Here is a 56,467-nt window from a genome sequence, read left to right as displayed (position 1 = left end):
GGAGGGTCGAGGGGAACGGGTTCTCGGTCAGGCGGTGGATCGCCCTCGCGAGCCGCTGGGTGGCGAGCAGCCCGGGCGGGGGCGGCGGAGCGGAGGCGTGGCCGCCGACGTCGCGGCAGGTCAGCTCGAGGTTCATGATCCCGCGCTCGGTGACGCCGATCACGGCGATCGGGGTGGTGACGCCGGGCAGGATGCCGCGCCGCACGTTCCCGCCCTCGTCGAGCACGAGGCGCGGGCGGACCCCGCGCGCGCCGAGCAGGGCGACGACCGAGGGGGCGCCGTCGCCCGCCGTCTCCTCGTTGTGCGTGGAGAGGAGGTACACGTCGTGACGGGGCCGCTCGCCCCGCAGGACGGCCGCCTCGACCGCCTCGAGGAGGGCGACGAGGGAGCCCTTGTCGTCGAGGGCGCCGCGCGCCACGACGGAGGTGCGGCCGTCCGCGGCGACGACCGTCTCGGCCGCGAACGGGTCGTGCGACCACTCCGCCGCCGTCACGCTGACCACGTCGTAGTGGGCCATCAGCACGGCCGACTCGCCCGGCTCCTCACCGCGCCAGCGCCAGAGGAGGGAGTGGCCGGCGACTGTCTCGAAGTCCAGGGCCGCGTGCAGTGCCGGGTAGAGCTCGGCGACGAGCGTGCGGAACGCCTCGAAGCGGCTCCAATCGGTGGCCGTCTCGTCCGAGTGGGACACCGTCTCGACGCGCAGCAGGGCTTGGAAGCGCTCGAGCGCGGTCGTCGTCACCGGGCTAGCCTACGACGGCGGTGCCGGGCTCCCGGCCCCGGCGAGCGGAGGTGCGCGGTGGGACTGCCCGAGGTGTGCGTCGTCTACGTCCTCCGCGAGGGCCCGCGGGGCGCGGAGGTGCTGCTCGGCCGGAAGCGCCGCGGCCTCGGCGAGGGGCGCGTGGTCGCTCCCGGCGGCAAGCTCGAGCCCGGCGAGTCGCCGGTCGCCGCCGCCGTCCGCGAACTGCAGGAGGAGGCCGGGCTCGTCGCCCGAGCGGCCGATCTGGAGCCGCGCGGCGTGCTCGACTACTCCTTCCCGCACCGGCCGGCCTGGAGCCAGCGCTCGCACGTCTTCCTCTGCCGCCGCGTCACCGGCGAGGTCACCGAGTCGAGCGAGCTCGCCGCCGCCTTCGTCCCGGTCGAGGAGGTGCCGTTCGAGCGGATGTGGGATGACGCCCGCCTCTGGCTGCCGGGCGTGCTGCGCGGGGGCGCGCCCGTGCGCCTCCGGGTCGAGTTCGGCGCCGACCTCGCGAGCGTGGCCTCGTGGGGGCCGGCCGACGCTCAGACGAACGTTCCCGCCACCAGCAGCGCCAGCAGCGAGATCACCGAGGCGATCGAGAGCGTCAGCGAGTAGGCGGTGAACGTGCCCCGCACGGTGAGGCCGAGCACGGACTTGAAGAGCCAGAACGCGTTGGCGTTGACCATCCCGAGGAAGAGCGCGCCGGAGCCGGCGGCCAGGGCGATCAACGCCGGGTTCACGTCGAGCACGGGGATCAGCGGGGCGACGATGCCGACCGCGGTGATCGCGGCCGTCGAGACCGAGCCGATCGCCGCGTGCAGCACGGCCGCGACGACCCAGGTGAGCAGGATCGGCGAGAGGGCCCGCCCGTCGAAGGCGCCGGCGAGCGCGTCGCCGACCCCAGTTCCTCCGACCACGGCGGCGAGGCTGCCGCTGACCCCGGTCAGGACGACGATCGGGCCGCTGCGGGTCAGTGCTCCGCCCAGTGCCGTGGCCACGGCGCCCTTCGGGAGCGTCCGCAGTGCCGTCGCGTAGGCCAGCACCAAGCCGGCCAGCAGCGCGATGTGCGCGTCGCCGAGGAACCGCAGGAGGGGGACGTCGAGCTCGGCCAGCTGGGTGAGCGAGTTCGCGGCGATCAGCACGATGGTGAGGGCGATCGGAGCGACGGCCAGCGCGAGCGGCACCCGCCGCGTCGCGAGCGTCGTGCCTCCCGTGGCCGCGCCCGCCTCGGGCTCGAGAGCGGGCCCCGGGACCGCCCCGCCCTCGAGGTCGCGCTCGTCCCGCCAGCCGCCGCGCTTCACCAGGGCGCTGTACACCAGCACGGTCAGCACGATGGTGACGATGCCCAGCGGGGCGCCGATGGCGACCATCGACGGCAGGGGAGCGCCCGCGATGCCTGCCGTGGCCAGCGCGGCGGCTCCGGGGACGACGAAGACCACGCCCACGATCATCCCGACGATGGAGGAGCCGGCCAGCAGCCCGTAGCCACCGGCACCGAGCCCCCGCGAGGCCAGACGAGTCAGCGGTGCGCTCATCACGACCAGCACGTCGGAGTAGATCGAGGGGAAGGCGACGCCCAGGGTCAGCGCGTAGGCGACCGGGAGCGCGCGCCGACCGAAGCGCTTCACGAGCCAGCGGGCGAGCAGCGGGGCCACGCCCAGCGCCTCCAGGAGCGATCCGAGCAGCAGGCCGAGCGCGATCAGCAGGCCGATGTCGCCGAGGACCGCGCCGAATCCGGACGTCATCGCGGTCACCGTCCCCTCGCCGCCCTGCCCCGAGACGAGGCCGAGCCCGAGGGCCGAGACGAGGAGGGCGATCACCGGCTCGACCTTCAGCACGACGATCAGGACCACGACGGCCACGATCGTGAGCAGGATGAGGAGCACGGGCCAGTAGTCGGTCATGGGCGGTCCTTCTGTCGAGGAGCGGGAGGGCCCGGAGACCGGGTCGCCGCGAGCCGTCCAGCCCCGGCCGTGGTGCGCCGCCAGACGGACGATCGCGCGGATCCGCGGAGCCGGGAGAACGCCGCGGAGATGCGGCGCGTCAGCGGAACATACCGATCCCCGACCCTGCTCCCCGACGTCGACGACTTCCTTCGTCATGCAGCGTCGCGAACACGCGGGCCGGATGCGCACCCTGCTACTTTCACCGGGCAGACGTCCTCGGGGGGAGGACGCAGCCGCATCTCTCCTCCGTGGTCACCCGCATCCGGACGGCCTCCGCCGTCCGACCCGCCAGGCGCCCTCCGTGGGGCGCCGCCGTCAGCGGGCCACACGACAGCGACGCGATCCGGCCCCGCCCGGACGCGCCCGAGCGCAGCAGGAGCACTACCCATGACGGCACAGATCATCGACGCGACCGATCTCGACGAGCTCCGGCGCGTCGGGCAGGAGCTCCGCGAGGGCGCGACCGTCATCGCGCAGACCGACACGAACTACGGCGTGTTCGCCAGCCCCTTCTCGCGCAGCGCCTGCTTCCGCCTCTACGACATGAAGAAGCGGGACGGCGCGAAGCCGCTCACCCTCTTCGTCTCCGCGCCCCGCGACTGGGCGACCTGGGCCTTCGCCCCGGAGACGGCCGACATGGACGCGCTCGTCGCAGCGTTCTGGCCGGGGCCGCTGAACGTCATCCTGCGCCGCAAGCCCGTCGTCCCGGACTGGGTCACCTCGGGCCAGGACACGGTGTCGGTCGTGCACAACCTCAGCGCCCCGATCAACCTGCTCTCGATATTCGCGGGCCTGCCGCTCGCGGCCACCTCCGCCAACATCAGCGGCACGGTGTCGACCGGACTCGTCGACTTCGACCTCGCCGCGGAGCACCTCGGCGGCGACAGCGACTACCTGATCCGCAGCACCACCGCCCCCGACTCCACGATGAGCAGCACGATCGTCTCCCTCGTGGGCGGCGCGTCGATCGTCCGTCAGGGCGACGTGGGCGCCGACGCACTGCGCGTCGTCGTGCCCTCCCTTGTCTGACCTCGGGCGCGGGGACGCCCCGCGCGGCCGCAGCGCCGCCGGGCTGATCACGGTCTACCGGATCGTCTCGCGCGCCTACTTCCACCTGCCCGTGGTCGCGGTGTTCCTGCTGGCGCGGGGCTACCCGATCCTGGCCGTGGCGCTGCTGCTGGCGCTCTACGGAGTGGTGGCGGCGCTCGCCGACGGCCCGCTCTCGCCGCTCACACGCCGCCTGTCCTCGGCGGGCGCGCTCGTCGTCGGCGAGGGCGTGAAGGCACTGGGCCTCGTCGTGATCGTGCTGGACGCGGATCCGGTCGCCGTCGTGATCAGCCAGCTGCTCGCCGGCTGCGGCTTCTCGCTGACGGCCGGGCGGGACGCCGCGCTGGCCTCCTCGCTGCGCGCCGGAGCCGATGCTCGCCGCCAGGAGACGCGGGTGCAGAGCGGAATGTTCCTCGCCTCCTTCGGCGCGGGAGTGCTCGGGGCCGCCTCGCTCGCGCTCTGGGACCGGCTGCCGTTCCTCCTCAGCGCGCTCGTGTCGTGCGCCGCGCTGGCCGTGGTGCTCCTTGCCCGCCTGCCGCTCGGCGCGAGCGCCGCCTCGGGAGTGGCGGCGCGCGCCGTGCGGCCGGCCGTCCTGCCCGCCGCGGTGCGCTTCTGGTCCCTCTACTACTCCGTGAACCGCGCCGTCCTGCTCGCCGCTTACACCTTCGTGATCCCGCTGCTGCTGTTCCAGGAGCTGCGTCTGACGCTGCCCGCGTTCGGCCTGGTGCTCGGCCTCTACACGCTCGCCGGCCTGGCCGCCGCCCGGCTCTCGCCGCTCATCGCCGGCACGCCCCTGGTCTTCCGGCTGACGGCGCTCACCCAGGTGCTGGGCCTCGCCCTGACCACCCTCGGGGTGCTCGGCGCCGCGATCGCCGGCCTGGCCCTGCTCGGGATCGCGGGCGGCTTCGTGCGGCCCGCGACGATGATCGCCCTGGCGCCGGCGATGAACGGGCTCGAGGACGGCGCCCGGGTCGCGGTGATGCGCGGACTGGAGCGCAACCAGGGGATCCTCCAGGCCGTCCTGCTCGTCGGCGCCGGGATACTCGTCCCCCTCACGGGAGGGACCGCGCCGACCCTCATCGTCCTCGTCGTCCTCGCGGTCCTCGCGCAGACGATCGGGGCCGTCTCGATGCGACGACAGGAGAGGAGGGCCGTCACCACGGAAGCGGAGTGACAGAGGAAGTCCGGGACGAGCCCGCCGGCGGCGTCCCTCATCCACGTGCAAGGAGTGAAGCAATGCAGCCCATCTACACGTTCTCCGATTCCGACAGATCGACCCTCCAGCAGTCGCTGCTGGCGGTCGCCATCGACCCCTACAAGGACTACGACCGCTTCCGCGACGCGATCGCCGCGCTGATCGACAGCGGCGACGTCCCGCAGGGCTTCGTCGACGCGCTCGCCCGCATCCGGCGCGAGCGCGACGAGAAGATCACCTACGCGCACCTGATCTCGAACAACCCGGTCGACGACGAGATCCCCTGGCTCGACCAGGACGACGCGCTCGAGGACAAGTACCGCAAGAAGCTGACGTTCGTCGGCGAGGGCCTGCTCGAGCTGCAGTCGCAGTACCTCGGCTCGCCGCTGCTCGCGTACGCCACCCGCAACAACGGCGACTTCTTCCAGGACGTCTACGCCGACAACCGCTTCTCGAACACCCAGACGCAGAAGACCGACGGCGAGCTGTACTGGCACAACGAGCGGACCGCGCACCCGGTGCGCGCCGACTTCATCTCGCTCCTGGGACTGCGCACGCCCGAGACCGACCTCGTCTACACGAAGTACGTCGACGGCCGCGAGATCCTGCGCTTCATCTCACCCGAGAACCAGGCGCTCCTGCGCGAGGCGGTCTACATCACCCCGTTCGACGAGCTCTCGCGCGCCCAGAACAAGAACCAGATCGTGTCGGACCAGCACGCTCTGCTCGAGAACGAGCACAGCTTCCGCTACTACGACACCCGGACGGTGCCGGCCGACCCGGACGACCTGCCGCACCTGTGGGCGCTCTGGCAGTTCCGCGATGCGCTCTCGAAGGTCAGCGAGCAGTACCACCGGATCCGCGACGCGGACCTGCTGATCATCGCGAACCAGGACGGCCTGCACAGCCGTCAGCTCGTCGACGTCCAGGACCGCGACAAGACCCGCTTCCGCTGGCTGCTGAAGACGTACTCGTTCCGCGACGCGGCGACCGCGGACCGCCACTCCGACTACTGGCTCGACGGCGTCCGCGGCCGAGTCACCGACTGAGAGAGAAGGAGAACGACATGACCGATCTGACCAGGAGCACGCCCCCGCACCCGCTCGACTTCCTGCCCGCGACGGCGCCCCTGGAGGTGTCCAGCGACGACGTGACCGACGGCGAGCGGCTCGCCGAGGCCCAGGGGAGCGGCGACACCAGCCCGTCCCTGCGCTGGAGCGCCGGCCCCGAGGGCACGCAGTCGTACGCCGTGACCGTGTTCGACCCCGATGCGCCGACCCTCGGCGGCATCCACCACTGGGTCCTGGTCGACATCCCGAAGGAGGTCACCGAGCTGGCCGCCGGCTCGACGGAAGTGGGGCGCCCGGCGCTCAACGACCTCGGGTCGCTCGCCTACGCCGGTGCGGCCCCGCCGCCCGGTGACCGCCCGCACCGCTACCTCTTCACGGTGCACGCGCTCGGAGTGCCGACGCTGCCGGTCGACGAGTCGACTCCGGCCTCGCTGGTCGGCTTCCATCTGACCGTCAACACGCTCGCGCGAGGCTCGCTCACGGCCCTCGCCTGAGCCGTCCCGTCGGCGCGCGCGGCGCGGACGGGCGCGCACCGGGCACCGGAGTCGATCCGGAGCCCGGTGCGCGTCCGTTCGCGGCATCACCGCCGCGGACGACGGGAGGCGATCCGCTAGGCTTCCGCTCGGCCGGGGCCCCGCCCATGGCGTCTCTGGACACCACGAAAGGGAAAGAATGACCAGCACGACGGTGATCGAATGGCGTGAGCAGGCTCCTGCGGAAGCGGTGGACGCGCTCTACGCCCCCGGTGGACTGGTCGTCTGCGCGACCAAGGTCGGCTACATCCTGATGACGACCGACGGAGCGGGCCTCGAGCGCAAGTTCTCGGCCAAGCAGCGCAACCGCAACAAGCCGGGCGTCGTGCTCTGCTCCAGCATCGAGCAGCTCACCGAGCTCGCCGAGCTCAACGAGGAGGTCCTCGCCTTCTACCAGAAGCACTGGGACCAGGACGTCCTGCTCGGCTGCATCCTCCCGTGGAAGGCCGAGGCCGTCGACCTGATCGACGAGGACGCCCGCGAGCTGGTCCGCGACGGACGGGGCACCAGCTGCTTCGTCATCCGCTTCGGCCGCCCGGCCGAGCAGCTGGTCGCCACCATGTGGGAGCGCGACCGCACCCTCACCTTCGCCAGCTCGGCCAACCCCTCGGGCGTGGGCAACCGCGGCCGCGTCGCGAACATCGGCGAGCGGATCGAGAACGAGGCCGACGTCATCGTCTCGGCCGACTCCTACGTCTCCTCGATCCAGCCGGACAAGGACGAGGACTCCCGCCACGAGCAGGGCGTCATGGTCTCGATGGTGGACGCCTCGGGCGCCCTCATCCCCGTGCAGGGCGGCGAGCGCTCGATCACCCCGGGCCCCGTGCTGATCCGCCGCGGCCTCGACTACGAGCGCATCATGCTGAACCTCGCCGAGCAGTTCAACTCCTGGGACTACCGCCAGGGCGAGTACTACTGATCCGGTAGCGGATCGCGACGACGGCCGGGCCGGGGCTCACCCCCGACCCGGCCGTCGTCGTCCCCGGCGTCAGAGCTCCAGCACGTCGCCCGGCTCGAGGGCGTGGTACTCGCCGCCGCCCTCGCGCACCGCCCAGCCGAGCCGGTCGTGGCCGAGCGAGCGCCCCGCCTCCGAGAGCACCTGCTCGTGGGTCGCGAAGGCGTGCCGCGGGGCGAGCTCGAGCACGTAGTCCATCGCCTCGGCGATCTTCATCCACGGTGCTCCCGAGGGAGCAGCGAGGATCTCGACATCGACGCCCTCCGGCACTGTGAACGAGTCGCCGGCGTAGTAGACCCGGCCGTTCACCAGGACGCCCACGTTGTCGATCACGGGGATGCTGCGGTGGATCACCGCGTGACGGGAGCCGAAGAAGCGCAGCTCGAACGGGCCCACCGTCACGACATCGCCGTCGGCGACCGTCTCGACGTCGAAGCCCTCGGCGGCGGCGGCGACCCCGGCCGGGCCGAGGATCCGCAGCGACGGGGCCGCGTCGCGCAGGCGCTGCAGCTGCTCCGGGGTCCAGTGGTCGGCGTGCTCGTGGGTGAGCACCACGGCGACGGTGTCGGTCGTCCCCTCGACGGGCCGGGTGAAGGACCCCGGATCGATCACCAGCCGGGCGCCGTCCTCCTCGATCAGGACGGCGGCGTGCTCGAGTTTCGTCAGTCTCATGCCCCGAGCCAACCGCCTCGGCGGGCGGCGGGCAAGGCCGGGGCCGAGCGGAGACCGGATGGGCCGGGCGCTCGATTTGCGTCGATGCGGATCCGTGTGCAACACTCTTCGAGTTGCAAAAACGCGGCCCCATCGTTTAGCGGCCTAGGACGTCGCCCTCTCACGGCGGTAACGCGGGTTCAAATCCCGCTGGGGTCACCACGGCAACACGAGAAGAACCCCCGGTCTGACCGGGGGTTCTTCTCGTTTAACACCCGGGTGCTCGCCACGCGGGACCCGCTCGACGCATCGCGCCGATCGCCTCGTTCCCGCTCCGCCTCCCCGGGGCCGCATCCCGCCGGATCGGCGCTAGGATCGCATCCGCGAAGGGGAGTATCCCGCCTTTCCGCTCCCGTCAGTACGCACCGCCCCTGCGCGGCGCCGGGGGCGGGACGGGTGACGCGGACCGGCACGGCCGTCCGCTCCCCGGGGAGAGACTTTCGGCCCCCACCCACTCGGAAGGCCCTCATGCTCGATCTGCCCGTCTGGTTCGTGATCGGCTCGTTCGTCGTCCTGAGCCTGATCCTCGCCGCCGACCTGCTGCTGGTCTACAAGCGCCCGCACGTGCCGAGCCTGAAGGAGTCGGGGCTGTGGGTCGGCTTCTACGTGTCGCTGGCGCTCGTGTTCGCGCTGCTGATGCTGATCCTCGGCGGCGGCGAGCTGGCCGGCCAGTTCGTCGCAGGCTGGCTGACCGAGTACAGCCTCTCGGTCGACAACCTGTTCGTCTTCGTCATCATCATGGGCCGCTTCGCGGTGCCGGCGAAGCTCCAGCAGGAGGTGCTGATGGTGGGCATCATCATTGCGCTGGTCTTCCGCGGCGTCTTCATCCTGCTCGGCGCGCAGCTCATCGAGAGCTTCAGCTGGATCTTCTACCTCTTCGGCGCGTTCCTGGTCTACACGGCGTGGAACCAGGCGTTCGGCAAGGAGGACGAGGACGAGGGCACCGACAACCTGCTCATCCGGCTCCTGCGCCGCCGCGTCAAGATCTCGGACTCGTTCGACGGCTCCAGGATCCGCACCACGATCGACGGCACGCGCCACTTCACGCCGATGCTGATCGTGTTCCTCGCGATCGGCTCGACCGACCTGCTCTTCGCGCTCGACTCGATCCCGGCGATCTTCGGCATCACCGAGAGCCCCTTCATCGTGTTCACCGCGAACGTCTTCGCGCTGATGGGGCTCCGCCAGCTCTACTTCCTGCTCGGCGGGCTGATCGAGAAGCTCGAGTACCTCAAGTACGGGATCGCGTTCATCCTCGCCTTCATCGGCGTGAAGCTCGTCCTGCACGCCCTGCACGAGAACGACCTGCCCTTCCTCAACGGGGGCGAGCCGGTGCCGGTGTGGGACATCGACACGATCACCTCGCTCGTGGTCATCGTGCTGAGCATGACCGTGGCGACGCTGGCGAGCCTGGCGAAGATGCGCCGCGAGCACCGCCACATCCAGCTGCACGACGGGCACCCCGAGGTCGTCGCGGACGACGCCCGGTCCTCCGCCGAGGAGAAGTGATCCCGCGATGACGACGACCACGGTCGACCTGCCCCAGGGGGCGCTGCGGCTCGCCGTCAGCAGCAGCACCGACGTCGGCGCCGTCCGCCGCGTCAACGAGGACGCCCTCCTCGCCGACGAGCTGCTCCTGGCAGTCGCGGACGGGATGGGCGGGCACGCACGAGGGGACCTCGCGAGCGCAGCCGCCGTCGAGGCGCTGCGCGAGAACCGGCCGACGAGCCTGGGTCCGGTGGACGCGGTGTTCGACCTGGTGGAGGGCGCCAACACGGCCGTGCGCGCGCTCGACGTGGGCGGTGCGCTCTGCGGCACGACGCTGACCGGGCTGATGCTCGTGCTCCCCGAGCCCGCGGGCCCGGCCCGCTGGGCGCTGTTCAACGTCGGGGACTCCCGCGTCTACCGCTGGGACGGTGCCGAACTCCAGCAGCTGACGGTGGACCACTCCGCCGTGCAGGAGCTCGTCTCGGCCGGCCTGCTCACCCCCGAGTCGGCGGAGTCGCATCCCGACCGCAACATCGTCACCCGCGCCCTCGGCGCCGACGAGGAGGTCGAGACGGACGTCTGGACGCTGCCCGTCGTGCCGCGCGCCAGCTACCTGCTCTGCTCCGACGGGCTGACGAAGGAGCTCTCCGACCAGCGGATCGCCGCCTTGTTCGCCCGCCGCGACTCCGGCGACCCTGCCGACCTCGCTCAGGCGCTCGTGCGTGCGGCGGTCGAGGCCGGCGGACGGGACAACGTCACCGTCGTCGTCGTCGACGCCGTGCTCGACGCCCGCGCCTGAGCCGGGCGACTCCGTGCCGCGCCCGCCCGGGAGGCGGGGGAGCGCGGTGCTATTCTCGGTCCATGCTGAGTGGCCCGCACCTCCTTCCGTGCCGCGACGAGACCTCGAACTGACGGCCTCCCTCGTCGCGGTGCCTCGCCCGGCCGAGCAGCGACTCCAGGAGGAGAAGGAACCGTCATGATCGAGACCACACCCGGCACAGCCGCGCCCGCGTCGAGTGGAGCAGGGACCGGCAGGAGAGCCGAGAAGCCGCGCACCCTCGCCGAGAAGGTCTGGGACGACCACGTGGTCGTCGCGGGCGAGAACGGCGCTCCCGACCTGCTCTACATCGACCTGCACCTGCTGCACGAGGTGACCAGCCCGCAGCCGTTCGACGGCCTGCGTGCCGCGGGGCGCCCGCTGCGCCGGCCGGACCTCACCATCGCCACCGAGGACCACAACACGCCGACCCTCGAGATCGGACGCCCCATCGAGGATCCGATCAGCCGCACCCAGATCGACGCGCTGCGCCGCAACGCCGGCGAGTTCGGCGTCCGCCTGCACTCCCTGGGCGACGTCGAGCAGGGCATCGTGCATGTCGTCGGCCCCCAGTTGGGCCTGACGATGCCCGGCGTCACGGTGGTCTGCGGCGACTCGCACACCTCCACGCACGGCGCGTTCGGCGCGATCGCCTTCGGCATCGGCACGAGCGAGGTCGAGCACGTGATGGCGACGCAGACGCTGCCGCTGCAACCCTTCAAGACGATGGCGATCACGGTCGAGGGCACGCTGAAGGAGGGGGTGACGGCCAAGGACATCATCCTCGCGGTCATCGCCCGCATCGGCACCGGCGGCGGCCAGGGCTACATCCTCGAGTACCGCGGCTCCGCGATCCGCGCGCTCTCGATGGAGGGCCGGATGACGATCTGCAACATGTCGATCGAGGCGGGTGCGCGGGCCGGCATGGTCGCGCCGGACGAGACGACCTTCGCCTACCTGCACGGCCGCCCGCACGCTCCGGCGGGTGAGGACTGGGACGCCGCGGTCGCCTACTGGCGGACGCTGCCGAGCGACGAGGGCGCCGTGTTCGACGCCGAGGTCGTGATCGACGCCGACGCGCTCGAGCCGTTCGTCACCTGGGGCACGAACCCCGGCCAGGGCGTCTCGCTCTCGCAGGCGGTACCGGACCCTGACGTCCTCGACGATCCGAACGAGCGCGCCAGCGCTCTGCGAGCGCTGGAGTACATGGCGCTGGAGCCCGGCACGCCGATGAAGGAGATCCCGGTCGACGTGGTCTTCATGGGCTCCTGCACCAACTCGCGGATCGAGGACCTGCGGGCCTTCGCTGCCGTCGTCGAGGGGCGCACCAAGGCCCCCGGCGTCCGCGTGATGGTCGTCCCCGGCTCCGCCCGGGTGCGGCTCGAGGCCGAGGCCGAGGGGATCGACCGGATCGTCACCGCGTTCGGCGCGGAGTGGCGCTTCGCCGGCTGCTCGATGTGCCTCGGGATGAACACCGACCAGCTCGTCCTGGGGGAGCGCGTGGCCTCCACGTCCAACCGCAACTTCGAGGGTCGTCAGGGCAAGGGGGCGAAGACCCACCTCGTCTCGCCCCTCGTCGCCGCGGCCACGGCCGTGCGCGGCACCCTCTCCAGTCCCTCCGATCTGGAGCCGGTCCGCGAGAGAGCAGGAGTCTGACCGTGCAGAAGTTCGAGACCGTCACCGCGATCGCCGCGCCCCTGAAGCGCGCCAACGTCGACACCGACCAGATCCTCCCCGGCATCTACCTCCGCCGCATCACGAAGACCGGCTTCGAGGACGCGCTCTTCCACGGCTGGCGGCAGGACGCGGACTTCGTCCTCAACCAGGAGCGCTACCGCGGCGCCGGCATCCTCGTCGCCGGCCCCGACTTCGCCATCGGCTCCAGCCGCGAGCACGCCGTCTGGGCGCTGCGCGACTTCGGCTTCCGGGTCGTCATCTCCCCCCGCTTCGGCGACATCTTCCGGGGCAACGCCGGCAAGCAGGGACTGCTCGCGGCCGTCGTCTCGGAGCCCGACGTCGAGCGGCTGTGGGAGATCATCGAGGGCACCCCGGGAATAGAACCGACGGTGGATCTGGTTGCGCGTACGGTCACCGCCGGTGGCGAGACCTTCGACTTCGAGATCGACGACTACACTCGATGGCGCCTGATCGAGGGCCTGGACGACATCGGCCTGACCCTGCGCGACGAAGCGCTCATTTCCGAATTCGAGACCCGCCGCGAGAGCTGGCGGCCCAAGACATTGCCGGTGAAATAGCGTGAACACACTTCTTCAGGACGCCAAGGCCCTGCAGGACGCCAAGGCGTCGGGAGCACGGGTGGGAATGACGACCGAGCGGATCACCATCAACGGCGGGCGACCGCTGGTGGGCCGGATCGAGCTCAAGGGGGCCAAGAACCTGGTCACCAAGGCGATGGTCGCGGCGCTGCTCGGCGAGACCGCCTCCACCCTCCGCGACGTGCCCGACATCAGCGACGTCCGCGTCGTGAAGGGCCTGCTCGAAGTCCACGGCGTCAAGGTGAAGCAGGGCGCCGAGGTGGGCGAGCTGATCCTCGACCCCTCCAACGTCGAGTCCGCGCACTTCGCCGACATCGACGCGCACGCCGGCTCCAGCCGCATCCCGATCCTCTTCTGCGGCCCGCTGCTGCACCGCCTGGGCGAGGCGTTCATCCCCGACCTCGGCGGCTGCCGCATCGGCGACCGCCCGATCGACTACCACCTCGAGGTGCTGCGCAACTTCGGCGCCGTCGTCGAGAAGCTGCCCTCGGGCATCCGGATGTCGGCACCCGAGGGCCTGCACGGCGCCAAGGTGTCGCTGCCCTACCCGAGCGTCGGAGCGACCGAGCAGGTCCTCCTGACCGCGGTGCGCGCCTCCGGCATCACCGAGCTCTCGGGCGCGGCGATCGAGCCCGAGATCATGGACCTGATCAACATCCTGCAGAAGATGGGCGCCATCATCTCGGTCGACACCGACCGCGTGATCCGCATCGAGGGCGTGGACCGGCTCACCGGCTACTCCCACCGCGCGCTCTTCGACCGCAACGAGGCGGCCTCCTGGGCGGCCGCGGCCCTCGCGACCGACGGCGACATCTTCGTCGGCGGCGCCCGCCAGCAGGAGATGACCACCTTCCTCAACGTCTTCCGCAAGGTCGGCGGCGCGTTCGAGATCGCCGAGGACGGCATCCGCTTCTACCACCCGGGCGGCGAGCTCAAGCCGGTCATCATCGAGACCGACGTGCACCCCGGCTTCATGACCGACTGGCAGCAGCCGCTGGTCGTGGCGCTCACGAAGGCCAAGGGCGTCTCGATCGTGCACGAGACCGTCTACGAGCAGCGCTTCGGCTTCGTCGACGCGCTCGTCGAGATGGGCGCGACCATCCAGATCCACCGCGAGTGCCTCGGCGGGCAGGCCTGCCGCTTCGGGCAGCGCAACTTCATGCACTCGGCCGTGATCTCGGGACCCTCGAAGCTGCACGGCGCCGACATCGTCGTGCCGGATCTGCGCGGCGGCTTCTCGCACCTGATCGCGGCGCTCTCGGCCGAGGGCACCTCGACGGTCTCGAACGTCGGCATCATCAGCCGCGGCTACGAGAACTTCCTCACCAAGCTCGAGCTGCTGGGCGCCGACTTCTCGCTCGACGCGTAGCCGCCCACCGGGACCCCGGGCCGCTGAGGACGACCGTCCTCAGCGGCCCGGGGTCCTGTCGCGCCCGGGCGCGCCCCACGCGGGCGGTTCCGCGTCCTCCTCCAGGCGTCCCCGGATCCGCTTCTCGAGGAGCGCGAGCGTCGTCTCCGGCGCGGGCCGGAGGCTCAGCGGTCCTGGCGACTCGACCAGGACCAGCGTGAGGCGTCCGCGCCGCGTGCCGGCCAGGACGACCTCGAGGGCCTCGCGCGGACGCAGGCCCACCAGCACCCACCGCCGCTCCAGCCGCGCGATCCGCGCCCAGGGCACGACGACGCCCCAGTCGCCGAAGGAGACGGTCAGTCCCCGGCGGCGCGGCACGACCACCGCGTAGGGCCGCAGCGTCGGCAGCGGGAACCGCGGCTCGACACGACGGAGGCCCGCTCCGAGCCGGTCGCGTCCGAGGACCGCGACGCCGCCGGTCGCCTCCGCCTCGACGTGGGCGAGCGGTGCCACCGCCACGCGCCAGAGGGCGTCGACCCCGCCGATCACGAGGGCGACGGCCGCCGAGCCGCCGACGAGGACCGCGAGCGTCAGCAGGAGGCCGTCGCCGAGCGCGGCCGCGTCGCGTCCGGCCTGCGTGGCGAGCATCACGACTCCCCACACGAGCAGGAGCACCAGGCCGGACTGCGCGATCGGCGAGTCGGCGAGGCGGCCGAGCGCTCGGCCGACGGCGTCCCACGGCGACGGGCGGCGACGCGGACGGGGCGTGCCGGTACCGTACCCGGCGGCCGGGCCGCTCCTCCCACCGCGGGGCCCCGCTGCTCCCGGGCGTGGGGACGCGGCCCCTCCGATGCGGGATGCGAGGATGGGCGGGTGTCTGAGCGAAGCCGTCCGTCCATCTTCTGGTTCCTCGCGGCGGCGGTGATCCCCGTGATGACCGCCTCGGTCGACCTGCGGATCCGGAACGGCGACAAGATCCCGAGCACCGGAGCCTTCGTGTTCGCGCCGAACCACTACAGCGAGATCGACCCGATCATCACGGGCTGGACCCTGTGGCGCGCCGGCCGCGCACCGCGCTTCCTCGCCAAGGCCTCGCTGTTCTCGGTGCCCGTGCTCGGCTCGATCCTGCGCGGCTCCGGGCAGATCCCCGTCGAGCGCTCGGGCTCGGTCCGCGGCAGCGAGCCGCTGAAGACCGCCAAGGCTCTCGTGGACGAGGGCCGCTCGGTCATCATCTACCCCGAGGGCACCCTCACCCGCGACCCCGAGCTCTGGCCGATGCGCGGCAAGACGGGAGCGGTGCGGATGGCGCTGCAGTACGGCCTGCCTGTCGTCCCGGTCGCGCACTGGGGCGCGCAGCAGCTGATGGGCCGCTACTCCAAGCGGATCACCCTCTTCCGCCGCAAGCGCGTCGACGTGATCGTCGGCGACCCCGTCGACCTGTCCGCCTTCCGCGGACGCAGCCTCGACTCCGCCACACTCAACGAGGCCTCCGCGGTCGTGATGGCGGCGATCACCGCCCTGCTCGAGGAGCTGCGCGGCGAGGCGGCGCCCGAGAAGCGCTGGAACCCCTCCGAGCACAACCAGAAGGGCACGGGTCGCTTTGAGTCCGAGCAGTAGGAAGGCGCCCATCCCCGTGCCCCGCCGCGTCGCCATCCTCGGCGCCGGCAGCTGGGGCACCACGTTCGCGAAGATCCTCGCCGACGGCGGCTCCGACGTCGTGATGTGGGCGCGCCGCGCCGAGCTGGCCCGCGAGATCACCGAGGCCAAGCGCAACAGCGACTACCTCCCCGGCATCAACCTCCCGCGCAACATCCGGGCCACGCCGCGCATCGAGGAGGCGCTGGAGGGCGCGGACCACGTCTACCTCTCCATCCCGTCGCAGTCGCTGCGGAGCAACCTCGAGGCGATCACGCCGTTTCTCACCGAGCGCACGGTGCTGGTGAGCCTGATGAAGGGCGTCGAGAAGGGCACCGGCCAGCGGATGAGCGAGGTGATCGCGCAGATGCTGCCGGTCTCCCTCGACCGGATCGCCGTCGCCTCCGGGCCCAACCTCGCCCTCGAGATCGCCAAGGAGCAGCCGACCGCGGCGGTCATCGCCTCCGAGAGCCTCGTCACCGCGCAGGAGGTGGCTCTCGCGGCGACCAACCGCTACTTCCGCTCCTACGTCAACACCGACGTGATCGGCACCGAGTTCGGCGGCGTGCTGAAGAACCTCATCGCCGTGGCGATCGGCATCGTCGACGGCGTCGGCTACGGCGAGAACACGAAGGCGTCGATCATCACGCGCGGTCTCGCCGAGATGACGGACTTCGCGGTCGCGTACGGCGGACGGGCCGAGACGATGGCCGGACTCGCGGGGCTCGGCGACCTCATCGCGACGTCGAGCTCGTCCCTCTCGCGCAACAACACGGCCGGGCGCCTGCTCGGCCAGGGCTACAGCTTCACCGACGTGGTGAAGTCGATGCAGCAGACGGCGGAGGGGCTCGCCTCCGTCGCGCCGGTCCTCGAGCTGGCGCGCGCCAGGGGAGTCGACATGCCCATCGTCGAGCAGGTGTCGCAGGTGCTCGCCGGTACGCTCGATCCGAAGGACATCGCGCCGCACCTGACCACGGATTCGGACGAGCCACAGGGTGAGAGGAACCTCGATGACCAGCAAGCTCCGCGTGGCCGTTCTGTTCGGGGGGCGCTCCAGCGAGCACTCGATCAGCTGCGCAACGGCGGCCGGGGTGCTGCGGGCGATCGACCGTGACCGCTTCGAGGTGATCCCCGTCGGGATCACCTCCGACGGCGCCTTCGTGCTCGAGGAGGACCGTCCCGAGAAGTTCGCTCTCGACGCCGCGTCGCTGCCCCGGGTCGAGGACGACGGCTCCCGTGTGCGCTGGCCGGAGTCCGCCCTCTCGCGAGAGCTCACCGTGACGACCGAGGACGGCGCGACGTGCTCGCTCGGCGAGGTCGACGTGGTGCTGCCGATCCTGCACGGCCCGTGGGGCGAGGACGGCACCGTCCAGGGGATGCTCGAGCTCGTCGGGCTGCCCTACGTCGGCTCGGGCGTGCTCGCGTCGGCTCTCGGCATGGACAAGCACTTCACCAAGACGGTGCTGCGGGCCGCGGGCCTCGCGGTGGCGCCCTGGTACCTCGTGACCGAGGCGGAGTGGCGCGCCGACCCGGGCGACGCCTCCTCGGCCCTCGACGAGCTGGGCCTGCCCGCGTTCGTGAAGCCGGCGCGGGCCGGCTCGAGCGTGGGCGTCAGCCGGATCGACGAGCGCGAGCAGCTCGAGGCCGCGCTGGAGGAGGCGTTCGCGCACGACTCGCGGGTACTGATCGAGTCGGGCATCGTCGGCCGCGAGGTAGAGATCGGCGTGCTCGGCGGCCGCCGCGGTGCTCCGGCCCGCGCCTCCGTCGCCGGCGAGGTGGTCGTCACCGGCCGCGGCTTCTACGACTTCGAGGCGAAGTACCTCGGGGCGTCCGGCATCGAGCTGGTCTGCCCGGCCGATCTCACCGACGGCGAGCTCTCCGAGATGCGGTCACTCGCGATCCGCGCCTTCGACGCGATCGGAGCCGAGGGCCTCGCCCGGGTCGACTTCTTCCTCACCGCCGACGGCTTCGTCGTCAACGAGATCAACACCATGCCCGGCTTCACGCCGGTCTCGATGTTCCCGCGCATGTGGGGCGCGAGCGGCGTGGACTACCCGGACCTGATCAGCGAGCTGCTCGACTCGGCGCTCGACCGCGTCCCGGTCGCCGCCCGATGACGCCGGCGCTCGCGCTCCGCGTCGAGGCGGGCGCGGCCGCGGCGCCCTTCGAGCAGATCCGCGAGCAGATCACCGCTCTGATCGCCGCGGGCGAGCTGCCGGTCGGGATGCGGCTGCCGCCGGTGCGCGCGCTGGCCGAGACGCTGGGCGTCGCCGCGGGGACGGTCGCCCGCTCCTACCGGGAGCTGGAGTCGGCGGGCCTGGTCGAGACGCGCGGCCGGGCGGGCACGGTCGTCGCGGGAGGCGTGGATGCGCTGGAGCGTGAGCTGCAGGCTGCGGCCGCCGTGTTCGCGTCGCGCGCGCGTGAGCTGGGGGCGACCGCCGATGGTGCGCTCACCGCAGCGAGTCGAGCCCTCGGCGTCTGACCGCTGAGACTCAGCCGGTGGGCGTGTCCGTCGGATCGAGGGTGTCGGCGTCCGAGACGTCGGTGCACTCGCGCGTCTGCGGGACGTAGGAGACGGCGTTCGCCAGGTCGAGCGCCGCGGAGGATCCGGACGCGCGGCTCTGGTCGACGGTGATCTCCACCGCGGGATCGCGCCCGTAGGTGGTCAGCGTGTAGATGTCCTCGTCCTTCTGCGTCTCGTCGATGATCCAGTCGACTCCGCTGACGTTCACGCAGAGGTCCGTCGTCGGGCCGGGCACCTCGACTCCGCAGTGGAGGATGACGGCGGCCGGGGTGCCCCAGGCGGCGGTGCCCTGAGCGTTCGTCTCGCGCTCGGGCTGCTCCGCGACCACGTCGGGCAGGCGCACCGAGACCTCGGCGCAGCCGGTGCTCGTCGCATCGGCGGCGGGCTCGAGTGCGACGCTGGCCGAGCAGCCCGAGAGCAGCAGGACGGCGGCGGCGGCGAGGAGGGGGGAGCGGAGTCGGCGGGGGGACATCGCCGTCAACGCTAGCGTGTGAACCATGGCAGAGGATCGGAGTCCCACCCTGGCCGAGCTCAGCGAGGGCGAGGTGCTCGCGAGGGTGCTGGCCCGGCTCGGCGGCCCGGGCGCGGAGACCCTGGTCGGGCCCGGCGACGACTGCGCGGTGCTGCGGGCTCCCGACGGCCGCTTCGTGGTGACCACGGACATGATGGTGCACGGCCCCGACTTCCGGCTGGCCTGGTCGAGCCCGGCGGACCTGGGCTGGAAGGCGGCGGCCTCGAACCTCGCCGACGTCGCGGCGATGGGGGCCCGTCCCACCGGGCTCGTCGTCGCGCTCGCGGCGCCCCAGTCGCTGGGCGTCGACGTGCTGGAGGGGATCGCGGGCGGACTCGCCGCCGGCTGCGCCGCGATGGCGCCGGGATGCGGAGTCGTCGGGGGAGACCTGTCCGCCTCCGCGACACTGACGCTCTCGATCACGGCGTTCGGCTCGCTCGACGGACGACCGCCGGTGCTCCGCAGCGGTGCGAGGCCGGGGGACGTGCTCGCCGTGGCCGGCCCGCTGGGACGAGCGGGGCTCGGGCTGCGCCTGCTGTTCGAGCAGGCGCGGCGGGACGGGGAGCCGTCGGCCGACCTCGCCGACCGGCTCCGCGAGCGGCATCCGTCCCTCCTCGAGGCGCAGCTGCGCCCGACCGCGCCGATCTCCGCGGGCGAGGCCGCGGGCGGGACCGCCACCGCGATGATGGACGTCTCGGACGGCGTGGTGCTCGACGCCCGTCGGATGGCGCGTGCGAGCGGAGTGGCGATCGACCTCGATGCCGCGGCGGTCGACGTGCACGCGCGCGGGCTCACGGGGGTGGAGGGCGTGGACCTCGACCTGGCGAGGGCGCTGGTGCTGGGAGGTGGCGAGGACCACGCGATGCTCGCGTGCTTCCCGCCCGCCGCGGCGTTGCCGGAGGGCTTCGTCCCGCTCGGGGTCGTCCGCGAGGGGGGCCCGGAGGTGCGCCTGGGCGGGGTCGCGCTCGAGGGGCGCGGGGGCTGGGACCCGTACCTCGGCTGGGACGGCGCGGCGGGCTGAGGCCGGTCAGCCGGCCGGGGAGGAAGCGGGCGAGGCGGCCGGCGCGGGCGACGCAGGCGAAGCCCACCAGATCGTGGTCTCGCCGTAGTCCTTCCTCCGCTCCCGCTCCAGACCCGCGGGCCAGCGCGGCTCCGGGCTGCGGGAGCTCCGCTCCACGACGACCACCGCGTCCTCGCGCAGCAGCGGCAGGACGCCGGCGAGGTCGGCGGCGAGGTCGTCCTCGCCGAGGTCGTAGGGCGGGTCGAGGAACACCGTGTCCGTGTTGAGGGCCGGGGAGCCGTCGAGGAAGGAGCGGACCGAGCCGGTCACCACCTCGATCCGCGGGGCGGGCCGCTTGTTCTTGGCAGCCGCGGTCGCGATCGCCCGTGCGTTCTCGCCCGCGGTCCGGGCGGCCTTCGGGTCGCGCTCGACCAGGACGACCGCGCTCGCTCCGCGGCTGGCCGACTCGAGCCCGAGGGCGCCGGAGCCCGCGTAGAGGTCGACCACCGTCGCGCCGTCGAGGGCGTCCCGGGCCTCGAGGGCCGAGAAGACGGCCTCGCGCACGCGGTCGCTGGTGGGGCGGGTGCCCGCGCGCGGGACCCGGAGGGTGAGCGAGCCGGCGAATCCGGCGATGATCCTGGTCACCGGACCGAGCATAGGGCGGCACCCCTGCCTGCGGCGTCCGGTGGCCGCCGCGCGGCTCCTGCCTGGCGGCACACTGCGAACTCGCGGAACCTGGACCCTTTTCCCGTCAGGACTGCGAGAATCCGTAGCTATGACGTCGCTCGAAGACACCCGCTCCGCTGTCGGCCGCCGAGCGGCACCCGAGACGCCCCTGACCCGCGAGGAGTTCACGGCGCACTGCGGCGCCGTCCTCGGGAACCTCACCCGCGTGATCGACGGCAAGTCGGCCGAGGTCTCGATGGCGCTGACGGTGTTCCTCGCCGGTGGGCACCTCCTGATGGAGGACGTCCCCGGCACCGGCAAGACGGTCCTGGCGAAGTCGCTGGCGGCCTCGGTCGGCGGCAGCGTCGCGCGCATCCAGTTCACGCCCGACCTGCTCCCCTCCGACGTCACGGGGGTCTCGGTCTACAACCAGGCGACCCGCGACTTCGAGTTCAAGCCGGGCCCGGTCTTCGCGAACATCCTGATCGGCGACGAGATCAACCGGGCCTCGCCCAAGACGCAGTCGGCGCTGCTGGAGTGCATGGAGGAGCGCCAGGTCTCGGTCGACGGCACCACCCACCTCCTCCCGCGCCCCTTCGCCGTGATCGCGACGCAGAACCCGGTCGAGATGGAGGGCACCTACTCACTGCCCGAGGCCCAGCGCGACCGCTTCATGGCCCGCCTCTCGCTCGGCTACCCCGATGAGCGCGCCGAGCTCGAGATGATCCGCACCCGCGACTCGGCCAGCCCGCTCGAGGAGCTGCGGCCCGTCGTGGGCCTCGCCGAGCTCGAGCGGATGATGGCCTACGTGCGCTCCGTGTACGTCGCACCGCCTGTGCAGGAGTACGTGGTGGCGATCATGCAGGCCACGCGGGTGGACCCCGAGCTGCGGCTCGGGGGGAGCCCGCGCGCCACGCTCCAGCTGATCGCCGCCGCGAAGGCGCTTGCCGCCCTCAGCGACCGCGACTTCGTGGTGCCGGACGACGTGGACGCGCTCGCCGTCCCCGTGCTCGGCCACCGCCTCCTGCCCGCCACCCGCCTCCCCGGCCGCTCCGGCGCCGGATCCTCGCACTCGGTCACCGAGATCGTGCAGCGCATCGTCGCGGCCACCCCCGTCCCCTTCGGCAACCGTGGCGACTGAGGCCCGCCCCGCCGAGACGCCGTCGTCCCGTCTCGGCGGTCTGCCCGCGCTCCGCGGGGTCGCGCTGACGCTGCGCGGCTGGGCGCTCGTTCTGCTGGGCGTCGCGGGAGTGGTGATAGCGCCGCTGACAGAGTTCCGCGAGCTGCTGTTCGTCGGCCTGGTGCTGCTGGGCCTGCCCCTGGGCGCGCTCGTCTCCCTGCTCCTGGCGCCGGCGTCGTTCCGGGTGCAGCGCCGCTTCGCTCCCCAGACCGTCGCGGCCGGCGACGTGGTGGAGGTCGACGTGCTGCTCGAGAACCGCGGCCGCGCCGTCCGCAGCGGGGCGCGCGCCCACGACCGGCTCGAGCGCGTGGAGCGCGGGGTCGTCGTCGGCCGGCCGGTCGCCGAGGGCGTCTTCGGGCTGCCGGGCGTCCCGTCGGGCGGCCGCGTGCGCGCCCGCTACCGTCTGCCCGCCGAGCGGCGCGGGATCCACCGCATCGGCCCGCTGCGCCTGGTGCGCGGCGACGGCCTCGGGCTCGCGCTCCGCGAGAGCGTCGTGGGGGCTGCGCAGCCGTTCGTCGTGACTCCGCGGGTCGTGCCCCTCCAGAGCGACGTCCTGGACGCGCACGGAGCCGGCGGATCGAGCCCGGTCGCGCACGCGACGGCCGGCGCCGGTACGGACGACGTGATCCCGCGCGACTACCGCCCGGGGGACGCCATGCGCCGGGTGCACTGGCGGGCGAGCGCCCGCTCCGGTGAGCTCATGGTCCGCCAGGACGAGCAGAACACCGATCCGCACGCGTGGATCCTCCTCGAGACCCGGGCCGAGCGCGTGCTCGAGCGGCGCGGCGACGACCGGCTCGAGTGGGCGGTGTCGATGACGGCCTCCCTCGCCGTGCACCTGCTCGACCGCGGCTTCGAGACCCACCTCGTCGAGACGGGTGCGGACGGCGAGCCGGAGCACTCGGAGGACGAGCGCGAGGTGGCGCACGACGTGCTGCTGCGCCTGGCCGAGCTGGCGCCCTCGCGCGAGTCGGTCGACGCGGTGACCCGGATCTCGGCCGACATTCGCGACACCGGGGGAGTGCGACCGGTCTTCGCCGTCCTCACCCGACTCCTCGAGTCGGACCTCGACGCCCTCGGCTCCCTGGCCGCGCAGTCGCGCCCCGCGATCGCCTTCGTCGTCGCCGGCACCGCTGAGGAGGAGGCGGCTCTCGCCTCGCTCGGCTGGTACGCGGTGTCCGTCGACCCGAGTGCCTCCGTCGAGGAGGCGTGGGCGCAGGCCCTCGCTCTGCGGGTGGTGGCGTGAGCCGCCGCGTCGAGAGCGATCCGCGCGCCGGGTCGGCTCCTCTGAGCGGTCTGCTCTTCCTCGCGATCACGGCCGCCGCCGCCGGGATCGGGCGGCTCCTCGTCGGCGTCGACTGGCTGGTGCTCCTCGCGAGCGCGGTCGCCGTGGTGCTCGGCGTCCCGGCCGCCGCCCGGGCTCTGCGCGTGCACCCCGTCGTCCCGCCGATCCTCGGCACGCTGACGATGGTCGGCGTGCTGACCGCGATGTTCGTGCCCGGTCGGGCCCTGCTGTTCGTGATCCCCACGCCCGGCGCCGTCGCGCAGGCGGAGGCGCTCGCGCAGGGCGGCTTCCAGTCCATCGCCCAGCAGGGGCTCCCGGCCATCGCCGACGACGGCATCTCGTTCCTCCTGATCGGCGGGGTGGTCGTGCTCGCCTGGGCGGCCGACCTGTTCGCCTTCTCCGTCCGCCTCCCCGCCCTGGCCGGTCTGTTCCCCGCGGCGCTGCTCGCGGTGCCGGCGATCGTGGACCCCTCCGAGGTGTCCTGGGCGAGCCTCGTCGTCACTGCGCTCGCCTACGCGGGCGTGCTCGCCGCCACGGCCGCCCCCCGCCGCCCGAGCGGCCCGAGCGCGGCCGCGGCCGTGCTGCCCGCCTTCGCGGCCGTGACCGTCGTCGTCCTGGGCGCGGGAGTCGTCGCCGGGTCGGCGGCAGGCTACGCGCGCACCACCGCCCCCTCGGGCGTCTCCGGCAGCCTCTTCAACGGCGCGATCGACCCGGTGGTCGCTCTCGGCGCGGACCTGCGCCGCCCGAACCCCGTGACCGTGCTGCGCTACGCCACCGACTCCGACCTGCCCGTCTACCTCCGCGTGCTGACCGTCTCGGACTTCGACGGTGACGACTGGGCGCCGAGCGAGACGGAGCAGACCGCTCCGATCGAGGCGCCGATCACGCCCGAGGGGCTCTCCGAGAGCGTGCCGCGCGAGGCGGAGGAGGTCGACGTCTCGGTGGAGACGCTGCGGAGCCAGTGGCTCCCCGTGCCGTATCCGGTCTCGTCGCTGACGGGCGTCGGCGACGGCTGGCTCCAGGACGTGCAGGACGGCTCGATCCGCGGCGACGCGACGACCCGCTCCGGAGACGACTACCAGGTGCAGGCGCTGCGGCTCGAGCCCGACCCGCAGCAGCTGCTCGCCGCGCCCGCGCCGTCCGGCGTCGACCGGTACCTCTCGCTCCCCGACGACGTGCCCGAGATCGTCCGCACCACCGCGGAGGAGGTCACGGCGGAGGCTCCGACCGCCTACGACCGGGCGCGCGCGCTGCAGACGTACTTCCGCTCGTCCGAGTTCCGCTACTCCGAGGACACTCCCGCGGAGGAGGGCTACGACGGCGACGGAGTCGGCGTGCTCTCGGCGTTCCTGACGACGAAGGAGGGCTACTGCGTCCACTTCGCCTCGGCGATGGCGGTGATGGCGCGCGAGCTCGGGATCCCGTCGCGGCTCGCCATCGGCTACCAGCCCGGCTCCGTCGTGCCCTCCGGCGGCAGCGACCTGACCACCTACCGCGTCCTCTCCTCCGACCTGCACGCCTGGCCGGAGCTGTACTTCGAGGGGGTCGGCTGGCTGCCCTTCGAGCCGACGCCCAGCCGCGGCGCTCCGGCCTCGTACACCCTGCCGAGCGCGACGGCGTCCTCGGGCCCCACCGCCCCGGGCTCGACCGCGACCACCGCGCCCGGTGCGACCAGCGCTCCCGCCGCGACACCCACTCCGACGGCCGCGTCGGCGACGCCGACCCCCGGCGCCGTCGGCGCCTCGAGCACCACGGCGGCTCCCGCGGCGACGCTCTGGGTGCTGCTCCTGCTGCTCGTGCTCGTCCCCTGGCTGATGCGCGCCGTCCAGCGCGCGCTGCGGCGCCGGTCCGCGCGCTCCGGCTCCGTCGAGGCCGCGTGGGCCGAGCTGCTGGCGACCGCCCGCGACCTGGGCGTCCCCGTGGAGGACACGGAGTCGCCGCGCGCGCAGGAGGCCCGCATTGCTCCCGCCCTCGACCCCGGAGCGGCGGCACGTCTGCAGGGGCTCCGGGAGCGCGTCGAGCGCCGGCGCTACTCGCCGTCCGCGAGCGAGTCGGAGGCGTGGGACGACGCGACCGCCGTGGCCGCCGCGCTCCGCGGCTCCGCGGGTGCCGGTCGTCGGGTGCTCGCGTCGGTCGTGCCCCGCTCGGCGCTGGACCCGGTCGCCCGGCTCGCGCGTCCGAGGTCCGACCTATGATCGCTAGGTGATCCCGGACCCCCTCGACGCCTCGCTCGCGCCGCTGATCGGGCCGCGCACGGCGAGTGCGGTCGAGAAGGCCTTCGGGTACCGCACGGTCGGCGAGCTCCTGGGCCACTACCCGCGCCGCTACGCGAAGCGGGGCGAGCTGACGGCGCTCTCGCGTCTCCCCGTGGGAGAGAGCGTGACGATCGTGGCGGAGGTGCGCGAGGTGCGCGAGCGGCCGATGCGCAACCGGCGCGGCACCCTGCTCGAGGTCGTCATCTCGGACGGCTCGGGCACGCTCTCGCTGACGTTCTTCGGACAGCCCTGGCGCGCGGCGAAGCTCCACCGCGGCGTGCGCGGGATCTTCGCGGGCACGGTCTCGATGTTCCGCGACACCCCGCAGCTCACGCATCCCGACTACCGCCTGTTCGACGACGAGGAGGCCGCCGCGACGGAGACGGGAGGCGGTGAGCTCGCGAAGGACTGGGCCGAGCGGCCGATCCCGATCTACCCGGCGACCAGCGCGATCTCGAGCTGGCAGCTCCAGGCCGCGATCGGCGTGCTGCTGGACGGCTTGCGCGACGTGCCCGACCCGATGCCCGAGCAGGTGCGCGCCGGCCGCTCGCTGCTGGGCCTCGGCGAGGCGCTGGAGCTGATCCACCGCCCGCAGCGGGAGGGCGAGGAGGCGCAGGCGCGCGAGACGCTCCGCTTCCACGAGGCGTTCCTCCTGCAGCTCGCCCTGCTCGAGCGCCGGGCCTCGGCGCGCAGCAGCCCCGCGACCGCCCGCGTGCCCGGCCCCGGCGGGCTGCTCGAGCGCTTCGACGCCGCGCTGCCCTTCGCCCTCACCGGCGACCAGACCGCGGTGGGGCACGAGATCGCCGCCGATCTGGCTGCCGAGAGCCCGATGACCCGGCTGGTGCAGGGCGAGGTCGGCTCCGGCAAGACCCTCGTCGCGCTCCGGGCGATGCTCGCCACGGCCGAGAGCGGCGGGCAGGCGGCGCTGCTCGCTCCCACCGAGGTGCTCGCGGGGCAGCATCTCCGCTCGATCGCGAGGACCCTCGGCCCGGAACTCGCGGCCGAGCTGGTGCCGACCCTCCTCACCGGCGGGCTGGGGGCGGCGCAGCGCCGCGCGGCCCTCCTCCGGATCGTCTCGGGCACGGCGAAGATCGTCGTCGGCACGCACGCCCTCCTCGGCGACGCGGTCTCCTTCTACGACCTGGGCCTCGTCGTGATCGACGAGCAGCACCGCTTCGGCGTGGACCAGCGGGACGCCCTGCGCCGGAAGGGCGCCACCCCGCCGCACGTGCTGGTGCTGACGGCCACGCCCATCCCGCGGACCGTCGCCATGACGGTCTTCGGCGATCTCGACACGTCGACCATCCGCGAGCTGCCCGCCGGGCGCCCCGGCATCACGAGCCACGTGGTCCCGCTCGCCGACCATCCCGCGTGGATCGCGCGGGCGTGGGAGCGCGCCGAGGAGGAGATCCGCTCGGGCCACCAGGTCTATCTCGTCTGCCCGGCGATCGAGCCGGGGGAGCCCGCCGAGGGCGCGCAGCCGCCCGAGGAGGACGCCGCCGCGCCGCTCACGACCGTCGCGGCCACGCTCGAGGGCGTGCGCGCGCATCCGCTGCTCGGGAAGCGGCGGTCGGCCGCGCTGCACGGGCGGATGACGACGGAGGAGAAGGACGTTGTGATGCGCTCCTTCGCCGAGGGGGAGATCGACGTCCTGGTGTCGACGACGGTCATCGAGGTCGGCGTGGACGTGCCGAACGCCTCGATGATGGTCGTGCTCGACGCGGAGCGGTTCGGGGTCTCGCAGCTGCACCAGCTCCGCGGGCGCATCGGGCGCGGCGGCGTCGCGGGGGTGTGCCTGTTCGTGACGGCGGCGGAGGCGGGGACGGTCGCGCGCGAGCGGGTGGAGGCGGTCGCCGCGACGCTCGACGGCTTCGCGCTCGCCGAGGTCGACCTGGAGCTGCGCCGCGAGGGCGACGTGCTGGGCGACTCGCAGTCCGGCGGGCGCTCGTCGCTCCGCCTGCTGCGGGTGGTGCAGGACGCGGACGTCATCGTGGAGGCGCGGGCGCTGGCCGAGCGGCTCCTCGCGGAGGACCCGTCGCTCGCCGCGCACGACCGGCTCCGTGCCGCGCTCGAGCGCCGCGTGCAGGACCGCGACCGGGAGTTCCTCGCCAAGAGCTAGGCGGTGCCCGCCCGCTACTCTGTCGGCATGGCCCGCATCGCCGTCGTCCCCGGCTCTTTCGACCCCGTGACCCTCGGTCATCTCGACGTGATCGAGCGGGCCGCGCGCCTGGTCGACGAGCTGCACGTGGTGGTGGTCCACAACCCCGCCAAGACCGCGCTGCTGCCGATCGCCCAGCGCGTCTCGCTCATCGAGCAGTCGATCGCGGAGGCGGGGGTCGAGGGGCGGATCGTCGTCGCCTCGTGGAGCATGGGCCTGCTCGTCGACTACTGCACCGACGTCGGCGCGAGCATCCTGGTGAAGGGCATCCGCTCGCAGGTCGACGTGGCGTACGAGACCCCCATGGCGATCGTGAACCGCAACCTCGCGCACGTCGAGACGGTGTTCCTCCTGCCCGATCCCGCACACGCCCACGTGTCGAGCTCGCTGGTGCGGCAGGTCTCCTCCCTCGGCGGCGACGTCGCCCCCTACGTGCCGCCCGCGGTCGCCGCGTACCTCGCCGCCGGCTGAGGCGCCGCCGATCGTCCACCCGGGCGATCCCGGGCCGTGGACCCGGGCGCCCGCGGCAGCCGGGAGAATGGACCGGTGAGCGAGACGCGCGTGCAGGCCTGGGCCCTCGACGGCATCCCGGAGGTGACTCCCGGTGACGACCTGCTCGAGCTGATCCTCGCGGCCGTCGCCGCCGCCGCCGAGGAGGACCGGCCCGAGGACGGGGACATCCTCGTGGTCACGAGCAAGATCGTCTCGAAGGCGGAGGGGCGCGTCGTCGCCGCGGCCGACCGCGAGGACGCGATCACGGCCGAGACCGTCCGCGTCGTCGCCACCCGGGCGCACGGGTCCGGCGTCACCCGCATCGTGGAGAACCGCCTCGGGATCGTGCAGGCGGCGGCCGGAGTCGACGCCAGCAACGTCGCGGAGGGGACGGTCCTCCTCCTCCCCGTCGACCCGGACGCCTCGGCGCGGGCCCTCTGCGCGGGCCTCCGGGAGCGGCTCGGCGTGCAGGTGGGTGTGCTCGTCAGCGACACCCTGGGCCGCGCCTGGCGCGTCGGACAGACCGACGCGGCCATCGGAGCCGCGGGCGTCCTCGTGATCGACGACCTCCGCGGCGGGGTCGACGCCCTGGGGCGCACGCTCGGAGTGACCATGCCGGCCGTGGCGGACGAGATCGCCGCGCTCGGCGACCTGGTGAAGGGCAAGGCGAGCGGTCGCCCCGTCGCCGTCGTCCGCGGGCTCGCCCGCCTGGTGACGGGAGTCGAGAGCCCGGGCGCCCGCACGCTGACCCGCACGGGCCCCGACGACATGTTCCGCCTCGGCGCCGACGAGGCCTTCGCCGAGGGCTTCGCGGCCGGAGCCGCCTCGCGCGAGGAGCGCGCGTGACCGGCTGGAGCGCGGTCGTCGTGTTCAAGGGCCGCGGCGGCTCGAAGACGCGCCTCGACGTGCCGGGCCGCGCGGCGCTGGCCGAGGCGTTCCTCCTGGACACGCTCGCCGCCGTGGCCGCCGCGGAGCCGGTGACGAGCCTTCTCCTGGTCACCTCCGACGCCGGTGCGGCCGACCGCGCACGGGCGGAGCACCCGCAGCTGGTGGTGGTGCCCGACCCGGGGACCCTCGACACCGCCGTGTCGGGGGGAGCCGAGGCCGCCCTGCACCGCCGGCCGGGCGCCCCGGTGATCGTGCTGACCGGGGACCTGCCCGCCCTGCTGCCGTCGGACCTCTCCGAGGCGCTCGCGACGCGGTCGCTCCCGGCCGTCGTCCCGGACCGCGAGGGGAGCGGCACCACGGCGCTCCTGCTGGCGGCCGGAGCCCTCGTCGCTCCGGCGTTCGGCCCGGGCTCGCTGGCCCGGCACCGCGACGCGGGCTGCGCCGTCGTCGTGCTGCCCGGCTCGTCGACGCTGAGGCTGGACGTCGACACGCTCGCCGATCTCGGAGACGCGGAGGAGGCCGGCGTCGGCCCGCACACCTCCCGCGCGCTGGCCGCAGCGGCCTGACGCGCAGGGAGTCCGAGCCGCGGACGCGGTCAGCCGGCGAGCAGCCCCGCCTCGAACGCCGCCGTCAGGCCGGCGTCGATCGCGAGCGGTGCGCCGTCGACCGAGCGGACGGGGATCGCCCGCCGGGTGCTCGACACCAGCCACGCCGCATCGGCACCGGTGAGCGCCGAGACCGGCAGCTCGCGGCGCGACGACGCGAGCCCGCGGCGCTCGCCCAGCGCGAGGACCCGCTCGACCGTCGTGCCGGCGAGCACGCTGCCCGAGAGCGGCGTCGCGAGCACCCCGTCGCCGAGGAGCACCAGGCTCGACGTCGCTCCCTCGAGGAGCAGCCCGTCGCTCGTGCGCCAGACCACGTCGTCCGCGCCCCGGGATGCCGCCTCGCGCAGCGCCGCCCGGGTGACGGCGCCCGAGGTGGTCTTGACGCCCGGGAGCAGCCACGGCGCGAGCGGACCGCTCTCGTACCCGCGGTCCAGCACGACGACGGCCGCGCCCTTCTCCCGGAGCGCGCTCGAGTCGGGAGTCGGAGCCGCGCGCACGGTGCACCGGGCGGAGTCGCCCGAGCCGTGGGCGGCGATGAAGCGGACTGTCAGGTCGTCGACCCGGTCGTGCTCCGCCACGGCGAGGTCGACCGCTCGGGACCAGAGCGGCGCCTCCGGGATCGTCAGCCCGACGGCCCGGGCCGATCCGGCCAGCCGCTCGAGGTGCTCAGTGAGCGCGCGGGGACGTCCGTCGAGGACCGCGACGGTCTCGAAGACGCCGTCGCCGCGGAGGTAGCCCGCCTCGTCGACGCGGACGAGCGGACCCTCCGGGTCGCGGAGGACGACGGCGCCGGAGGTGATCTCGACCAGGACGGGGGTGCTCATCCGCCCATCCTGCCCCCGGCGGAGCCTCAGCGGGGGAGGAGGCCGCTCGCCACGTCGGACGGCTCGACGATCTCGCGCCACGGCTCCGGCCGGAGTCCTGCCGAGCCGAGCACGTCGGCCCCGGCGAGGAGGTCCACGTCGAGACCTGTCAGCTCGCCGATCGCGGCGACCGGCAGCTGGAACGTCCTGAAGCCGCCGAGCGGCACCAGGCCCTCGCGCACGCGCTCCACGAGCTCGCTCTGGTCGAGCAGGTACGCGCTCGTCGCGAGCGTCGATCCGTCCGGGCTCCACGCCGCGATCTTCCAGAAGCGGCGGGGGATGCCCGTACCGCGGTAGACCGGGTCGTCGTCCGCGAGCACGGGCCCGGTGAAGACGCTCAGGCGCGTGCGCCAGGTCTGCGCGTACTCGAGCACCAGCGTCTCGAGCCCGAGCCACAGCTCCTGCGACTGGTTGAAGCCGCTCGCCTGGGGCGCGGCGTTCGTGTAGCAGAAGCTGTCGCGGTTGGCCGCGGCGGCCTCGTCCCGGTCGCCCCAGACGGGGTCGCGGCGGCGGACCAGGTGGCCGCGGTCGAGGTCGTTGCGGGCGTACACCTCCGGCCCGGTCTGCTCGGAGGCGGGGATGCGGTCGTCGAGGTGCCAGTCGTCGCCGCGGCCGAGCTCGACCAGGCGCGCGCCGTCGATGTTCACGGCCGTCGAGACGGCCAGGCGCCGCTCCGGATCCAGCAGCACCTCGAAGTGCGTGTACGGCAGGAGCCGCACCGGGCGCTCGACCCTCAGGAGCGGCGCACCCGCGGGGACGCCGAGGAAGTCCGCGTCGAAGCTCACTCCTCGACCTCCGCCGTCGGAGTCGCCGTGGCTGTCGCTGTCGGGGTCGCCGTGGGCGTCGCCGGGGGAGCCTCGGTAGCGGGGACTCCCGTGCCGGTCGGAGCCGGAGCCGGTGCCTGGGTGGCGGGAGCCGGGACCTGCGAGCCGTTGCTGATCAGCAGGGCGATGTCGGAGTAGCGCGCGACGGTCGTGCCCGCGGCCGGGTCGGTGCCCGCCACCACGCCGGCCGGGAGCGACGAGTCGATGGTCGCCCCCTCCTCGACGTCGAAGCCGAGGTCCTCCAGCGCCTCCGTGGCGTCGTCGACCGAGCGGCCGGAGACGGTCGGCACGGCGATCTGGCGGCCGTTCAGCAGGGCGCTGCTGGGCTCCTCGAAGTCGTCTCCGCCGTACTTCTGGTCGGCGCGGGTCATCACCGAGTTCCAGATGTAGTGGCGGATGTTGGAGGCGTACGGGCGGCTCTCGAGCTCCGAGTTCGGGAAGCGGACCTCGCGCATCGAGGTGTGGCCGTCGATGTTGCCCACCCAGACCACGGTCGCGACGCGCGAGCTCGCCCCGTCCATCCAGGTCGACTCCGCGTTGTCGGTGGTGCCCGTCTTGCCGATGTGCTCGATGCCGTCGTCCGGGTCGGACTGGGCGGCCGTGCCGCCGGTGACGACGCGCTGCAGGGCGTAGTTCGCGACCGCCGTCAGCTCGGGGCTGAGGGCCTGGTTGCAGGTGGAGGTCGGCGGCTGGACGGCGGCGCCGGTCGCGTCGGTGATCGAGTCGATGGCGATCGCGGAGCAGGCGGTGCCGTTGTTGGCGAAGCCGGCGAAGGCGGTGACCATCGAGAGGGGGGAGATGAGCGTGTCCGAGCCGAGGACGGCGGACGGCTTGTAGTCGACCTCGCCGCCGTCGGCCGCCTTCACGCCGAAGCCGACCGCGCGGTCGCGGATCGCGCAGAGGTCGAGCTGCTGCGCCATCGAGACGTAGACGGTGTTGATCGACTGCATCGTGCCGGTCAGCACGCTGTAGCTGCCGTTCTCGCTGTCGTCGTTGTTGACCTCGTAGGAGGTGTCGAGCTCGCCGCCCGGCGCGCAACTGGCGGGGAAGCCCGAGAAGGTGCGCTCTCGGCCGTTGATCGTCTCGTTCAGGGTGCGTCCGCTCGCGAGCCACTGCGCGAGCGTGAACACCTTGTAGGTCGATCCGACCTGGAACCCGGCGGAGCCGCCGTAGGCCGTGTCGGTGTTGAAGTTGACGGCGGAGAAGTTCGCGCCGTTCACGGCGCCGGCCGCGTCGTAGTCCTTGTTCTGCACCATCGCCAGGATCCGGCCGGTGCCGACCTCCATCGAGACGGTCGCGCTGCCGATGTTGGTGTCGAGGGTGGGGACCTTGGGGACGGCGTTGTTCGTCGCGTTGGCCGCGGTGTCCTGCAGGTCGCGGTCGAGCGTCGTGTAGATCTTGTAGCCGCCGCGCTGGAAGTTCGCGAGGCGGGTGTCCGCGTCGTCGCCGAACGCCGGGTCGTTCTGGACGACGCGGGTGATGTAGTCGCAGAAGAAGGCCGCGTTGCCGGCGGTCTGGCAGCCGGTGGGCGTCTGCGTGATCGCGGGGACGACCTCCTCGGCGACGGCGGCGTCGTGGTCGGCCTGCGAGATCTTCCCCTCCTGCAGCATCTGGTCGAGGACGTAGTCGCGGCGGACCTTGTTGTCCGGGATGTTCTCGGGCTGGTCGATCCTGAGGCCGTTGGGGTTGTTGACCGTGGCGATCAGGCTCGCGGCCTGCGCCAGGCTCAGGTCGGCCGCGGTGGTCGAGAAGTAGTACTCGGCCGCCGCCTGGATGCCGTAGACCTGACCGCCGAAGCCCGCGATGTTGAGGTAGCCGAGGAGGATGTCGTCCTTGCTGTACTTCTTCTCGAGGTCGACGGCGAGCTTCATCTCCTTGAGCTTCCGACTCGGAGTGGTCGCGGTCGCCTCCTCGTAGGCGGCCTCCGAGGCGGCCTCGTCGGTCGCGCTCAGCGACTCCGCCTTCTGCACGAGGACGTTCTTGACGTACTGCTGGGTGATGGAGGATCCGCCCTGGAGGTCCCCGCCGACGATGTTGCTGAGCACCGCGCGGATCGTGCCCTGCAGGTCGACGCCGCCGTGGTCGTAGAAGCGCGGGTCCTCGGTCGAGACCGCCGCGTCCTTCACGGACTGGCTGACCTGGTCGAAGGCCACCTCCTCGCGGTTCTGCGCGTAGAAGGAGGCGAGCAGCTCGTCCGAGCCGTCGGTGCGCTTGGCGTAGATCTCGGTCTTCTGGGCCAGCTGGCCGAGCTCGAGGTACTCCGGCACCGTCTCGAACAGCCCGATCGGGTTGTTCTCGGCGAGACCGGTGACGGCGAGGGCGGGAGTGACCCCGACCGTGATCAGCAGGCCCCCGGCGAGGCTGGCTCCGACGATCCCGAGGACCCGGGCGAGCACGCCGCCGCGGGCGGTTCCTTGCGCAGACATGGCTACGAGAGTATGCGACGAGTCTGGATCCGTCGTGCGGCCGCGCTCGGGGGCCCGGATGCCCGCCCTCCCGGCCCCGGGAGCGGCGGCCGCCGGTACGGTGAGCGGGTGACCAGAGCCCGAGCATGACCGCCTCCGCCGACCCCGCCGAGACGCGCCGCCGCGCGGTGCTCGTGGTGGCCGTCCTCGCCTCCTTCGTCGCCTTCCTCGACGGCACCGTCGTCAACGTCGCCCTGCCCGCCATCACCCGCGAGCTCGGCGGCGGGCTCGCGGTGCAGCAGTGGGTGGTCGACGGGTACCTGATCACGCTCGGCGCGCTGATCCTCGTGGCCGGCTCGCTCGCCGACCGCATCGGCCGGGCCCGCAGCATGACCATCGGCCTGATCGGCTTCGGTGTCACCTCGCTGCTGTGCGCGCTGGCCCCCACCGCCGAGGTCCTCATCGTGGCGCGGATGCTCCAGGGCGCCGCCGGCGCGATCCTCGTGCCCAGCTCGCTCGCCCTCATCATCGCGACCGTCCACGGCGCCGCGCAGGCCCGGACCATCGGCGCGTGGACGGCCTGGACCGGCACGGCGACGATCGCCGGCCCCGTGCTCGGCGGCCTGCTGGTGGACGCGGGCTCGTGGCGGTACGTCTTCGCGCTCAACCTGCTGCCGATCGCGGTGACGCTGGTCCTGCTGGGCAGGCTCGGCGCGGTCGACTCGGGGACCCGGGTGCCGATCGACGGCGTCGGCGCCGTGCTCGGGGTGATCGGCCTGGGAGGGCCGGTGTTCGCGCTGATCGAGCAGGAGCGGCTCGGGATCCAGCATCCGCTCGTGCTGACCGCCCTGATCGGGGGAGTCGCCGCCCTCGTCGCGTTCGTCGTGTGGGAGCGGCGAGCGGCGCATCCGATGCTGCCGCTGTCGCTCTTCGCGTCGCGGAACTTCACCGTCGGCAACGTCTCGACGGCGTTCGTCTACGGCGCGCTCTCCTTCGGCTTCTTCGCGCTGGGCCTGTTCCTGCAGCAGACCCTGGGCTTCTCGGCGACCCTGGCCGGGCTCGCGACGCTCCCGCCGACGATCCTGCTGCTCCTGCTCTCGCAGGTCTCCGGGTCGCTGTCGGCGCGGTTCGGCCCGCGGCTCTTCATGGGCGTCGGACCGCTGATCGCCGCGGCCGGGTTCCTCCTGCTCTCCTTCGTCGACGAGGGCGCCGACTACGCCACCCAGCTGCTGCCGGGGATCCTCCTCTTCGGCTTCGGCCTCGCGGTGACGGTCGCTCCGCTGACCTCGACGATCCTCGGCGCGGTGGAGGACGGGCACAGCGGAGTCGGCTCCGCCGTGAACAACGCCGTCTCGCGCATCGCGGGGCTGGTCGCCATCGCCGCGACCTCGCTCGTGGTCGGCGACTCGCTCGACGTCGAGGGCTTCTCCCGTGCCGCCGTCGCGACCTCCGCCCTCCTGGTCGCCGGCGGCGTCGTCTCCCTCCTCGGCATCCGCAACCCGGCTCCCGCCGACCGCTGACGACTGCTCGGGGAGCGTCTCCGACCCCCGTCCGGGGTGCGGCGCTCCGTGTTCACGCGGTGTCCGCCGATCCTTCGACGGAACGTGGATGAAATAGTTGTCGCTACATGGAATACTGATCGACGTCGATGCGCTTGCATACATCGGACGGGGACGCTCTCCCCGCGACGACCGTCACACTCGAGGAGAAACCATGACCGACACCGTCACCATCCCCGGCTACAAGGCCGGCACCTGGGTCATCGACCCCACCCACAGCGAGGTCGCGTTCAGCGTCCGCCACCTGATGATCAGCAAGGTCAAGGGCAAGTTCGAGCGCTTCACCGCCACGTTCACCACCGGCGAGAACCCGCTCGACTCCAAGGTCGAGGCCACCGCCGAGGTCGCCTCCGTCAACACCAACGAGCCCAACCGCGACGGCCACCTCCGCACCGGCGACTTCTTCGAGGCCGAGCAGTACCCGGAGATCCACTTCGTCTCGACCGCCGTCCGCCCGAACGGCGACGACTTCCTCGTCGACGGCGAGCTCACCATCAAGGGCACCACCAAGCCCGTCACCTTCGAGGTGGAGTTCGGCGGCTTCGGCACCGACCCCTACGGCAACTACAAGGCCGGCCTCACCGCCAAGGCCACCATCGACCGCACCGACTTCGGTCTGACCTACAACGCGGCCCTCGAGACCGGTGGCGTGCTCATCGGCGAGAAGGTCACCATCACCCTCGACCTGCAGGCCGCCCACCAGGCGTAGTCCGAGCCGATCGACCGGAGCCGTCCCTTCCCCCGGGGAGCGGACGGCTCCGTCGTTCCCGGAGCCGGTCCGGGATCAGAGGATGCCGAGCTCCGTCAGCTGCTCGGAGATGCCCGCGCCGTCGGGCGCGAAGACCCAGGTCGTGCCGCTGGTCAGGGAGCGGTCCTCGGCCTTGGAGCGGCCTCCCGCGAGCACCGCCTCGCCTGTGGAGAGCTGGCGGATCGCGATCGCCGCGACCTTGTCGGGGTGCTCGTCCGCGAAGTCGGAGTAGATCTCCTCGTCGTGCTGCCCGTCGTCGCCGACCAGCAGCCAGCGCACGTCCGGGAACTCGGCCGCGAGTCGGCGGAGGTTCATCTCCTTGTGCTGCTTGCCGCTGCGGAACCAGCGGTCGTGCGTCGGGCCCCAGTCGGTCAGGAGGAGCGCTCCGGCCGGGTACAGGTGCCGCGACAGGAAGCGGGTGAGCGCCGGGGCGACGTTCCACGCGCCGGTGGAGAGGTAGATGACCGGGGAGCCCTCGTACTGCCGGGCGAAGCGGTCGAGGAAGACCGCCATGCCGGGCGTGGGCATCCGGGCGTGCTCGTCGAGCACGAAGGTGTTCCAGGCGGCGACGAAGGGGCGGGGGAGCGCGGTGACCATCACCGTGTCGTCCACGTCCGACACGACGCCCAGCCGCGACTCCGGACGCACGATGAAGACGGGCGCCTCGACGGGCTTCGAGCCCGCGGTCGAGAAGGTGATGGTGTGCCAGCCGGGCTCGAGCGTGATCGGGAGGTCCGCGTCGACGACTCCGCCGCGGTCGGCCGTCACCCGGTGGGTCTGCCCGTCGGCCTCGACGGTCACGACGGCCCCGCTCACGAAGACGCTGGTGAAGCTCCGCCAGCCGCGCACGCCCTCGACGGGGCGGACCTCCTCGACCCCGGGAGGGGTCGGCCGCGTGTAGAGGACGCGGGCCAGGACGCGCAGCTGCGTCGTCGAGCCGTAGCCGGTGTAGGGGATGACCCTCGGGACGTAGCCCTTGCGCTTCACGCGCCTCATCCGGAAGGAGTGGAGTCGGTCCTCGAGGCGGGCGGCGCGGTGCATGACCTCCGCCTTGCCTGCGCTCAGGGGCTTGCTCTCGGGCGTCAGCGGCATCCGCCCAGTCTGTCAGACCGGATGCCGGACCGCGGATCGCGCTCTCACGCGATCGTCAGGCTCCGGTGGGCTCGATCAGCTCGGGGCCGTTCGCCGAGACGGAGCCCACGGCCGCGCCGACGCCGTGCACCTCGAGCTCCTCGGCCAGCTCGGCCGCGCCCTCGGCGGCCGCGCGCAGCAGCTCGCCGTCCCCGGGGGACGCCGGGTCCAGCCAGTCCTCGATCAGCTCCGGCTGCAGCAGCACGGGCATCCGCTCGTGCACCTCGGCGAGCGGCCCGGCGGAGGGGCGGGTGAGGACCGTCGCCGAGAGCAGCCACGGAGAGCCCGGCTGGGCCGAGCGCCACCACTCGTAGAGACCGGCGAACAGGAGGAGCGAGCCCTCGCCCGGCGAGACGTAGACGGGTGCCTTCGCCCCGTCCGCGCCGACCCGCCACTCGTACCAGCCCGAGGCGGGCACGATCGCGCGCCGGGAGGCGTAGGACTCGCGGAACGACGGCTTCTCGGCGACGGACTCGATCCGCGCGTTGAACAGCGGCGGCCCCGCGGACGGGTCGGCGGCGGAGCGGGGCATCAGGCCCCAGCGGGCTCCGGCGAGCCGGCGCCGCGGCGGGCTGCCCTCCTCGACCCCCTTCATCGACTCCGCGACGACGGCGATCCGCTGGGTCGGCGCGATGTTCCAGGACGGCTCCGGAAGGTCGGCGCCCGGCCCGTCGATGTCGAAGAGCGCCACCAGGTCGGCGGTGGTCTGCGAGAGGACGAAGCGTCCGCACATGGTTTCTCCCGGGTGTATCGGACCCGCGGAGCCGTCGCCCTTCCGGGGGCGCGAAACACGAGGGACTTTCGATGAGACGACCCCGACCGGCGGTCGCCGTGCGTACGATTGTAGGAACCACGACCGAAGGAGCCCGCCGTGCCTCTTGGAAACCTCGTCGATCGACCGTTCGGTGAATCGTCCCAGGTCCGCAACGAGCCGGTGCAGGTGCGCAGCGCCGCCCGTCTCGCCTCGCTGCTCGACGCGGCGGCCGCCGTCGTCGACGAGGTCGGCTTCGACCGCCTGACCACGGCGATGGTCGCCGAGCGCGCGGGAGCCGCGATCGGCACGGTCTACCGCTACTTCCCGGACCGCATCGCCGTCCTCCAGGCGCTGCGCGAGCGGGCCCTCGAGCGCTTCCGCCGCCGCGTCATCACCGAGATCCGCGACACCCACCCGGGCAACTGGTGGGGCGCGGTCGACTGCGCGATCGACGCCTTCTGCGAGATGCACCGCAACGAGCCGGGCTTCCGCTCCATCCGCTTCGTCGACACGATCCACGCCCCCGAGGTCGCGGGCGAGGCGTTCGAGGCCGGCTTCTTCGCCCGCCGCTTCGCCGAGATCCTCGCGTCCGAGTACGGCCTCCCGGGCGGCGCGCAGCTGTCCTTCCGCCTCGAGGTGACCATCGAGGTCGCGGACGCGCTGCTCACGCGCGCGTTCCTCATCGACCCCAACGGCGACCAGCGCTTCATCGACGAGAGCCGCTCACTGCTGCGCCACTACATGACCTCGCACTACGGAGCGGTCGAGGAGTCCTGACGCGCCCGGGCTGTCAAGGCCCTAGTCGCTCTCGGAACATCCCGCAACACTTCGCGGTCCGGGTTGGCAGGCGGCTGCTATTGGTGTTTTCCTTGCCGCCTGGCCCCGTTCGGGGCCGCGGGCCGTGCAACGGCCGGACGCGCGGAGCGAGAGCGGGCACAGTCGTGGACCAGGGACAGATCGGCGCGCACACCGCCGGACGGCGGGCGGCCTCGTGATCGAGTTCCGCAACGTCAGCAAGCAGTACCCGGACGGCACGCGGGCGGTCGACGACTTCTCGCTCGTGCTGCCCTCCCGGCAGACGACGGTCTTCGTCGGCTCCTCCGGCTGCGGGAAGACCACGATCCTCCGCATGATCAACCGGATGATCGAGCCGACCTCCGGCACCATCGAGATCGACGGCGAGGACATCTCGTCCCTGCCCGCCGTCGCGCTCCGCCGCCGCATCGGCTACGTGATGCAGAACTCCGGCCTCCTGCCGCACCGCAAGGTCATCGACAACATCGCGACCGTGCCGAGGCTGAACGGGGTCGCCAAGAAGCAGGCGCACGCCCGCGCGCTCGAGCTGATGGACACGGTCGGACTGGACCGTGCGCTCGCCGCCCGGTACCCCAGCCAGCTCTCAGGCGGCCAGCAGCAGCGCGTCGGTGTGGCGCGCGGCCTGGCGGTCGACCCGAACATCCTGCTGATGGACGAGCCGTTCGGCGCGGTCGACCCTCTCGTGCGCGCCGACCTGCAGCGCGAGACCCTGCGGCTCCAGGACGAGCTCGACAAGACCGTGGTCTTCGTCACCCACGACATCGACGAGGCGTTCCTCCTCGGCGACCAGGTCGTCATCCTCGAGAAGGGCGGCCGGATCGCGCAGAAGGGCTCGCCCGCCGAGATCCTGGCGAACCCCGCGAGCGAGTTCGTCGCCGGCTTCGTCGGTGCCGACCGCGGCAAGCGCTCGCTCCGGATCGAGGAGCGCGACGGCGCCCGCATCGTGGTCGACGGCGACGGGCGCCCGACCGGAGTGCTGCGCGCGCAGGACGGCCCCGCCGCGTGAACTGGGTCGTCAACAACACGGACGCGATCGTCGCGAACCTGCTGGCGCACCTGGCCCTGTCGGTCCCGCCGATCCTGCTCAGCTTCCTCGTCTCGCTGCCGTTCGGCTGGTTCGCGAACCGCTACCGCTGGAGCCGCGGCACCCTGCTGACAGGGCTCGGCGTGCTCTACGCCATCCCCTCGCTGGCCATGTTCATCCTGCTGCCGGTCCTGCTGGGCATCCCGCTCCGCTCGACCGCCAACGTGATCACGGGCCTCACCCTCTACGGCGTCGCGCTGATGGTCCGCACCACCTCGGACGCACTGGGCGCGGTGTCGGACGACGTCCGCCAGTCGGCGACCGCGATGGGCTACTCCGGCTGGGCGCGCTTCTGGCGGGTCGAGTTCCCGCTGGCCGGTCCGGTCCTGCTCTCGGGCCTGCGCGTGGTCACGGTCAGCACGGTCAGCCTGGTGACGGTCGGCGCGGTGCTCGGGATCCAGAGCCTCGGCCTGCTCTTCACCGACGGCTTCCAGCGCGGCATCACCGGTGAGATCGTCACGGGCATCGTCCTGACGATCGTCCTCGCGCTGGTGCTCGACGGACTGCTGGTGCTGATCGGCCGTCTCCTCATGCCCTGGACGGCTCTGGACCGCACGCGCCGCTCGCGCAGACCGGTCGCGGTCGAGAGGGCGGTGACGTCGTGAACCTCATCGCCGAGGCCTTCGCCTGGATCGCCGACCCCGCGCACTGGACCGGGGTCTACGCGATCCCGACCCGTGTCGCCCAGCACGTCGGCATCAGCCTGCTGGTGCTCGTGATCGCGGCCGCGATCGCGATCCCGATCGGCTACCTGATCGGGCACACCGGGCGCGGCAAGGGCATCGCCGTGCCGGTCGCAGGCGGCCTGCGCGCCCTGCCGACACTGGGCGTGCTCGTCCTCGCGGCGATGAGCCTGGGGCTCGGCCTCGGCGCTCCGGTGATCGCCCTCGTCGTGCTCGCGATCCCGTCGGTGCTCGCCGGCGCGTACTCCGGGCTCGAGGCGGTCGACCGCCGCACGGTCGACGCGGCGCGCTCGATGGGCATGACCGAGTGGCAGATCCTGACGAAGGTCGAGATCCCGCTGGGGCTGCCGCTGCTGATCGGCGGGCTCCGCTCGGCGGCGCTGCAGATCATCGCGACCGCCACGCTCGCCGACTACATCGGCGCCGGCGGCCTCGGGCAGTACATCTTCCGCGGAGTGAAGTCGGGGGACTACCCGCAGATGCTCGCCGGCTCGATCCTGGTGATCGTGCTGACGCTCCTCAGCGAGGTCCTGTTCGCCCTCCTCCAGCGGCTCGCCGTGCCGCGCGGAGTCGTGCTCGGCCTGGCCGGCACCGCCGGCCGCACAGGTTCCCGCGCTTCGTCGCCCCGACGACGCGCGGTGATGGGAATCCCCATCGAAGAAGGGAAATAGCAATGTTCACAGCACATTTCACGAAGGGCCGTGTCGCGCTCAGCGCACTCGCGGTCGGTGCCGTCGTGGCACTGGCAGGGTGTTCCTCGAGCGATCCGCTCGATGAGGGATCGGGTGCGACTGCGGGCAGCGAGACCATCGTGGTCGGCTCGCAGGACTACTACTCGAACGAGATCCTCGCCGAGATCTACGCGCAGGCGCTGGAGAACGACGGCTTCACCGTCGACCGCCAGCTGCGCATCGGCCAGCGCGAGATCTACCTGCCCGAGATCGAGAGCGGATCCATCGACGTCTTCCCGGAGTACGACGGCAGCCTCCTGCAGGCGCTCGAGCCCGACGCGACGGCCACCACCGCCGACGACGTGTACTCCGCGCTCGGCGACGCGCTGCCCGACGGCCTCCGCGCCCTCGACGCCGCTGAGGCCAGCGACCAGAACTCGTACACCGTCACCCAGGCCTTCGCCGACAAGTGGGACCTGACCGACATCGCGTCGCTCAAGAACGTCACCGACCCGATCGTGGTCGGCGGCAACTCCGAGCTGCAGACGCGCCCCTACGGGCCCGACACCCTGCAGTCGAAGTACGGCATCACGACCACCTTCCAGGCGATCGAGGACAGCGGCGGATCGACCACCGTCGACGCGCTCACCAGCGACCAGATCCAGCTGGCGAACGTCTACACGGCCGACCCGAACATCCAGAAGAACGACCTCGTCGCTCTCGAGGACCCGGACGGACTGTTCGTGGCCGACAACGTCGTGCCGATCGTCTCGAGCAAGATCACGGACGACGCGGCCGAGGTGCTGAACGCGGTCAGCGCGAAGCTCACGGCGGACGACCTCGTCGCCCTCAACTCCGAGAGCGTCAACGAGCAGAAGTCCGCGTCCGCGATCGCGGGCGAGTGGCTGAAGTCGGCGGGTCTCGTCGACTGATCCTCCCCGGATCCACGCCCGGAGGCGCGTCACTCGTCGAGGTGACGCGCCTCCGCTCTGTTCAGGAGCTTCTTCCCGAGGAGCACGAGCAGGGCGAAGACGACGATGACGCCCACGAAGACGTAGCCGGCGCCGTGCAGGCTCTCCGAGAGCTCCCGGTAGCTGCCCGCCGCGGCCGCGCCGACGCCGACGTAGGCGGACGACCAGAGCACGCACGCCGGGATCGTCCAGGCCATGAAGGTCCGATAGCGCATCCCGCTCATCCCCACCGTCAGCGGGATCAGCGAGTGCAGCACCGGCAGGAAGCGCGAGAGGAACACGGCGAACCCGCCGCGCCGCGCGAGGTAGCGCTCGGCCTTCAGCCAGTTCTTCTCGCCGAGCCGGCGTCCCAGGCGCGACGCGCGGATCCGCGGCCCGAACCAGCGGCCGAGGTAGAAGCCGACGGACTCGCCGCAGAGGGCGCCGATGACGACCGTGACGGCCAGCGCCGCGAACTGCAGCGGGCTGGTCACGCCGGTCGCGCTGACGATCACGATCGTGTCGCCGGGGACGACGAGGCCCGCCAGGATCGTGGTCTCGAAGAAGATCGCGAGTCCGGCGAGGAGCGTCCGCCAGACCGGGGGGACGCTGACGACGAAGTCCAGGATCCCGGTGAGGGTGTCGTTCACCGGGCGCCCCCGCCCGCCGGGGACTCGATCGGGGGCTGGGGCCGACGGCGGCTCCGGATGCTCGGCATGGCTCGATCGTAGGGGCGCACGGCTGGGCGGCGGCAGGGCTGCGCCCGGGAGGCCGGTGGACGCCGAGCGGTCAGGGGACGGCGACGAGCGCAGAGGCCGCCGGGCCGGTGCCGTTCGCCGTGACCGCCTGCACCGAGAGGGTGTAGCTGCGGCCCGGGACCAGCTTCGTGAAGGTCTGCGAGCGCTTGGTCGCGGCGACCACGGCGCTCCAGGCTCCGGCTCCGCTCGTGTCGGACCCGTCGCGCGACACCCGGTAGCCGGTGACCGCCGAGCCACCGGTCCCCGCGGGGGGCGACCACGCGAGCGTCGCCGTGCCGTCCGAGCCCGCCGTGGCGGTGACCGTGGTCGGCGCGCCGGGGAGCCCGGCGGCGACGAGGGTCGCCGTCAGCGTGGTGCTGCTCCCGGGAGTGACGACGCTGTGCGAGGCGGCGCCGCCGTCCGACCAGGACGAGAACCGGTAGGCCGTGCCCGACGCGTCGGTCTGGTCCGGGACCTCCAGCTGGAGGGCCGAGCCCGCCCACGAGACGACGGTCGTGCCTCCGGCGACCTCGGTGCCGTTGACGACGACCGTCCGGCCGGCGGGAGCGGTGGCCAGGGTGACGGAGACCTTCTGCGGGGAGAACGTCCGCGTCGCCGTCGTCGACACTCCGCTCGAGTCCGTCGCCGTGACGCTGATCAGGAGGTCGCTGTCCGCGGCGGCGGCGAGGTCCTCCGGGCCGGGGGCGACGAAGGAGAGGTCGTTCCCCGTCAGCGGCCCGAGGAAGGGATGCGTGTGCTGAGCGTGGCGGCGCTGGACGGTCCAGGTGAGCGCCGAGGCGGGCAGGACGCCGTCCTCGGCGTCGGTCGCCGTGGCGCGGAGGCCGTAGCTCCGGCCCGTCACGAACACCCCTCCCTCGGCGGGTGCGGTGATGCTCACCGTCGGGGCACTGTCGCCCGAGGTGATCCTCGTCGTCGCGGGTGCGGAGACGGCTCCCTTCGGATCGCGGACGCGGAGGGACGCGGTCCAGCTGCCGGCGGCGTAGCTGTGGGTGAAGGTCGGGCCGGTCGTGATGCGGTCGGGGGTGCCGTCGCCGAACGACCACAGGTAGGTCAGGGCACCGCCCTCCGGGTCGCTGCTGCCCGAGCCGTTCAGCCGCGCGGCGAGAGGAGCCGCGCCGGAGGAGGGGGCGGCGGTGAGGGTCGCGGTCGGGGCGCGGTTCGCCGCGGCGGTGTAGGCGAGGCGCCGGACCTCGCCGCCGTTCGCGTAGCTGGTGTAGAAGAGGTCCTGGGTCCCGCGCGAGGGACCGAAGGCCATGGCGACGGCGCTGCTGCCGCCGAGGCCGGTCACGAGGTCGCCGGCCGCGCCGGTGCGGCCGAGGGTCCGGATCTTCCCGCACACGTAGTCGCCGAAGAGGTACGCGCCGTCGTAGGCGGCCGGCCAGACGCCGCGGGGGACGTAGGCGCCGCCCGTGATCGAGGCGCAGCCGCTGCTGTGCGCGTAGTCGTGGACCGGGTCGGTGAGACCGGCAGGCGCCGCGGCTCCGCAGTTCGAGGCCGAGCCGGTCTTCGCGCAGTGGCCCTCACGGGTGTTCCAGCCGTAGTCGGCGCCGGCGACGCCCTGGTCGATCTCCTCCCAGGCGTCCTGGCCCACGTCGTTGATGCGGAAGACGGTGCCGGTCGCGTTCGGGTCGAAGGCCATCCGGAACGGATTGCGCAGGCCGCTCGCGAAGGTCTCGCGGCAGCGCACGCCCGCGGCGGCCGGGGCGAGCCGGCAGGAGGCGGTCCCGGTGCCCAGGTAGGGGTTGCCGGCCGGGACGCCGCCGGTGAGGGTGATCCGGAGGATCTTGCCGTTCAGGATGTTCGGGTCGCGGGCGGCGTCGTTCCGGCCGCCGCAGCCGCTGCCGCCCGGCGAGCCGACTCCGCCGCGGTAGTCGCAGCCGCCGTCGCCGACGCTGACGTAGAGCAGGCCGTCCTTGCCGATGGCGAGGTCGCCGCCGTTGTGGTTGCTCGCGGGGGAGTAGATGCCGTCGAGGAGGACGCGCTCGGAGGCCGGGTCGATGCGGTCGTCGGTGCCGAGCTGGAACGAGGAGACGCGGTTGCGCGGGGCTCCCGCGGGGTTCACCGTGCCGCCGGCGTTGGTCGGGCAGGAGGAGTCGGAGCCCTTCGCGGTGTAGTAGACGACGACGGTGCGCGAGCCCGGTGCCGGGTCGACCGCGAGGCCGAGCACGCCGCGCTCGCCGTTGGCGCAGACCTTCGAGCGCAGGTCGAGGGCCGGGGTGGCGACCAGGCCGCCGGCGCGGATCACCCGGATCGCGCCGGTCTGCGAGGAGACGAGGGTGCGCCCGTCGGTCGTGAAGGCGAGGGCGGTCGGCGCGGGGACGGCCGCCACCCGCGAGTCGGTGAAGCCGGCGGGCACGACGGGAGCGGCGGACGCCGGACCCGCGGGCCCGGCGACGAGCGCGGCGGCCGTGATCGCCAGGACGGTGAGCAGGGCGAGACCACGGGGGCGGATCCTCGAGCGGGGCATCGGTGACTCCGAGACGGTCGGCGCTGCTGAGCGAGCGGCGGTCTGCGGCGGTGCAGAGGGCGCTGTCGGCGATGACGCGGGGCCAGGATAGGCGCGCGCGACGGAGGGGCCGTGTCCCCCTTCAGGGTCAACACTGGGGGCTCCGGACCCTGTGTCCCCGGGCCGCTCACGTCGCGCGGGGCTGCTGTGCGGCGGCCCGCCGGCTCACTCCAGAGCGGGCAGGACCACCGCGCGGACCGCCTCCGAGAACCGGGCGTAGCCGGCCTCGTCGAAGTGCAGGCCGTCGTCGACGAAGAGGGAGGGGTCGACAGAGCCGTCGGAGGTGACGAGCGCGTCGGCGGTGGGGACGAAGGTGACGCGGTCGTCCGTCTCGGCGTAGGCGCTGACCGCGGTGTTGGCGGCGCGGACCTCGGCGCCGACGGAGGCGCGGGCGGGCGTCTCCGCGATCTCGACGTAGAACAGCTCGGCGTCGGGGGCGACCTCCTCCACGCGCTGGAGGTACTCGACGACGGCGCCGGCGGTCTGGGCGCCGGTGCGCGAGCCCTCCTCGCCGCTGATGTCGTTCGCTCCCACGTACACGATCACGGCGCGGGGATCGAAGGGGGCGACCATGCGGTCCAGCCACGCGAGGTGATCGGCGACGGTCGTGCCGCCGATCCCGATGTTGTAGGTCTCGAGCGGGCGCAGGTCCTCCTTGGAGGTCGTCCAGCGGCCGATCGTGGAGCTGCCCGTGAGGACGATGCTGTGCTGCGGGAACCCGGCGGCGAAGCGCTTCTCGAGACCGGCGACGCGCTCGGCCATGTCGACGGAGGAGGTCGGGCCGGGGTCGGGGGAGCTCGCGGCCGGAGCGCCCGCGCCTCCGCTCCGCGAGGCGAGCGAGAGGGCGATGCCCGCGCCGGCGAGGACCAGCGCGAGCACCAGCAGCGCGACCAGGAGGCGGAGGCGGATGCGGCGGGGGCCGGGGGCGGAGCCGGAGGGCGTCGCTCGAGTCATGGCTCGATCCTCGGGCATCGGCGGGGGCGCGTCGTCCACGAGGAGGCCGTCCGAGGACCCGCGCACCCGGTGGCCGTCTCTCCGTCACCGGATCGCCGTGATCGAATCCGCGCAGAACATCACAGAGGATGCACAGCCGTGCAACACTTGCACATCGCCATCGTCATCGTCGCCGCCGGCCGACTTCCGATGGACGATCACGACGAGGACTCATGGCACGCGCACGCATCACCTGGGTGGACACGGCGAAGGGCATCGCGATCATCCTGGTCGCCCTGGCCCACTCCGTACAGTGGACCACGACGGCCGGGATCGCCCCCGACTCGTGGAACGAGATCAACCTCCTCCTCATCACCTTCCGGATGCCGCTGTTCTTCCTCGCCTCGGGGCTGTTCGCCGGCTCCGTGCTCACCCGGTCGTGGCCGGAGCTCTGGCGTTCGCGGCTGAGCCTGCTGGTCTGGGCCTTCCTGCTCTGGTCCGTGGTGCGGTTCCTCTTCTTCCTGGTGGTGCCCAACCCGGGCGGCACCGACGAGTCCGACCCGCTCGCGCTGCTCCTCCAGCCGGTGATGCCGCACAACGGGCTCTGGTTCCTCTACGCGCTCACGATCTTCTTCGTGGCCGCCAAGCTCGCGCAAGGCCGGATCGACTGGCGGGTGCAGATCGGCATCGCGACCGCGATCGCCGTGGTCTGGTACGCCGTCCGCTCCAGCACCTCCGAGGGCACCGGGAACATCGCCTGGGACGGCATGGCCCGCTACCTGATGTTCTTCCTGCTCGGCCTCTACCTGCGGAACGCGGTGATCGCGTTCGTGGAGCGCCGCGGGATCCTCAGCGGAGTCGGCTTCGGCGTGCTGTTCCTCGTGCTCGCCGGCGTGATCCTCGCCGTCCGCGCCCGCTTCCCGCTGCTGACGATCGGGCTGGTCCTGGTGAGCGTGCTGGCGGTCCTCGCCGGGCTCGTGGTCGCCCGCTTCCTCTCGAACCGGCGCGGCGCGGGCTGGATCACCTTCATCGGCCGCAACACGCTCCCGGTGTACGTGGTGCACGTCCTCTTCGTCTCGCTCGCCACGAGTGCCCTGCTGCTCTTCGACGGAGAGCGCTGGCTCGACGTCATCGGACCGGTCGCGCCGCTCCTGGTCTGCGGGATCGGCGTCGCGGCGGCGCTGGGTTACTGGCGCCTCACCCGCGACCTGCCCGTGCTGAAGTACGGCTTCCAGGCGCCCGCCTGGTTCTCCGGCTCCCGCTCGCGCGTCGACGCCGGCTGACCGCGGGGCGCCCGCCGACGGCACATCGGCATCGGCTCCGGGAGTCTCTTCACCGGGCGAGTCCGTCGATGGCGTCGCGCAGTGAACGGATTCCCAGAGCCGATCTCGCGGATGTGCGCCTGGGAATCCGCTGAAGGCCCGTGAGAGGAAGTCTCAGCGCTCCGTCGCCCGCCTGATCGCTCGGCGTCGAGAGGTCGCCGGCGGCGGGTCCGACGGAGGCGAGCCCCGCTCGGCAGTCGCCGCGCGGGGGACTCCCTCGACGTCGAGAGGGACTGTCTCGACGTCGAGCGACCGGTCGGCTGGAGCGCTCGGAGGGGCGTCCGGGGCCACCCCGGAAAGGGTGCCGCCAGGAGCTCGCGGAAGGCCGCACATCCGCCCCAGTACTGGGATCGGAGGCCGTCGGACCCCTTCCGCCGACCTACTCTCGGAGCTGTGAACGAACTCCTGGACCCGCTCCTGCTGTCGAGATGGCAGTTCGGTCTGACGACGATCTACCACTTCCTGTTCGTGCCGCTCACGATCGGCATGGCGCTCACCGTCGCGATCTTCCAGACCTGCTGGGTGCGCACCGGGAAGGTGCACTACCTGCAGCTGACGAAGTTCTTCGGGAAGCTCTTCCTGATCAACTTCGCGATGGGCGTCGTGACCGGGATCGTCCAGGAGTTCCAGTTCGGGATGAACTGGAGCGACTACTCCCGCTTCGTCGGCGACGTCTTCGGGGCCCCGCTGGCGTTCGAGGGCCTGCTCGCCTTCTTCCTCGAGGCGACCTTCATCGGCCTCTGGATCTTCGGCTGGGACAAGCTGCCCGAGAAGCTGCACCTGGCCACCATCTGGCTGACCACGCTCGGCACCACGCTCTCGGCCTACTTCATCATCGCCGCGAACGCGTTCATGCAGAACCCGGTCGGCTTCCGCATCAACGAGACCAAGGGCCGCGCGGAGCTCACCGACATCTGGGCGCTCCTCACCAACAAGGTCGCTCTCGCCGCGTTCCCGCACACGATCTTCGCCTGCTTCATGGTCTCGGCCGCCGTCATCATCAGCGTCGCGGCCTACCACCTCTCCCGGAACCAGCACCTCGAGACCATGCGCCCCGCGCTGAGGTTCGGCGCCTGGATGATGCTCGTCAGCGGCGGCCTGACCCTGTTCACCGGCGACTCGCTGGGCCTCGCGATGGTCGACACGCAGCCGATGAAGATGGCGGCCGCGGAGGCGCTCTACAGGACCTCCACAGGCGTCGACGCCTCCTTCTCCGTCTTCACCTGGGGCACGCCGGACGGCTCGAGCGAGCTGTTCTCGATCCGCATCCCCTACCTGCTCTCCTTCCTCTCGACGCACATCTTCACCGGCACGGTCGAGGGCATCAACGACCTCCAGGCCCAGTACACCCAGGTCTACGGACCCGGCGACTACACGCCGATCATCTGGGTCACCTACTGGTCGTTCCGCTGGATGATGGCGCTCGGCGTCCTGGCCATCGGCGTGGCCGCGGCCGGCCTCTGGTTCACCCGGAAGGGCCGCGAGCCGAAGCAGTGGATGTGGAAGGTCGCGATCTGGGCCGCCCCGCTGCCGCTGATGGCGATGATCGTGGGCTGGGTCTTCACCGAGATGGGCCGCCAGCCGTGGCTCGTGTTCGGACTGCTGAAGACCGCCGACGGAGTCTCGCCCGGAGTGAGCGGCCTCGAGGTCCTGATCTCGCTGCTCGCCTTCACCGCGATCTACGGCACGCTCGCCGTGGTCGAGTTCCGCCTGATCAAGCGGGCCGCGCAGGCCGGCCCCGACGACGCTCCCGATGTCGACGAGGAAAGCGGTCGCCCGCAGCTCGTCGGCACCGTCTACTAGGAGGCACCCCTCATGGATCTCGCCGTTCTCTGGTTCTGGATCGTCGCGTTCTTCTTCATCGGCTACTTCGTCCTCGACGGGTTCGACTTCGGCGTCGGCATGTCGCTCCCGTTCCTCGGGCGCGACGACACCGACCGCCGCGTGCTGATCAACACGATCGGCCCGGTGTGGGACCTCAACGAGACGTGGGTGATCGTCGCCGGCGCCGCCCTGTTCGCCGCGTTCCCGGAGTGGTACGCCACGCTCTTCAGCGGGTTCTACCTGCCGCTTCTGCTCATCCTGCTCGCGCTGATCGCCCGCGGCGTCTCGTTCGAGTACCGTCACCAGCGTCCGGAGGCGCAGTGGAAGCGGCGCTTCGACACGATGATCGTCGTCGGCTCCGCGGTGCCCGCCTTCCTCTGGGGCGTGGCCTTCGCGAACATCGTGCAGGGCGTCCCGATGGACGCCGACCACAACTTCACCGGCACCGTCCTGGACCTGCTGAACCCCTACGCCCTGCTGGGCGGAGCGACGACCCTCCTGCTCTTCTTCACGCACGGAGTCGTCTTCGTCGCCCTGAAGACGGAGGGGGAGATCCGCGAGCGTGCGCGCCGCCTGGCGACCCGTGCGGGGCTGCTCACCGTGGTCGTCGCCGCGGTCTTCCTGGCCTGGACCAACCTCGGCCAGGGGAGCACCGCCTCCTGGGCGCTCTCGGCGGGCGCGGCCGCGACCCTCGTCGGCGGCTGGCTCGCGATCACGCGGGGCCGGGAGGGACGCGCCTTCGCGCTGCTGGCCGGCACCATCGCGCTCGCCGTGCTCGCCCTCTTCGCGACGCTGTTCCCCGCGGTGATGCCGGCCTCGAACGTCCCCGCCTACGGGCTGACGATCGAGAACGCCTCCAGCACGCCCTATACGCTGACGGTCATGAGTTGGACCGCCCTGGTGTTCGTGCCGCTCATCGTCGGCTACCAGGCCTGGACCTACTGGATCTTCCGCAAGCGCATCAGCCGCGCGCACATCCCGGTCGACGCCCACTGACGTGAAGCCCCTCGATCCGCGCCTGCTCCGCTACGCCCGGGCGGCCCGCGTGTTCCTCCTGCTCGGCGGGGTGCTCGCGCTGGCGAGGACCCTGGCGATCGTCGCCTTCGCGTGGCTCGTGGCGCAGCTGGTGGCCGGTGCGGTCGACGGGAGGAGCGCCGATGATCTCGCGCCGCTGCTGGCCGCCCTGCTCGCGGTCGTCGCGGCGCGGGCGGCTCTCGCCTGGGCGACCGAGGTGAACGCTGTGCGCGGAGGAGCAGGAGCGAAGGCGCAGCTGCGGCAGGCGGTCCTCGCCGCACTGGTCGAGCTCGGCCCGGCGGGCCGCTCCGAAGGGGGCTCGGGCGGGGTCGTCGCGCTGCTGGGCGGCGGACTGGACTCCCTCGACGGCTACTTCGCCCGCTACCTCCCGCAGCTGATCGCCACCGCGGTGGCGACGCCGCTCCTGACACTCGTGGTCTTCCTCGCCGATCCGCTCAGCGCGGTGTTCCTGGTGGTGACCCTGCCGCTCATCCCGGTGTTCATGGTGCTGATCGGCTGGGCGACCCAGGCCGTGCAGGCGCGGCAGTGGGAGCGGCTGCAGGCGCTCGCGTCCGGCTTCGTCGACACCGTCGGCGGACTCGCGACGCTCAAGATCTTCGGGCGGGCCGAGCGGCAGGCGACGCGGATCCGCGCGCTGACCGAGGACTACCGCGTGCACACGATGAAGGTGCTGCGGGTGACCTTCGTCAGCGGCTTCGTGCTGGAGCTCGCCGGCTCGCTCTCGGTCGCACTGGTCGCCGTCTCGGTCGGGCTGCGGCTCGTCGACGGCTCGCTGGGGCTGGCCGTCGGGCTGTTCGTCCTGGTACTGGCGCCGGACGTGTTCCTGCCGGTGCGCCAGGTCGGTGCCGAGTTCCATGCGGCGGCCGACGGGGTGCAGGCGGCGGACCGCGCCTTCGCCGTCCTCGAGCGCGCGGCGGCGCTGCCCGCTCGCGGGACGGCTCCGGCGGCGACGGGGGCGCTCGAGCTGCGGGGTCTCGCGGTCGACGACGGACGCGGGCGGGCGCTCGCTCCTGTCGACGCGGTGTTCCCCGTCGGGTCGATCACCGTGGTGACCGGGCCCAGCGGGTCCGGGAAGTCGACGCTGCTCGCCGCGCTCGCGGGCTTCGTGCCCTTCTCGGGCACGCTGCTGCTCGGCGGGTCGCCGGTCGCGGATCTGCGGTCGACGCTCGCCTGGGCGGGCCAGCGGCCCGACCTGCTCCCGGGGAGCGTCGCCTCCGCCGTCGGGCTCGGAGCACTCTCGCCGGACCCCGAGCGCGTGCGGCGGGCCCTGGCGATCGCCGCGGTCGACGTGGACCCCGAGCGCCGGCTCGACGCCGAGGGGACGGGCCTCTCGGGCGGGCAGAGCGCCCGCGTCGCCGTCGCCCGCGCCGTGCACCGCCTGCTCGAGCGCGGGAGCGCGGTGCTGGCCCTGGACGAGCCGACCGCCGCCCTCGACGACGAGTCCGAGCGGGCGCTGCTCGCCGGACTCAGGTCGCTGGCGGAGAGCGGGACGATCGTCGTCGTCGCCAGCCACCGGCCCGCGACCGTCGCGGCGGCCGACGCCGTGATCGCCCTGGCGCCGGCGGAGGCGGTCGCGAGGTGAACCGCTCCGACGTCCTCCGCGCCGCGATGCCCGGGCCGCGCCGCTTCCTGCCGGGTCTGTCCTTCGGGCTGCTCTCCTCCTCCGCCGTCGTGGCGCTGCTGGCCTGCTCCGCCTGGCTGATCGTCCGCGCGGCCGAGCAGCCGCCGATCCTGTTCCTCTCCATGGCCGTCGTGGGCGTGCGGGCCTTCGCGCTGGCGCGGGCCTTCTTCCGCTACCTCGAGCGGCTGACCGGCCACGACGCCGCCTTCCGCGCGCTCGCGGAGCTCCGGGCGGGCGTCTACGAGCGCCTGGTGCCGGTCGCGCCGGACGGGCTGGGCCGCGTGCGCCGTGGCGACCTGGTCTCCCGGGTGGTGGCGGACGTCGACGCCCAGCAGGACGTGCCGCTGCGCGTCGTGCAGCCGCTGGTCGTCGCGGCGCTGGTCGCTGCGGTCTCCGTGGTCGGCGTCTGGCTGCTACTGCCGGCGATGGGCGCCGTGCTGCTGGCGCTGCTGGTCCTCGCCTTCGCCGGTGGGGCCCTGGGCGCCGGCCGGCTCTCCGCGCAGGCGGACCGCGAGCTGGCGCCGCTGCGCGGGGAGCTCGCCGAGCGCCTCAACCTGCTGGTCACCCGCCTCGACGTGCTCATCGCCTTCGATGCCGCGGGTGACGCTCTGGCGGACGTGGCACGCGCGGAGGAGTCGCTCGCCCGGGCGGCGCGTCGACGGGGGGCCTCCGCCGGACTGGCCGCGGCCGTCCTCGCCCTCTGCTCGGGTGGTGCGGTCTGGGCGGGCCTCGCGCTCGGGATCCCGGTGATCGGCGACCTCGGCGGTCCGGCGCTGGGAGTCGTCGCGCTCGTGCCGCTCGCGGTGTTCGAGGTCGCCGCCGCCGCGCCGCTCGCCGTGCAGGCGGCACGCACCGCGCTCTCGAGCGCTCAGCGCCTGGCTGATCTGGACGCCGAGGCGGCGTCGCCGGCGCTCGCGACCGACGCGGACGTGGACCCGGACGCCCCGGCTCCCCGGGGCGCCGGCATCGTCCTGCGCGACCTGTCGGTGAGCTGGCCCGGCGCGCACACGCCCGCGCTGCGCGGCGTCTCGCTCGACCTGCCGGAGGGCGCCCGCGTGCTCGTCACCGGCGGCAGTGGGTCCGGGAAGACGACGCTCGCGCACGCTCTGGTGCGCTTCCTCGACCACTCCGGCAGCTACCTCCTGGGCGGGGTCGAGGCGCGCACGCTGCCCCAGGCGGAGGTGCGGAAGCGGGTCGGGCTCGTGGAGCAGCAGCCGTACCTCTTCGACGACACGATCCGGCAGAACCTCCTCTTCGCGCGGCCCGAGGCCGACGCCGCCGTGCTCGAGGCGGTGCTGGAGCGGGTCGGGCTCGGGCCCTGGGTCGCTGCACGCGGCGGGCTCGACGCGCGGGTGGGGGAGCGGGGCTCGCTCGTCTCGGGCGGCCAGGCTCAGCGGATCGCCCTCGCACGTGCACTTCTTGCCGATTTCCGCGTCCTGGTGCTGGACGAGCCGACGGCGTCGGTGGACGCTCCCGTGGCCGACGCCCTGCTCGGGGATCTGCTCCGCGCCGCCGAGGGGCGGACGGTGGTCCTGATCGCGCACCGGGTCGATCCGGGCCTGGAGTTCGACACGCGGATCCGGGTGGCGGACGGCACGGCGGCTCAGGAGTACCGGGCCGCCTGAGCAGGCGTCCGGCTCCGCGGGGCGGTCGGTCCGAGCGGCCGTTCAGCCGTGCTCCGTCGGGACCGAGGCCCGCGCCAGGGAGGCCGCGCGCGCCAGGCGCCCGCCCTCCGCCTCCCAGCGGTCGAGGACCGCGTCCGCCCGGGTCCGCGCCGCACCACGCAGCCCTGCCAGGAGCGGAGCGACGACGTCGCGGGCCAGCGGGTCGCTCAGCTCGTCCACGCGGGAGTCGCGGACGAAGCCCTCGAGCCGGGTGAGGTCGGAGCCGCGCAGCCACTCGGCTCGGGACTGCAGCAGCACGACGGCCGCCAGCCGCGGCTCGAACACCGCCGGCTCCCACAGCTCGGAGGAGAGGGCTGTCACGTCGTCGTGCTCGAGCGAGCGAAACTTCCTCAGCGCGTCGCGGACGGTGCCGCGGACCGCCCCGACCGAGGCGCCCGTCGAGTCGAGCCCTGCTCCCAGGCGCTCGCGCACGTCCTGCGCGCGCCAGACGTCGCCCTCGTACTCCAGGGCCGAGCGGATGAAGTCGCCGGGGTCGCTCACCCCTCCATCATGCGTCGCGCGTCAGCCCCGGCTGGCCCAGACGGCCCGTCCGATGCCGTCGTACTCGACGAGGCGGCCGTCGTCCTGCAGCACGAGGCGGTAGGGCGCGACGACGCCGGTCTGGCCGATACCGAAGGAGATCCTCGGGAACCGCAGCCAGAGGATCCGGGAGTCGGCCACGTCGAGCCGGCCCTCGGAGCTCATCGAGAAGGCGGCACCGGAGGCGGAGGAGGTGTTCGTCGCCCAGTCCGCGCCGTTCGGCCCGTAGACGACGAAGTTGCCGTCGCGCTGCATCTCGGCCCGCCACTGCCCGCTCGCCGAGGTCAGCCGCGTGCCCGCGACGACGAGGCCGCTCGGGGAGAGCGAGTCGCGCACGACGAGCGCGGCACTGCTCCAGAGGACGCCGGAGTCGTCCGCGATCCGGAGATCGCCCTCGCGGAGGACCATCGTGGCGCCCGGCTCGCCGGACGTGTCCGAGGCCCACAGGGGCGCGCCGTCCGCGGTGTAGACCACGGCGTTCCCGTCGTCCTGCATCCGGAGGACGTTGCCCCGGCCGCGGGTGCCGCTCGCCCAGAGAGCCCCGCCCTGCCCGTAGACGACGAGGTTGCCGTCCTCCTGCATCACCGCCGTGGTGCCTCCCTGGGTGGCGAGCCGGTTCCCCGCGTAGAGGGTGCTGCCGCGGCGGAGGGTGTCGGTGCGCGGCTCGTCGATCCGGCCGCCGATGCTGCTGGCCCAGGCCGCCGAGCCGCTGCGGCGGTAGATCACGAGATTGCCGTCGTCCTGCATCCGCAGCTCGCCGCCCGGGTCGGCCACCGTGCCGCTCGCCCAGACCGGGCGCCCGTCCGCGGCGTACACGACGAGGTTGCCGTCGTCCTGCATCCGCAGGCTGTCGCCGCGCCCCTGCGTGCCCGAGGCCCAGGTGGGACGGCCGCCGGCGGCGTAGACCACGGCGTTGCCGTCGGTCTGCATCACGAGGGAGGAGGCGCCGTCGGGGGACACCAGGCGCTCGCCGCGCGCGAGCTGCTCGCCGGCACGGAGGACCGCGGCGGAGGCGACGGCGGAGGACGCCGAGGGCGGGGCCTCGACCGCGGCGGCGGGCAGCGAGCCCAGCAGGAGCGCGCCCGTGGCGGCGAGCGCCGCGAGGGAGGCGGTCAGGGAGCGGCCGGAGGGGAGGTGCGTCATCGCAGGAGTCCTGTCGGGGAGGGCGGCGGGGTCGGGGGAATCGCCCCACGGCGGGGGAGACGACGACGCCCCCCGGTCCGGGGACCAGGGGGCGTCGTGGCGGAGGGGCGTCAGCCGCGGCTGGCCCAGACCGCGCGGCGGCTGTCGTACTCGACGAGGTTGCCGTCGTCCTGCATGACGAGCTTGTAGGGGCCGACCGACGCGGCGGGCGGGACGACCGACCATCCGCTCGTCGTCTCGGTGCCCACGGCGATCTGCCCGCTGGTGTCGAGGGCGAAGAAGCCGCCTGCGCGGGTGGTCTTCGACGCCCAGATCGGGCCGTTCTTGCCGTAGACGACGAAGTTGCCGTCCGCCTGCATCACCGCTCGGTAGACGCCGTTCGCGGAGCGGAGGAAGCTGCCCGCCTCGAGCGAGTTCGCCGCGTAGAGGGTGGTCGAGGGGAAGGCGGCCTGGCTGGTCCAGATCACGTCGTCGGACGGGTTCACGATGATCAGCGAGCCGGCGTTGTTGATGCCCAGGCGGAGGTCCTTGCCGCGCGTGCCCGAGAACCACTTGACGGAGCCGTCGGAGCCGTAGATGACGGCGTTGCCGTCCTTCTGCATGGTGATGCGGTTGCCGGAGCCGCCGGTGCCGGTGCCCCAGACGGCGCCCTGGGGGCCGTAGCCGACGAAGTTGCCGTCGTTCTGCATGACGGCGCTGGAGCGGCCGTCGGCGGAGGTGAGCTGGTGGACGGGGCGGAGGGTCTGCTCCGTGAACAGCGTGTCGGTCACCGGCTCGGCGATGACGCGGCGGACGCTGCTCGCCCAGGCGGGCGAGCCGTTCTCGCGGTAGACGACGAGGTTGCCGTCGGGCTGCATGATCACCGAGGCGCCCGCTTCGTTGATCGTGTTCGTGCTCCACACGGGGCCGCCCTTGGCGGAGTAGACGACCATGTTGCCGTCGGTCTGCATGACCAGGTGGTCGCCGCGGCCCTGGGTGTTCGTCGCGAAGGTGGGGCGGCCCTGCGGGTCGTAGACCACCGCGTTGCCGTCGGTCTGCATCCGGAACGAGTAGCCGTTCGTGCCCGAGACGATCCGCTGTCCGGCGGCCAGCTCCTCGCCGCCGACGAGGGCGTTGTAGTAGCTGACGGCCGCGCGGGCGGTCTGCTGGGCGGCCTCGGGCGACTCGCTCGCGGGAGCGAGGCCGGTCGGCGCCTCCTCGGAGGAGGACAGGGGCTTCTGCGGGTTCTCCGCGGCGAGGGCCGGGGTCGCGCCGAAGAGCAGGGCACCGGTCGCGACGAGCGCGATCAGCCCGGAGGCGAGGGGGCGGGGGG

General features: G+C 72.9%; 52 protein-coding genes and 1 tRNA gene (1 of these 53 cut by a window edge). 36 read left to right on the top strand and 17 right to left on the bottom strand.

The window, feature by feature from the left end:
• Positions 1–739 carry the 5' portion of a M20/M25/M40 family metallo-hydrolase gene (locus C5C63_RS00265; RefSeq protein ID WP_104325307.1) on the bottom strand. Its footprint begins 614 nt before the window's first position, so only the first 739 of its 1,353 coding nucleotides appear in the window; its start codon is at positions 737–739; its stop codon lies beyond the left edge, outside the window.
• A 57-nt stretch (positions 740–796) separates the two neighbouring features.
• On the opposite strand from C5C63_RS00265, the gene C5C63_RS00260 reads away from it, so the two are divergent.
• Positions 797–1,351: an 8-oxo-dGTP diphosphatase gene (locus tag C5C63_RS00260; RefSeq protein WP_181065444.1), complete on the top strand. Its 555-nt coding sequence runs from the start codon at positions 797–799 to the stop codon at positions 1,349–1,351.
• On the opposite strand, the gene C5C63_RS00255 is transcribed toward C5C63_RS00260, so the two are convergent.
• Entirely contained in the window at positions 1,279–2,640 is a 1,362-nt protein-coding gene (locus tag C5C63_RS00255; protein WP_181110538.1) for a GntP family permease, read from the bottom strand. The two genes, C5C63_RS00260 and C5C63_RS00255, sit on opposite strands and share 73 nt — an antisense overlap.
• 429 nt (positions 2,641–3,069) lie before the next feature.
• On the opposite strand from C5C63_RS00255, the gene C5C63_RS00250 reads away from it, so the two are divergent.
• The 5 genes from C5C63_RS00250 (at position 3,070) to C5C63_RS00230 (ending at position 7,446) form a co-directional block, all read left to right on the top strand.
• Positions 3,070–3,711 (top strand): L-threonylcarbamoyladenylate synthase, encoded by a 642-nt coding sequence (locus tag C5C63_RS00250; RefSeq protein WP_104225616.1) that lies wholly within the window; start codon positions 3,070–3,072, stop codon positions 3,709–3,711.
• Complete coding sequence (locus C5C63_RS00245) at positions 3,704–4,903, top strand: hypothetical protein (RefSeq protein ID WP_104233774.1); 1,200 nt, start codon at positions 3,704–3,706, stop codon at positions 4,901–4,903. Before C5C63_RS00250 ends, C5C63_RS00245 begins: the two co-directional genes overlap by 8 nt.
• 62 nt (positions 4,904–4,965) lie before the next feature.
• Positions 4,966–5,973 carry a TauD/TfdA family dioxygenase gene (locus tag C5C63_RS00240; protein ID WP_104223082.1) on the top strand — a complete coding sequence of 336 codons (1,008 nt, stop codon included), beginning with the start codon at positions 4,966–4,968 and terminating at the stop codon, positions 5,971–5,973.
• Positions 5,974–5,990: 17 nt separating this feature from the next.
• On the top strand, positions 5,991–6,488 hold the full coding sequence (locus C5C63_RS00235) for a YbhB/YbcL family Raf kinase inhibitor-like protein (RefSeq protein WP_104223083.1): 498 nt from the start codon (positions 5,991–5,993) through the stop codon (positions 6,486–6,488).
• Positions 6,489–6,666: 178 nt separating this feature from the next.
• Positions 6,667–7,446 (top strand): L-threonylcarbamoyladenylate synthase, encoded by a 780-nt coding sequence (locus C5C63_RS00230; RefSeq protein ID WP_104223084.1) that lies wholly within the window; start codon positions 6,667–6,669, stop codon positions 7,444–7,446.
• Positions 7,447–7,515: 69 nt separating this feature from the next.
• On the opposite strand, the gene C5C63_RS00225 is transcribed toward C5C63_RS00230, so the two are convergent.
• The gene (locus tag C5C63_RS00225; protein WP_104225619.1) at positions 7,516–8,154 is read right to left on the bottom strand and encodes an MBL fold metallo-hydrolase; all 639 of its coding nucleotides are present in this window, start codon (positions 8,152–8,154) and stop codon (positions 7,516–7,518) included.
• 125 nt (positions 8,155–8,279) lie between these two features.
• On the opposite strand from C5C63_RS00225, the gene C5C63_RS00220 reads away from it, so the two are divergent.
• The 6 genes from C5C63_RS00220 (at position 8,280) to murA (ending at position 14,143) form a co-directional block, all read left to right on the top strand.
• A tRNA-Glu gene (locus C5C63_RS00220) sits at positions 8,280–8,355 on the top strand.
• 306 nt (positions 8,356–8,661) lie between these two features.
• Entirely contained in the window at positions 8,662–9,702 is a 1,041-nt protein-coding gene (locus tag C5C63_RS00215; RefSeq protein ID WP_104325305.1) for a TerC family protein, read from the top strand.
• Positions 9,703–9,709: 7 nt separating this feature from the next.
• Entirely contained in the window at positions 9,710–10,480 is a 771-nt protein-coding gene (locus C5C63_RS00210) for a PP2C family serine/threonine-protein phosphatase (RefSeq protein WP_104223087.1), read from the top strand.
• Positions 10,481–10,657: 177 nt separating this feature from the next.
• Positions 10,658–12,154, top strand: a complete 1,497-nt coding sequence (gene leuC / locus C5C63_RS00205; protein ID WP_104223088.1) for a 3-isopropylmalate dehydratase large subunit — start codon at positions 10,658–10,660, stop codon at positions 12,152–12,154.
• Between the two features lie 2 nt (positions 12,155–12,156).
• Positions 12,157–12,753 carry a 3-isopropylmalate dehydratase small subunit gene (gene leuD, locus C5C63_RS00200; RefSeq protein WP_104223089.1) on the top strand — a complete coding sequence of 199 codons (597 nt, stop codon included), beginning with the start codon at positions 12,157–12,159 and terminating at the stop codon, positions 12,751–12,753.
• A 67-nt stretch (positions 12,754–12,820) separates the two neighbouring features.
• On the top strand, positions 12,821–14,143 hold the full coding sequence (gene murA / locus C5C63_RS00195) for a UDP-N-acetylglucosamine 1-carboxyvinyltransferase (RefSeq protein ID WP_181067970.1): 1,323 nt from the start codon (positions 12,821–12,823) through the stop codon (positions 14,141–14,143).
• 39 nt (positions 14,144–14,182) lie between these two features.
• Here the strand turns inward: murA and C5C63_RS00190 are convergent, their stop codons facing one another.
• Positions 14,183–14,797: a hypothetical protein gene (locus tag C5C63_RS00190; RefSeq protein WP_104325304.1), complete on the bottom strand. Its 615-nt coding sequence runs from the start codon at positions 14,795–14,797 to the stop codon at positions 14,183–14,185.
• A 198-nt stretch (positions 14,798–14,995) separates the two neighbouring features.
• Here C5C63_RS00190 and C5C63_RS00185 point away from each other — a divergent pair, with 198 nt between their 5' ends.
• From C5C63_RS00185 to C5C63_RS00170, 4 genes are read left to right on the top strand one after another with little or no spacing between them, the layout of a single operon-like run.
• Entirely contained in the window at positions 14,996–15,739 is a 744-nt protein-coding gene (locus C5C63_RS00185; RefSeq protein ID WP_244229445.1) for a 1-acyl-sn-glycerol-3-phosphate acyltransferase, read from the top strand.
• Between the two features lie 16 nt (positions 15,740–15,755).
• The gene (locus tag C5C63_RS00180) at positions 15,756–16,871 is read left to right on the top strand and encodes an NAD(P)H-dependent glycerol-3-phosphate dehydrogenase (protein WP_258065357.1); all 1,116 of its coding nucleotides are present in this window, start codon (positions 15,756–15,758) and stop codon (positions 16,869–16,871) included.
• Positions 16,768–17,874, top strand: a complete 1,107-nt coding sequence (locus C5C63_RS00175; protein ID WP_104295026.1) for a D-alanine--D-alanine ligase family protein — start codon at positions 16,768–16,770, stop codon at positions 17,872–17,874. The genes C5C63_RS00180 and C5C63_RS00175 overlap by 104 nt, the downstream gene beginning before the upstream one ends.
• Entirely contained in the window at positions 17,871–18,239 is a 369-nt protein-coding gene (locus C5C63_RS00170) for a GntR family transcriptional regulator (protein ID WP_104249623.1), read from the top strand. Before C5C63_RS00175 ends, C5C63_RS00170 begins: the two co-directional genes overlap by 4 nt.
• A gap of 10 nt (positions 18,240–18,249) precedes the next feature.
• On the opposite strand, the gene C5C63_RS00165 is transcribed toward C5C63_RS00170, so the two are convergent.
• Positions 18,250–18,753 (bottom strand): DUF3515 family protein, encoded by a 504-nt coding sequence (locus C5C63_RS00165; RefSeq protein ID WP_104223096.1) that lies wholly within the window; start codon positions 18,751–18,753, stop codon positions 18,250–18,252.
• Between the two features lie 25 nt (positions 18,754–18,778).
• Between C5C63_RS00165 and thiL the strand changes: the two genes are divergently transcribed.
• A complete protein-coding gene (gene thiL, locus C5C63_RS00160) occupies positions 18,779–19,813 on the top strand; it encodes a thiamine-phosphate kinase (RefSeq protein ID WP_104295027.1) in 1,035 nt (344 codons plus the stop codon).
• 6 nt (positions 19,814–19,819) lie between these two features.
• Here the strand turns inward: thiL and C5C63_RS00155 are convergent, their stop codons facing one another.
• On the bottom strand, positions 19,820–20,437 hold the full coding sequence (locus C5C63_RS00155) for an RsmD family RNA methyltransferase (RefSeq protein ID WP_104325389.1): 618 nt from the start codon (positions 20,435–20,437) through the stop codon (positions 19,820–19,822).
• A 130-nt stretch (positions 20,438–20,567) separates the two neighbouring features.
• Here C5C63_RS00155 and C5C63_RS00150 point away from each other — a divergent pair, with 130 nt between their 5' ends.
• The 7 genes from C5C63_RS00150 (at position 20,568) to cofC (ending at position 29,282) form a co-directional block, all read left to right on the top strand.
• Positions 20,568–21,599 (top strand): MoxR family ATPase, encoded by a 1,032-nt coding sequence (locus C5C63_RS00150; protein ID WP_104225624.1) that lies wholly within the window; start codon positions 20,568–20,570, stop codon positions 21,597–21,599.
• A complete protein-coding gene (locus C5C63_RS00145) occupies positions 21,589–22,884 on the top strand; it encodes a DUF58 domain-containing protein (RefSeq protein ID WP_104325302.1) in 1,296 nt (431 codons plus the stop codon). Before C5C63_RS00150 ends, C5C63_RS00145 begins: the two co-directional genes overlap by 11 nt.
• Positions 22,881–25,118: a DUF3488 and transglutaminase-like domain-containing protein gene (locus C5C63_RS00140; protein WP_104325301.1), complete on the top strand. Its 2,238-nt coding sequence runs from the start codon at positions 22,881–22,883 to the stop codon at positions 25,116–25,118. The genes C5C63_RS00145 and C5C63_RS00140 overlap by 4 nt, the downstream gene beginning before the upstream one ends.
• Positions 25,119–25,125: 7 nt before the next feature.
• A complete protein-coding gene (locus C5C63_RS00135; RefSeq protein WP_374954089.1) occupies positions 25,126–27,297 on the top strand; it encodes an ATP-dependent DNA helicase RecG in 2,172 nt (723 codons plus the stop codon).
• Between the two features lie 27 nt (positions 27,298–27,324).
• Complete coding sequence (gene coaD, locus C5C63_RS00130) at positions 27,325–27,807, top strand: pantetheine-phosphate adenylyltransferase (RefSeq protein WP_104223138.1); 483 nt, start codon at positions 27,325–27,327, stop codon at positions 27,805–27,807.
• Between the two features lie 75 nt (positions 27,808–27,882).
• Positions 27,883–28,674 (top strand): coenzyme F420-0:L-glutamate ligase, encoded by a 792-nt coding sequence (locus C5C63_RS00125; RefSeq protein ID WP_258065356.1) that lies wholly within the window; start codon positions 27,883–27,885, stop codon positions 28,672–28,674.
• Complete coding sequence (gene cofC / locus C5C63_RS00120; RefSeq protein ID WP_104325300.1) at positions 28,671–29,282, top strand: 2-phospho-L-lactate guanylyltransferase; 612 nt, start codon at positions 28,671–28,673, stop codon at positions 29,280–29,282. The genes C5C63_RS00125 and cofC overlap by 4 nt, the downstream gene beginning before the upstream one ends.
• A gap of 29 nt (positions 29,283–29,311) precedes the next feature.
• Here cofC and C5C63_RS00115 read toward each other — a convergent pair whose 3' ends face one another.
• From C5C63_RS00115 to C5C63_RS00105, 3 genes are read right to left on the bottom strand one after another with little or no spacing between them, the layout of a single operon-like run.
• Complete coding sequence (locus C5C63_RS00115; protein ID WP_104291480.1) at positions 29,312–30,145, bottom strand: aminotransferase class IV; 834 nt, start codon at positions 30,143–30,145, stop codon at positions 29,312–29,314.
• 26 nt (positions 30,146–30,171) lie between these two features.
• Positions 30,172–30,969, bottom strand: coding sequence for a DNA/RNA non-specific endonuclease (locus C5C63_RS00110; RefSeq protein WP_104246547.1), 798 nt, complete (start codon positions 30,967–30,969; stop codon positions 30,172–30,174).
• On the bottom strand, positions 30,966–33,434 hold the full coding sequence (locus C5C63_RS00105; protein ID WP_104291479.1) for a transglycosylase domain-containing protein: 2,469 nt from the start codon (positions 33,432–33,434) through the stop codon (positions 30,966–30,968). Before C5C63_RS00105 ends, C5C63_RS00110 begins: the two co-directional genes overlap by 4 nt.
• Positions 33,435–33,559: 125 nt before the next feature.
• Between C5C63_RS00105 and C5C63_RS00100 the strand changes: the two genes are divergently transcribed.
• The gene (locus tag C5C63_RS00100) at positions 33,560–34,933 is read left to right on the top strand and encodes a DHA2 family efflux MFS transporter permease subunit (protein WP_104325299.1); all 1,374 of its coding nucleotides are present in this window, start codon (positions 33,560–33,562) and stop codon (positions 34,931–34,933) included.
• Between the two features lie 193 nt (positions 34,934–35,126).
• Positions 35,127–35,681 carry a YceI family protein gene (locus C5C63_RS00095; protein ID WP_104237910.1) on the top strand — a complete coding sequence of 185 codons (555 nt, stop codon included), beginning with the start codon at positions 35,127–35,129 and terminating at the stop codon, positions 35,679–35,681.
• A 75-nt stretch (positions 35,682–35,756) separates the two neighbouring features.
• Here the strand turns inward: C5C63_RS00095 and C5C63_RS00090 are convergent, their stop codons facing one another.
• Positions 35,757–36,812, bottom strand: coding sequence for an App1 family protein (locus C5C63_RS00090; RefSeq protein WP_244230626.1), 1,056 nt, complete (start codon positions 36,810–36,812; stop codon positions 35,757–35,759).
• A 55-nt stretch (positions 36,813–36,867) separates the two neighbouring features.
• Positions 36,868–37,584 carry an SOS response-associated peptidase gene (locus C5C63_RS00085; protein ID WP_104325298.1) on the bottom strand — a complete coding sequence of 239 codons (717 nt, stop codon included), beginning with the start codon at positions 37,582–37,584 and terminating at the stop codon, positions 36,868–36,870.
• Between the two features lie 138 nt (positions 37,585–37,722).
• Here C5C63_RS00085 and C5C63_RS00080 point away from each other — a divergent pair, with 138 nt between their 5' ends.
• The 5 genes from C5C63_RS00080 to C5C63_RS00060 all read left to right on the top strand — a co-directional run bounded on the left by C5C63_RS00080 (position 37,723) and on the right by C5C63_RS00060 (position 41,791).
• Entirely contained in the window at positions 37,723–38,382 is a 660-nt protein-coding gene (locus C5C63_RS00080) for a TetR/AcrR family transcriptional regulator (protein WP_104223107.1), read from the top strand.
• 214 nt (positions 38,383–38,596) lie between these two features.
• On the top strand, positions 38,597–39,427 hold the full coding sequence (locus tag C5C63_RS00075; protein WP_104225631.1) for an ABC transporter ATP-binding protein: 831 nt from the start codon (positions 38,597–38,599) through the stop codon (positions 39,425–39,427).
• On the top strand, positions 39,424–40,110 hold the full coding sequence (locus tag C5C63_RS00070; RefSeq protein ID WP_104223109.1) for an ABC transporter permease: 687 nt from the start codon (positions 39,424–39,426) through the stop codon (positions 40,108–40,110). The genes C5C63_RS00075 and C5C63_RS00070 overlap by 4 nt, the downstream gene beginning before the upstream one ends.
• Entirely contained in the window at positions 40,107–40,859 is a 753-nt protein-coding gene (locus tag C5C63_RS00065) for an ABC transporter permease (RefSeq protein ID WP_104225632.1), read from the top strand. The genes C5C63_RS00070 and C5C63_RS00065 overlap by 4 nt, the downstream gene beginning before the upstream one ends.
• A gap of 2 nt (positions 40,860–40,861) precedes the next feature.
• Positions 40,862–41,791, top strand: coding sequence for an ABC transporter substrate-binding protein (locus tag C5C63_RS00060; protein ID WP_104223111.1), 930 nt, complete (start codon positions 40,862–40,864; stop codon positions 41,789–41,791).
• Between the two features lie 29 nt (positions 41,792–41,820).
• Here C5C63_RS00060 and C5C63_RS00055 read toward each other — a convergent pair whose 3' ends face one another.
• The 3 genes from C5C63_RS00055 to C5C63_RS00045 all read right to left on the bottom strand — a co-directional run bounded on the left by C5C63_RS00055 (position 41,821) and on the right by C5C63_RS00045 (position 46,027).
• A complete protein-coding gene (locus tag C5C63_RS00055; RefSeq protein WP_104223112.1) occupies positions 41,821–42,459 on the bottom strand; it encodes a DedA family protein in 639 nt (212 codons plus the stop codon).
• Positions 42,460–42,598: 139 nt separating this feature from the next.
• Positions 42,599–45,034 carry a PQQ-dependent sugar dehydrogenase gene (locus C5C63_RS00050; RefSeq protein ID WP_181110537.1) on the bottom strand — a complete coding sequence of 812 codons (2,436 nt, stop codon included), beginning with the start codon at positions 45,032–45,034 and terminating at the stop codon, positions 42,599–42,601.
• Positions 45,035–45,238: 204 nt separating this feature from the next.
• The gene (locus C5C63_RS00045) at positions 45,239–46,027 is read right to left on the bottom strand and encodes a GDSL-type esterase/lipase family protein (RefSeq protein WP_146083679.1); all 789 of its coding nucleotides are present in this window, start codon (positions 46,025–46,027) and stop codon (positions 45,239–45,241) included.
• A gap of 212 nt (positions 46,028–46,239) precedes the next feature.
• Between C5C63_RS00045 and C5C63_RS00040 the strand changes: the two genes are divergently transcribed.
• From C5C63_RS00040 to cydC, 5 genes are all read left to right on the top strand, one after another.
• Entirely contained in the window at positions 46,240–47,289 is a 1,050-nt protein-coding gene (locus C5C63_RS00040; RefSeq protein WP_181068282.1) for an acyltransferase family protein, read from the top strand.
• Between the two features lie 432 nt (positions 47,290–47,721).
• Complete coding sequence (locus C5C63_RS00035; RefSeq protein ID WP_104325297.1) at positions 47,722–49,131, top strand: cytochrome ubiquinol oxidase subunit I; 1,410 nt, start codon at positions 47,722–47,724, stop codon at positions 49,129–49,131.
• A gap of 12 nt (positions 49,132–49,143) precedes the next feature.
• A complete protein-coding gene (gene cydB / locus C5C63_RS00030; RefSeq protein ID WP_104263596.1) occupies positions 49,144–50,148 on the top strand; it encodes a cytochrome d ubiquinol oxidase subunit II in 1,005 nt (334 codons plus the stop codon).
• A 1-nt stretch (position 50,149) separates the two neighbouring features.
• Positions 50,150–51,769, top strand: coding sequence for a thiol reductant ABC exporter subunit CydD (cydD, locus tag C5C63_RS00025; RefSeq protein WP_104325296.1), 1,620 nt, complete (start codon positions 50,150–50,152; stop codon positions 51,767–51,769).
• Positions 51,766–53,433: a thiol reductant ABC exporter subunit CydC gene (cydC, locus tag C5C63_RS00020; RefSeq protein ID WP_104325295.1), complete on the top strand. Its 1,668-nt coding sequence runs from the start codon at positions 51,766–51,768 to the stop codon at positions 53,431–53,433. The genes cydD and cydC overlap by 4 nt, the downstream gene beginning before the upstream one ends.
• A gap of 42 nt (positions 53,434–53,475) precedes the next feature.
• Here the strand turns inward: cydC and C5C63_RS00015 are convergent, their stop codons facing one another.
• The 3 genes from C5C63_RS00015 to C5C63_RS00005 form a co-directional block, all read right to left on the bottom strand.
• A complete protein-coding gene (locus tag C5C63_RS00015; protein ID WP_104325294.1) occupies positions 53,476–53,973 on the bottom strand; it encodes a DNA alkylation repair protein in 498 nt (165 codons plus the stop codon).
• A 21-nt stretch (positions 53,974–53,994) separates the two neighbouring features.
• Positions 53,995–55,155, bottom strand: a complete 1,161-nt coding sequence (locus tag C5C63_RS00010; RefSeq protein ID WP_181110536.1) for a hypothetical protein — start codon at positions 55,153–55,155, stop codon at positions 53,995–53,997.
• Positions 55,156–55,265: 110 nt separating this feature from the next.
• The coding region (locus C5C63_RS00005) for a hypothetical protein (RefSeq protein WP_104257420.1) at positions 55,266–56,467 on the bottom strand (1,202 nt) is incomplete at its 5' end.

The organism is Rathayibacter sp. AY1B8 (assembly GCF_002932775.1).
Classification (GTDB): domain Bacteria; phylum Actinomycetota; class Actinomycetes; order Actinomycetales; family Microbacteriaceae; genus Rathayibacter.
This window is presented reverse-complemented; position numbering and strand designations above follow the sequence as displayed.

What these genes read in the sequence shown, in the direction of transcription:
- C5C63_RS00100 (WP_104325299.1), top strand. Translation starts at nt 33,560, where the DNA reads ATGACCGCCTCCGCCGACCCCGCCGAGACGCGCCGCCGCGCGGTGCTC.
- C5C63_RS00165 (WP_104223096.1), bottom strand. Translation starts at nt 18,753, where the DNA reads ATGTCCCCCCGCCGACTCCGCTCCCCCCTCCTCGCCGCCGCCGCCGTC.
- C5C63_RS00235 (WP_104223083.1), top strand. Translation starts at nt 5,991, where the DNA reads ATGACCGATCTGACCAGGAGCACGCCCCCGCACCCGCTCGACTTCCTG.
- C5C63_RS00105 (WP_104291479.1), bottom strand. Translation starts at nt 33,434, where the DNA reads ATGTCTGCGCAAGGAACCGCCCGCGGCGGCGTGCTCGCCCGGGTCCTC.
- C5C63_RS00010 (WP_181110536.1), bottom strand. Translation starts at nt 55,155, where the DNA reads ATGACGCACCTCCCCTCCGGCCGCTCCCTGACCGCCTCCCTCGCGGCG.
- C5C63_RS00115 (WP_104291480.1), bottom strand. Translation starts at nt 30,145, where the DNA reads ATGAGCACCCCCGTCCTGGTCGAGATCACCTCCGGCGCCGTCGTCCTC.
- murA (WP_181067970.1), top strand. Translation starts at nt 12,821, where the DNA reads ATGACGACCGAGCGGATCACCATCAACGGCGGGCGACCGCTGGTGGGC.
- C5C63_RS00095 (WP_104237910.1), top strand. Translation starts at nt 35,127, where the DNA reads ATGACCGACACCGTCACCATCCCCGGCTACAAGGCCGGCACCTGGGTC.
- C5C63_RS00250 (WP_104225616.1), top strand. Translation starts at nt 3,070, where the DNA reads ATGACGGCACAGATCATCGACGCGACCGATCTCGACGAGCTCCGGCGC.
- C5C63_RS00255 (WP_181110538.1), bottom strand. Translation starts at nt 2,640, where the DNA reads ATGACCGACTACTGGCCCGTGCTCCTCATCCTGCTCACGATCGTGGCC.
- C5C63_RS00175 (WP_104295026.1), top strand. Translation starts at nt 16,768, where the DNA reads ATGACCAGCAAGCTCCGCGTGGCCGTTCTGTTCGGGGGGCGCTCCAGC.
- C5C63_RS00230 (WP_104223084.1), top strand. Translation starts at nt 6,667, where the DNA reads ATGACCAGCACGACGGTGATCGAATGGCGTGAGCAGGCTCCTGCGGAA.
- thiL (WP_104295027.1), top strand. Translation starts at nt 18,779, where the DNA reads ATGGCAGAGGATCGGAGTCCCACCCTGGCCGAGCTCAGCGAGGGCGAG.
- C5C63_RS00045 (WP_146083679.1), bottom strand. Translation starts at nt 46,027, where the DNA reads ATGACTCGAGCGACGCCCTCCGGCTCCGCCCCCGGCCCCCGCCGCATC.
- cydB (WP_104263596.1), top strand. Translation starts at nt 49,144, where the DNA reads ATGGATCTCGCCGTTCTCTGGTTCTGGATCGTCGCGTTCTTCTTCATC.
- C5C63_RS00085 (WP_104325298.1), bottom strand. Translation starts at nt 37,584, where the DNA reads ATGTGCGGACGCTTCGTCCTCTCGCAGACCACCGCCGACCTGGTGGCG.
- C5C63_RS00050 (WP_181110537.1), bottom strand. Translation starts at nt 45,034, where the DNA reads ATGCCCCGCTCGAGGATCCGCCCCCGTGGTCTCGCCCTGCTCACCGTC.
- C5C63_RS00225 (WP_104225619.1), bottom strand. Translation starts at nt 8,154, where the DNA reads ATGAGACTGACGAAACTCGAGCACGCCGCCGTCCTGATCGAGGAGGAC.
- coaD (WP_104223138.1), top strand. Translation starts at nt 27,325, where the DNA reads ATGGCCCGCATCGCCGTCGTCCCCGGCTCTTTCGACCCCGTGACCCTC.
- C5C63_RS00090 (WP_244230626.1), bottom strand. Translation starts at nt 36,812, where the DNA reads ATGCCGCTGACGCCCGAGAGCAAGCCCCTGAGCGCAGGCAAGGCGGAG.
- C5C63_RS00060 (WP_104223111.1), top strand. Translation starts at nt 40,862, where the DNA reads ATGTTCACAGCACATTTCACGAAGGGCCGTGTCGCGCTCAGCGCACTC.
- C5C63_RS00215 (WP_104325305.1), top strand. Translation starts at nt 8,662, where the DNA reads ATGCTCGATCTGCCCGTCTGGTTCGTGATCGGCTCGTTCGTCGTCCTG.
- C5C63_RS00240 (WP_104223082.1), top strand. Translation starts at nt 4,966, where the DNA reads ATGCAGCCCATCTACACGTTCTCCGATTCCGACAGATCGACCCTCCAG.
- C5C63_RS00170 (WP_104249623.1), top strand. Translation starts at nt 17,871, where the DNA reads ATGACGCCGGCGCTCGCGCTCCGCGTCGAGGCGGGCGCGGCCGCGGCG.
- C5C63_RS00040 (WP_181068282.1), top strand. Translation starts at nt 46,240, where the DNA reads ATGGCACGCGCACGCATCACCTGGGTGGACACGGCGAAGGGCATCGCG.
- C5C63_RS00150 (WP_104225624.1), top strand. Translation starts at nt 20,568, where the DNA reads ATGACGTCGCTCGAAGACACCCGCTCCGCTGTCGGCCGCCGAGCGGCA.
- leuC (WP_104223088.1), top strand. Translation starts at nt 10,658, where the DNA reads ATGATCGAGACCACACCCGGCACAGCCGCGCCCGCGTCGAGTGGAGCA.
- C5C63_RS00210 (WP_104223087.1), top strand. Translation starts at nt 9,710, where the DNA reads ATGACGACGACCACGGTCGACCTGCCCCAGGGGGCGCTGCGGCTCGCC.